This is a genomic window from Kribbella sp. NPDC004138, from assembly GCF_053603655.1.
Genome location: NZ_JBSGFZ010000003.1, coordinates 224694 through 282007 on the forward strand (window position 1 = coordinate 224694; position 57314 = coordinate 282007).

Genomic DNA, 57314 nt, shown 5'->3' on the forward strand with positions numbered 1-57314 from the left:
CGGCAAGCCCGTCACCGCGATCCTCACCGGCCACGTCCACAACGCCATCGTCACCACCTTCGCCGGCCACCCCGTCCTCGGCGCTCCCGGCATCCGCTCCAGCGTTCCCCTGCCGTTCGAACCCCACACCGACTCGGTCGTGGACCCTGCCGCCCACCCCGGCCTCGCCTTCCACGTCCACACCCCCGGCGAACCTCTTCAGACCGTCTACAGGTACCCGAGGTGACCGGCGAGATGCTGCTCCGTCCGATCGCACGGGTGGAGTCGAGCTTGCGGGCTCGGGAGGATGCGCCGCGGCAGGGTGACGAGGGGGCGCCTGATGCGTGGGTGGTCTTCGACGCGTCGGTTCAGGATGCGCTGGCCGATGTGGGGGTCGGCGACGAGCTCATCCTGATCACCTGGTTCGACCGCGCCGACCGCGACGTACAGAAGGTGCACCCGCGCGGCGACACCTCCCGTCCGTCGACCGGGGTCTTCAGCACGCGCTCGCCCGACCGGCCCAACCCGCTCGGCCTGCACCGCGTCACTGTGCTGGCCCGCGAGGAGCTCCGCCTGCAGGTGCGCAACCTCGAAGCCCTCGACGGCACCCCGATCGTCGACGTCAAACCCGTGCTCGGCGACATCGCCGAACGGTAGCCGCGATCAGAGCAGGTCGACCGGCTGTACGGCGGACGTTCGGCACTGGTGGCCGGGCAGGTCTCGCCAGACGCTCAGGGTGTGAGGAAGGTACGCGGCACGGCGAGCAGCCGCGTGACCGGCAGCCACGACGCGGAGGTCACGCGCTGGGCGGGCGCGCGCCTGCGGTATGTCGACAACCTCAAGGTGATCCTGATCGCCGCGATCATCGTCGGCCACGCCGTCAGCGGATACGGCGAGCTGGACTGGTGGGCGTACGCGGACCAGCGCGAGACGACGCTGTCCCCCATCACCCAGGCGATCGTCCTCGCGGTCGGCGGGCCGTTCGCGATGCTGCTGATCCCGGTGCTGTTCCTGGTCGCAGGGCTGATGACGCCCCGATCGCTGGCCCGCAAGCACCCCGGCCCGTACGTCCGCGACCGCCTGCTCCGCCTCGGCGTCGTCTTCGCCGTCTACGTGCTGGTGCTGCTGCCGCTCACGATGTACGTGCTCGAGTACGGGATCGGCACCGACACCGGCTCGTACTGGTCGTCGTACTTCGGCGCCGAGCAGACCCTCGACACCGGCACGCTCTGGTTCGTCGGCGACCTGCTCCTCTTCACGCTCGCCTACACCGCCTGGACCGTCGTACGACGTCACTTCGCCATCCGCTCCACCGTCCACGAGATCACCGCGCGGCAGCTCGCCCTGGTGTCCGTGATCGTTGCCGTGACCACCTTCCTGGTCCGCCTGGTGTTCCCGTTCAACAGCGAGAACAGGTATCTCGACCTGAACTTCTACCAGTGGCCGGCGTGCATCGCGATCTTCGCCGTCGGGATCGTGGCTTCGCGCGCCGACTGGCTCACCGCGGTCCCCGACCGGCTGCGGCGGATCAGCGGCGTCGTGACGCTTGCCGCCCTGGCGGCTTTCGGCGGCTTCGTGCTCGTCGGGGTCAGCGAGAGCGGGATCGGCGGGGAGGCGTGGACCGGCGGCTGGGACTGGCCGGCAGTGGTGTTCCCGGTGATCGAGAGTCCGCTGGTCGTCTTCGGCCCGATCTGGCTGCTCGGTCTGGCACAGCGACGCCTCGCACGACCGGTCCCGTGGATCCGCCCAGCGGTCATCCGGGCCTGCTTCGGAGCGTTCGTCCTGCAGCAGTTCGTGCTGGTCATGCTTGCCATCGCTCTGCGCCCCGTACCGCTGCCGGCTGAACTCAAGGCCCTGGCTGTCGCGACGGGAGGCGTCATTCTGTGCTTCGGGCTCGCCTGGCTACTCATCACCCGGATCCCCGGCCTGTCCCGGGTTCTCTGACGGCTGTCCGCTGTAGAGGTTGGCCATGGTGGTCGCCCGGCGGTGCAGGGCGGTGCGCACGGACTGTGGGGCGAGGGCTTCGGCGGCGGGGCCGAGCTGCCAGAAGGCCCATTCGGCGTGCCAGGAGTCCTGAAAGGTGACCTCGAGGCGCAGCCAGCCGTCCGGGTCGGCCTCCTCGGCTCGGACCGCAACCGCGGCGTTCAGCAGGTCCTCACGACGCGACGGGTGGACTCTGGCGCCAACAGTGATGTGTCCGTCGACCAGGAACTGCGCGCGGCGGTCGCGCCAGACGCGGTCCAGATCGACCTTGCTCGGGCGCGCTGCCGGTTCGGGGAGTTCCTCGGCGGCGAGCAGCCGGGACAGGCGGTACGTGCGGTCCTCCCCGGACCGCCGAGCCAGCAGGTAGCCCTTGTCCCGCACAGTGACCAGGCCGATCGGGTCGACCGTCCGCCACTGCGGATCCTGACCGGTCGCCGCGTAGTGGATCCGGAGCCGGTGACCGGCCAGCACCGCGCGCCGTACCGCGAGCATCGTCGCGTCCGGCACCTCCTTGATGACCAGTGGGCGCGACAGCAGGTCGGCCTCCGGGTCGACGAGGATCCGCTGGGCCGCCTCGCTCGCGGTGGAGCGATGGTTTTCGGGCAGCGCGTCGACGACCTTGCGGGTGGCCGAGGCGAGCGCCTGGCTCAGACCGAAAACCTGCCCGGAACCGGCAGCCGTCAGCAGGGCGAGCGCCTCGTCGTGATTCAGCCCCGTGAGCTCGGTACGGAACCCGGGCAGCAACGCGAATCCGCCGTGACGGCCGCGTTCGGCGTACACCGGGACACCCGCCGCGGACAGCGCCTCGATGTCGCGCAGCACAGTCCGCGTCGACACCTCCAGCTCGCGGGCGAGCACGTCCGCCGTCAGCCGGCCCCGCTGACGCAACAGCAGGACCAGCGAGACCAACCGGTCCGCACCACCTCGTCCGCCTGAACGTCTACACCACGGACGTCGACCAGACTGTTCCCGCACTACGGCGTCCTGGCGTCCCGCCTGGCTGCCGCCGGCGTCGCGCCCGTCACCACCATGCTCGGCGTCACCCGCCTCGCGATCCCCGGCCAACTGGTCGAACTCGAGGCAACCGCCGTCGCCTGACACAAGAAAACGGCTGCTCGCGCCGACCAGGCACGAGCAGCCGTTGACCAGCTCAGAAGTTGATCATGTGCCCTTCGAGGCCGTGGAAGGCCTCCTGGAGGGCCTCGCTCAGCGTCGGGTGGGCGTGCACGTTGCGGGCCAGTTCCTTGGTGGTCAGGTCCCACTTCTGCGCCAGGGTCAGCTCCGGCAGCAGCTCGGTGACCTCGGGGCCGATCAGGTGCGCGCCGAGCAGTTCGCCGTACTTGCTGTCGCTGATCACCTTCACGAAGCCGCTGGCGTCACCGAGGCCGTGGGCCTTGCCGTTCGCGGTGAACGGGAACTTGGCGACCTTGACCTCGTGGCCGAGCTTCCGGGCCTCTTCCTCGGTGTACCCGAAGCTGGCGATCTGCGGCTGGCAGAACGTCGCCCGCGGGATCATCGCGTAGTCGAGCTCCATGGTCTCGTGACCCGCGATCGTCTCGGCCGCGATCACGCCCATCGCCTCGGCGGCGTGCGCGAGCATCAGCTTCGCGGTGACGTCGCCGATCGCGAAGATGTTCGGCACGTTGGTCCGGCAGAAGCCGTCGATGCCGATCGCGCCGCGCTCGGTGAGCTGGACGCCGATCTTGTCCAGGCCGTAGCCGTCGACGCGCGGCTGGAAGCCGATCGCCTGCAGGACCTTGTCGGCCTCGATGGTCTGCTGGTTGCCGTCCTTGCCGGTGACCGTGACCTTGACCTTCTCGCCGGAGTCGTCGATCGAGTCGACCCGGGTCGAGGTGAGCAGGTCGATGCCGAGCTTCTTGTACGCCCGGGCGAGCTCCTTGGAGACCTCCGGGTCCTCCAGCGGCACGATCCGGTCCAGGAACTCGACGATCGTCACCTTGACGCCGTAGTTCGCCAGCACGTACGCGAACTCGACGCCGATCGCGCCCGCGCCGGCGATCACGATCGAGCCCGGCAGCTCCTCGGTGAGGATCTGCTCCTCGTAGGTCACCACGCGGTCGCTCAGCTGGGTACCCGGCAGCAGCTTGGTGGTCGCGCCGCTCGCCACGATGCAGGAGCCGAACGTGACGGTCTCCGAGGAGCCGTCGTTCAGCGTCACGTCCAGGGTGTTGGCGTCGGTGAACGAGCCCCAGCCGTCGAACTCGGTGATGTTGTTCTTCTTCATCAGGAAGTGCACGCCCTTGACCCGGCCGTCCGCGACCTTGCGGCTGCGCTGCACCGCGGTCGGGAAGTCGAAGGTCACCTCGCCGCTGATGCCGAAGGTCTTCGCCTCCGTCCGGAAGATGTGCGACAGCTCGGCGTTCCGCAGCAGCGCCTTGGAGGGGATACAGCCCACGTTCAGGCAGACACCGCCCCAGTACTTCTTCTCGATGATGGCGGTCTTGAGCCCGAGCTGGGCGGCGCGGATCGCCGCGACGTACCCGCCGGGACCGGCGCCGAGGACAACAACGTCAAAGTGCGAGGCCATGCAGTGAACTTTAGTGGGTCGGACCAGGCGATCCGACGCCGAGTCGGCAACTGTGGCCCGCCTCATGTCGTCCGAACGGTCACTTTGTGTGCACCAGGGTTCCGTAAGGACCGTACGACGCCTACGCTGGGCACGCGCGTGAGGCGATCTCGCATGGGGGACGGATGGATCTGGGGAAGCGCCGGGGGCTGCGGCTCGCGGCACTCGGCACACTGCTGGCGGCGGTCGCCGTGCCGGCGGCCCATGCCGATCCGTCGCCGTCCGCGACCGAGCCGCCGCCGGCCTCCGTCACCGACGTCAACCGCTCCCTCGAGCAGCTCCAGGCCGAGGCCGCGGCTTTGCAGGCCGACTTCGCCAAGGCCACCATCGCCTACACGAAGGCGCTGAAGGAGGCGCAGGCCGCCGAGTCCGCCGCCAAGAAGGCGGAGTCCACCGCGACCGTGTCCAAGGGCAAGTCCGACGAGGAGCGCCGGCGCCTCGGGGTGATCACCGCGCAGGCTTACCAGCTCGGCATCCCAACCGTCATGGGCACCGAGTCGATGCTGTGGTCGCTCGCCCCGGTCGCCGAGAACCTCCAGGAGATCGCCGACCGGCAGACCGCGATCACGCAGCTGGGCAACACCCAGGTCTCGCAGTACCAGCGGGCGAGGGCCGCCGAGGTCGAGTCGGACCGGCTGAGGGGCGAGGCGACGACGAAGCGCACCGCCGCCGACCAGGCCGCCGCGAAGGCCCAGGAGCTCAGCAACCAGGTGCAGCAGAAAGCGGCCGACGCTGCGGCCGCGATGGCTGACCAGACCGCCGACCTCGACGTCGCTTCCGCGCTCTCGCAGCAGCTCCAGCAGACCCGCAACCAGCAGGCCCTCGCGCGCTGGCGCGCCTATCTCACCGAGCTCGCCGCCACGAAGGTCGCTCCCCCGGCGGCCGCCGTCCTCAAGAATCCGGCCAAGCTGCCGGCCGGCTTGGGCCCGCTGACCCGCCGTGGTGCCGCCATCCCCGGTGTCGCCTCGGTGGCGGTCGGCGGCCGGGCCGTGCGAGTGATGTCGGCCGAGACGATCCGCGCGGTCAACCAGGCCTTCAGCCTGGTCGGCAAGCCGTACGGCGTCGCTGCCACCGGCCCCGACAAGTACGGCTGCCTCGGCGCGGCCCGGGTCGCCTGGCAGCCGTACACGACGCTGCCGAACCTCGTCGGCAAGGTCTATCCGGACTACCAAGCTGTCCCGAACGCGCAGATCCAGCCCGGCGACATCCTCGTCATGGGCAGCAGGTCGCTCGGCCTGGTGCACATCGGCATCGCGCTCGACAGCGGCGAGATGATCGCCGCCGACGAGGCCAGGGGCGCGGTGGTCGTCACGACCATCCCCGACAACCTGTACGCCGCCCTGCGCCCGACACTCGGCGCCCCGGCCAAGCCGCAGGTCGCGCCGGTGGCGACCTCCGAGGCCTACGCGTTCCGCTGCGGCAACACCGCGACGTCGTACGACGTCGGCTCAGGCTCCTGGACGTGGCCGCTGCCGGACGGCACCTACGAGATCGGCACGCCGTTCGGCCAGTCGGGAGCGATGTGGTCGACCGGGTTGCACACCGGCCAGGACTTCCCGGCCGCGATCGGTACGACGGTGCGCGCGGTGACGTCGGGCGTCGTCCGCGTCGAGCACCCGGCCTGGGCCGGCAACCTGGTGCGCATCGACCACGGCAACGGCCTCGAGACGCTGTACGCCCATCTGAGTCGCGTCGACGTGACGGACGGTCAGCAGGTCACCGCCGGGCAGCAGATCGGTGCCGTCGGCACCGAGGGCAACTCGACCGGGCCGCACCTGCACTTCGAGGTCCGGCTCGGCGGCGACCCGGTGAACCCGATGCCGTTCCTGGCGACCGGATCCGCCAGCACCGGCTGGGGCGGCTACAGCAACGGCATGATCCCCGCCGGCAAGCTGTGTGCCCTCGGGTCCGGCGGTCACATGCTCCGCTGCGACGCCGCGGCGGCGTACGCGCGACTCGCCGCCGCCTACCGCGCCCAGTTCGGCAAGTCGCTCTGCATCACCGACTCCTACCGCTCGTACGCGTCGCAGGTCAGCCTGTACCAGCGCAAGCCGTCGCTGGCCGCGCTCCCGGGCACCTCCAACCACGGGTGGGGCGTGGCCGTCGACCTGTGCGGCGGGATCGACAAGTACAACACCACCCAGTACCAATGGATGAAGTCGCACGCCCCGGCGTACGGCTGGCTGCACCCGGCCTGGGCCGATCAGGGCGGCAACCGCGAGGAGCCGTGGCACTGGGAGTTCGGCAACCCCGCCACCACGTAGGCTGGGTGCGTGGCCGAGAAGGAAAGTCCCGACCGCACCGATCACAACATCACGCTCGATGCTGCGGACGACCGGTGGGAGTGGCGGAGGCGGATTCGTGAGAATCCGAGGAAGTTGCTGTTCTACCGCATCGGCGTGGGGGTGCTCGGCGGGCTGCTGATCATCGCGGCGCCGCTGACGGGGTGGTTGCCGGGACCGGGTGGGATCCCGTTGTTCATCGCGGGTCTTGCCGTGCTCGCGAGCGAGTTCGAGTGGGCGCAGCGGCTGCTGTACCGGGTCAAGGACTGGGTCAAGGCGCTCACTGCCTGGACCGGCAAGCAGCCCGCCTGGCTCAAGGCACTCGGGACACTCGCGCTGTTCCTCTGCGTGCTCGTCGCGATCTGGCTGTACATGGCCGTTCTCGGCGTGCCGGGGTGGCTGCCCGACTCCTGGGAGTCACTCCTCTACCAGCTGCCCCTGCTGCCCTGAGGCCGTGTCGATCGAGTAGGCAGGCAGCTCGATCAGTTCGCTCATGTTCTGGGCCATCTTGAGCATCTGGTTGAGGAAGAACGGGATGTCCAGGATCCGGTTCCGCGCGGCGATGCCAAAGCGGGTCGCCGGCGCCAGGAACGACCCCGCGCGGCTGCCGTCCTGCGTCGTCGACACGGCCTTGCGCAGCGTCGCCTCGTACCGGGCGAAGGCGGTCCGGAAGTCGCCGCGGGCCTGGGCCAACTCCCCCGCCAGCACGTAGGCGCCCACCACCGCCGTACCGGTGCCGAGCGCTCCGAACGTCGCTCCGTACCCCGCATCGCCGAGCAGCACGATCCGCTCCGTCGACCAGCGCTCGACACGCACCCGGCTGATCGAGTCGAAGTACAGCTCCGTTGCCGCCGGCAACGCCTCGAGCAGCTCCGGGACGTGCCAGCCGAGCCCGCCGAAGTGCTCCTGCAGGATCGCCTTCTGCTCGTCCAGGTCGCGGCGGTTGTACTGCAATTGCGGCGACTTGAACACGAACAGCGTCTGCGCCAGCGCCGGATCGCGACGGTCTGCGCCGACGCTCGCCAGCTTGCCCGGCACGTTGTACATCAGCGTGTCCCCCGAGATGCCCAGCGTGTTCGGCACCTCCCAGCCGGCCACGTAGTACCCCAGGTACCGCTCGAGGACCTGGTCCGCCGGCCACGCCAGCCGCCGTACGACGGAATGCATCCCGTCGGCGCCGATCACCAGGTCGTACGTCTCCTCGACCCCGCTCTCGAACCGCACGTCCACGCCGCCGGGCTGCTCGCGCAACCAGGCGATCGAGTCGCCGAAGCGGTACGCCGCCTGCGCCCGGCTGTGCTCGTACAACACCTGCGACAGATCCGCCCGCAGCACCTCCAGCTCGCCGCCGGCGAACTCGGCCGGCAACCGCATCAGCTTGCGGCCCGACTCGTCGACGAACCGCATCGCGTTCCCGCCGGTCTGCAGCGCCCGCAGGTCGTCGAGCACGCCCATCCGGTCGAGGACCGTCGTGAACACCTCGCCGCGGAAGTCCACCGCATACCCGCCCTGCCGCAGCGCGGGCGCGATCTCGACCACGGTCACCTCGTGGCCCGCGCGCCCCAGCCAGAGCGCCACCGACGGGCCCGCCACGCTCGCACCCGATACCAGAATCTTCATTCCATCTCCTTACTGTGTCCGGTAGACACATTAAAGTGTATGGTAGACACAGTTCAAGCCGAGACGGAAGGACGCCGATGACCGAACTGCTCTGGGGCGGGCCGCCGGCTCGCAGCCGCGGCCCGAAGCCCGCGATCACGCTGGCCGAGATCGCCGCGGCCGGGATCGCGATCGCGGACGCCGAGGGCTTGGACGCGGTCTCCATGCAGCGCATCGCGGGTGAGCTGCCGGTGACGAAGATGGCGCTCTACCGGCACGTCCCCGGGAAGACGGAACTCGTCGCGGTGATGAGCGACATCGCGATGGGTCCCCCGCCCGACCGCGCGGACCTACCGTGGCGCGAGGCCCTGCACACCTGGGCGCTCGATCTGTACGACGGCTTCACCCGGCACCCGTGGCTGCTCCAGTCGACGATCGGCCGCCGGCTGCTCGGGCCCAACGAGCTCCTCTGGATGGAACGCGGCCTGGCCGCGCTCGCCGGCACCGGCCTCACCGGCGGCGAGCAGTTCGACTCGATCCTGGTCGTCACCAGCCACGTCCGGAACATCGCCCAGCAGTCGTCGACCTTCCCGGGGCAAACCACCGGGCTGACCGAGGAAGAGCTGCAGCTGTCGCTCGCCGAGATCCTGACGGCCGAGGCCGGCCGCTTCCCGCATCTGACCGCCGCGATGCGGACGTCGGCGGGCAGCGAGAACCAGGGCCTCGAGTTCGGTCTGCAGCGGATCCTGGACGGGCTAGACCTTCTCGTCCGCGGCCGGATAGCTGTGCCTGATGGCGTTGAAACGTTCCCGATAGAGGGTCGCTGATAGCCCGTAGTGGGATTTGAATCGGCGGGCGAAGTAGTTCTGGTCGGGCCAGCCGACCGACTCCCCGATCCGGTTGATCGGCAAATCGGTGTGCAGCAACCGGTCGGCCGCGAGCTCGACGCGGTGCCGTGACAGGTACGCCATCGGCGGGACTCCGGTCACCGACTTGAACAGCCGGACCAGATAGCCGGGGGCCAGATGCAACTCGCCGGAGAGCTCGGCGAGCGTCCAGTGCCGCGCCGGGTCAGCCTCCATCAGCCGCATCGCGTCGAGCACCGCGGGATGCGTGTGCTCACCGCGTTCGTCGGATTCGGCCACCGTCCGGGCGACACAACTCAGGTACAGCGACAGCCAGCCGATCACCTCGCCGCGGTGCCGGCTGAGCGGCTGGTTGCGGAGCCGGCGCAGTCCGTCGAGGTGCCCGACGGCCTCGGCGAAGGTACCCGGATCGAGATGGGTGGCGAGCATCCCGCGACGCTGCGCGGAGAACGGTCCGGTCCACAACAGGTAACCCAGCAAGGGATCTTCGCGCGCCCACGCGAGCTCGCGGCGCACCAGGTCGGCCGAGAAACAGCAGTTGTAGACCTCGAGGTCGTCGCACTCGACGTACTCGTGCCAGACCCCCGGCCGCAGCAGGATCGCGTCGCCGGCCCGGAGCCGCTGGCGCCCCGCGAGGCTGTGGTGGACGCCTTCACCGCCGGTGACGAGCAGCAGTTCGAAGAAACTGTGCGTGTGCAGCGGGTGGGACTTCTCGTGGAGGTGTGTGCCCGCGTGCACGACCGTCCCTTCGACGAAGTGCAGCACGGTTCCGCGGGTCCGCACCGGCTCATCGGCCACGCCTGCCACGAGGTCACGATACGAGCCGAAGTGCAGATCGTGCTAGATCGGGTGCACATCGGGCTAGTGACCGGCGACTGCCGGTCGCAGGATCGGGGAACAAGCGAAACGTCCTCGCCGATCCATCAGCCAACATCGAGCGTTTTGTCAGAGCACCCAATGAATCGTTTCACTCGGTTGGAGTCTCATGTCGCAACTCGCCGCACCCACCGCCCTCCGCTTCGAGCATCGGTCCGCACCCGTCCTGGGCATCGGCACCGCGAGCCCGAGGATCTCCTGGCAGGTCCCGGCCGCGGACGCCGGCTACGCGCAGACGGCGTACGAGGTCGAGATCACCACCGGCAGCACGCAGGTCTTCACCGTCCAGTCCCCCGACCAGATCCTGGTGCCCTGGCCGGGCGAGGCGCTGGAGTCCCGCCAGGCCGCGCAGGTGCGGGTCCGCGTCCGCGGTACCGGGGACTGGAGCGACTGGAGCGAGCCCGCGACCGTCGAGGCCGGGCTGCTCACGCCGGGCGACTGGACCGCCCGGTTCGTCAGCCCGCGGGACAACCCGCACGGCTCCCCAGCGCCGCTGATCGCCGGCTCCGCCGAGCTCCCCGACGGTGTCGTGAAAGCCCGCCTGTACGCCACGTCGTACGGCATCTACATCCCCGAGCTGAACGGGCAGCGGGTCGGCACCGAGGAGCTCGCGCCCGGCTGGACGGCGTACCAGTACCGGCTCCGCTACCAGACGTACGACGTGACCGAGCTTGTCCGACCTGGTGAGAACACGCTCGAATTCCTGCTCGGCAACGCGTGGTACCGCGGCCGGATCGGCTTCCAGGACCAGAAGCAGTTGTACGGCGACCGCCTCGCGGTCCTCGCACAGCTCGAGGTGACCACCGAGGACGGCCAGGTCCACACGGTCGCGAGCGACGGCACCTGGACCTCCCGGGAGAGCAACGTGCTGGCCGACGACCTGTACGACGGCCAGTCCACCGACCTGCGCAAGCAGCCCGGCCAGGCGGCACCCGTCGACGTCCTCGACGCCGACCTCGCGCTGCTCGTCGCACCCGACGGCCCGCCGGTCCGGATCACCGACGTGCTCCCGGCGCTCGAGATCACCACGTCGCCGTCCGGCAAGACGCTCGTCGACTTCGGCCAGAACCTCGTCGGCCGCGTCCGCCTCAAGGTCCGCGGTCGGTCCGCGGGCGACGAGATCGTCCTGCGGCACGCCGAGGTGCTGGAGAACGGCGAGCTCGGCGTCCGCCCGCTGCGCACCGCGAAGGCGACCGACACCTACATCCTGGCCGGACCGGACGAGGTCGTCCTCGACTCGCCGCTCACCTTCCACGGCTTCCGGTACGCCGAGGTCACCGGCGTGACCGACCTCCGCAAGGAGGACCTGGAAGCCGTCGTCATCGGCACCGACCTGCGGCGGACCGGCTGGTTCGAGTCGTCGAACGAGCTGCTCGACAAGTTCCACCAGAACGTGGTCTGGGGCATGCGCGGCAACTTCGTCGACGTGCCGACCGACTGCCCGCAGCGCGACGAGCGACTCGGCTGGACCGGCGACATCCAGGTCTTCTCCCCCAGCGCCGGCTTCCTGTTCGACACCGCGGGCTTCCTGACCAACTGGCTCGCCGATCTCGCCGCCGAGCAGCAGAAGGACGGCTCGGTGCCTTTCGTCATCCCGGACGTGCTCCGCAACGAGTCACCGGCGACTGCGGCTTGGGGTGACGCGGCAACGATCGTTCCGTGGGTGGTCTACGAGCGCACCGGCGACGCCGGGCTGCTCGCCCGGCAACTGCCGAGCATGCGGGCCTGGGTGGACAAGATGGCCGACCTGGCCGGCCCGGACCTGGTCTGGTCGGGCGGCTTCCAGTTCGGCGACTGGCTCGACCCGACCGCGCCGCCGGAGAACGCGTTCCTGGCCAAGGCCGACCCGGATGTCGTCGCCACCGCGCACCTGGCCCGGTCCGCCGAAGTGTTCGGCAAGGCTGCCGCAGTGGTCGGTCAGACCGACCTTGCCCGCGAGTACACCGACCTTGCCGCGCGCGTCCGGCAGGCCTTCGCGACCGAGTACGCGACCGACGGCGGCCGGGTATTGAGCGACGCGGCAACGACCTACGCACTGGCCTTGCAGTGGGCGCTGCTGCCGACCGAGAACCAGCGGCAGCGCGCCGGCGAACGGCTCGCCGACCTCGTGCGGACGGCGGGCTTCCGGATCAGTACCGGATTCGTCGGGACGCCGCTGATGGCCGACGCGCTGGCCGATTCCGGACATCCTGACCTGGCGTACCGCCTTCTGCTACAGACAGGCTGCCCCTCTTGGCTGTACGCAGTGACCATGGGAGCCACGACGGTCTGGGAACGCTGGGACAGCATGCTGCCCGACGGCAGCATCAACCCCGGCCAGATGACGTCGTTCAACCACTACGCCCTCGGCGCCGTCGCCGACTGGATGCACCGGCGGGTGGCCGGCCTCGCGGCCGCGGAGCCCGGCTACCAGACGATCGATGTCCGCCCACTGTTCACCGACCACCTCACGAACGCATCCGCCAGGCACCTCACGCCGTACGGCGAGGCGTCGGTCGCGTGGACCCGTGCCGACGGGCAGGTGACGCTGAAGGTCACCGTTCCGGTCGGCTCCCGCGCCAAGGTCGACGTACCGGGCCTCGATCCTGTCGAGACCGGGCACGGTACGCACGAGTGGACCCTCGCCGATCCGTACGCCGAGGCGCCGCAACTGGCCACCGACGCGACGATCCGCGACGTCCTGGACCACGAGCCGACCTGGTCCGCGCTCGCGGCCGCCGCCGTCGAGCACGGGATCGCCGCCGACGACGCCGAGCTCGCCGGCCGTCTCGAGCGGTACCTGGACCAGCCGGCCGCCGGTCTGGTCGACGCGATCAGCCCGCGCGGCTTCTCCGCGAGCGCCGAGGCCCTGAAGGCCGAGCTCGACGCCCTGCTCAACCACTAGCACCACTCACTCTGCCCACTCACCGACCGCCCCGCTGCCGCGAAGTACATCCCTTGGAGGTCATGATGAGGTTCCGCCCAGGAGCCAGCGGACTCGCACTGCTGGCTGTCTGTTCCCTAACCCTCTCCGCGTGCAGCGCGGGCAGTCTCGGATCCAGCGACGACGCCGGTGGCAGCGGCTCGGTCGAGATCACTTACCTGACCACGAACCAGGATCAGGACATCAAGGAGGCCGAGCAGCTCGCCAAGGACTTCCACGGGAAGTTTCCGAACATCACCGTCAAGGTCGACAGCCGGCCCGGCGGCACCGAAGGCGACAACATCGTCAAGACCCGGCTGTCGACCGGCGACATGCCCGAGGTGTTCAACTACAACACCGGGTCGCTGTTCCAGGCGATCGCGCCGCAGAAGAACCTGCTCTCCATCAACGACGAGCCCTACGTCGGAGACCTGGACGAGAACTTCAAGAAGACCGTGACCGCCGACGGCCAGGTGTACGGCGCGCCTGTCGGCGGGTTCATGGGCGGCGCGGTGCTGTACAGCATCCCGGTCTACCAGAAGCTCGGCCTCAAGGTGCCGACGACCTGGGCCGAGTTCATGGCCAACAACGCCAAGATCAAGGCCGGCGACCCCGGCGTCGCACCGGTGATCCAGACGTACGGCGAGACCTGGACGTCGCAGCTGTTCGTGCTCGGCGACTTCCACAACGTCTCCGCGGCCGAGCCGGACTTCGCCGACAAGTACACCAAGAACCAGGCGAAGTACGCGACGTCGCCGGCCGCGATCAAGGGCTTCGAGCACACCCAGGCCGTCCACGACGCCGGCTACGAGAACAAGGACTTCGCCTCCGCGAAGCTGCCGGACGGCCTGAAGATGCTTGCCACCGGCAAGGGCGCGCACTACCCGATCCTGTCCGGCGTGGTCGCGAACATGATCGCCACCTACCCGGACGCCGCGAAGTCGGTCGGCCTGTTCGCGTTGCCTGGTGACGACGCGGGCAAGAACGGCCTGACGCTGTGGACGCCGGGCGGCCTCTACATCCCGAAGACCACGACCGGCGACAAGCTCGACGCGGCCAAGAAGTTCCTCGCCTTCGTCGCCAGCCCGGACGGGTGCAAGTCGCAGTCCGAGGCGGGCGCGCCGACCGGCCCGTACGCCGTGAAGGGCTGCACGCTCGGCGACAACGTGCCGCAGGCGATCAAGGACATGCAGCCGTACCTCGACAAGCCGGGCGGTTCGAGCCTCGCGCTCGAGTTCCTCTCGCCGGTCAAGGGCCCGTCGCTGGAGCAGATCACGGTCGAGGTCGGCTCCGGTATCCGCAAGGCCAAGGACGGCGCGGCCCGGTACGACGAGGACGTCAAGAAGCAGGCGCAGCAGTTGGGCCTGGAGGGCTGGTGAGGTCGGTGGCTGTGTCGATCTCCCAGGAGCACAGCAAGACCGCGACGGTCGCGAAGACCGGTAGCAAGGTGTACCGCCCCTACTCGTTCTGGTTCTACCTGCCCACCGCGGTGATCTACGCCGTGCTGTTCCTGATCCCGACGTTCGCCTCGTTCTACTACAGCCTGACGCGCTGGAGCCTGTTCGAGTCGAAGTTCATCGGGCTGGACAACTTCAAGCTGTTCTTCCAGGAGCCGGCGCTGGTCAAGGGTTTCACCAACACGCTGGTCTTCGCCGTCGTGACGTCGGGATCCAAGGTCGTGCTCGGTCTGCTGCTGGCCGTGCTGCTGACGTCGCAGATCATCGGCCGCGGCTACCTGCGCTCGGTGGTCTTCTTCCCGGTGCTCGTCAGTACCGTCGGCGTCGGCCTGCTGTTCCAGGTGATGATGAATCCCGAACGGGGGATCATCAACGGGGCTCTCGGCGTCATCGGTATCGACGGGCCCGGGTGGCTCACCGACCCGAAGTGGGCGTTGCTGTCCATCGCCCTGGTCGACGTCTGGAAGGGCGTCGGCCTGGCGACCCTGATCTACATCGCCGGGATCGTGTCGATCCCGCGCGAGTACATGGAGGCCGCCCGGGTCGACGGGGCCGGAGCGTGGGAGTCGTTCCGCCGGATCGTGCTCCCGCTGTGCAAGCCGGCCACGGTCACCGTGATCATCCTGTCCCTGATCGGCGGCCTGCGGTCGTTCGAGCTGATCTGGGCGATGACGCGAGGCGGCCCCGGCTTCACCTCCGACGTCATCTCGTCGGTGATCTACAAGCAGTACCAGGCCGGCTTCTACGGGCTGTCGACGGCCGGCAACGTGATCCTGTTCGTGGTGGTGACCGCGATCGTGCTGCCGCTCAACTGGTTCCTGAACCGCAAGGAGGTGGACATGTGAGCACCGCCGAACTCGTCAACCACCGGCCCGGACGCAAATGGGCGCTCAGCGTGGTCGCGATCCTGGCCTCGATCGTGGTGTTCATCATCCCGTTCGTGTTCATGCTGCTGACCGCGGTCAAGGACCGCCAGCAGGCCGCGGATCTCGACTTCTCCTGGCCGCACCAGTTCCAGTTCGTGCAGAACTTCGTCGACGTGGTCAAGGCCCGCGACTACATGCTGGTGATCGCGTTCATCAACAGCACCATCCTGACCGTCGTGAGCGTGGCCGGGATGGTGGTGCTGGCCGCGATGGCCGGGTTCGTGCTGCAGCGCCGGGCCAGCAAGTGGAACGGATTCATCAACTTCTTGGTACTGTCCGGACTCATCATCCCGCCCGCCGTCGTGCCGACGATCTGGGTGCTGCAGAAGCTCGGGCTGTTCCGGACGATGCCGGGCCTGATCATGATCGAGATCGCGTTCGGGCTGTCGTTCTGCATCCTGTTGTTCCGGGCGTTCGTCTCGACGATCCCGCGGGAGCTGGACGAGGCGGCGATCATCGACGGGGCGGGGCCGCTGCGGCTGTTCTTCGGCGTCATCTTCCCGCTGCTCAGATCGGTCATCATCACCGTGGTCGTGGTGCAGTCGGTCAACGTGTTCAACGACTTCGTGAATCCGCTGTACTTCCTGCCCGGTGACAAGAACGCCACCGTCCAGCTCACGCTCTACAACTTCTCCGGTCAGTTCTCCACGCAGTACAACCTGCTGTTCATGGACATCCTGCTGATCACGATCCCGCCGCTGATCATGTTCCTGTTCTTCAACCGGCAGATCGTCGCCGGCATGACCTCGGGAGCGATCAAGGGGTAGCGGGTTTGCGGACGAGGAGGGCGGCCTGGGCGGCGTCCTTCTCGGCCGGCAGGGCCGCGCGGGTCAGGCGGGCGACCTCGACGAACCCGGCGGCGGCGAGCAACTCGGCGACATCGGCGACGTCGTACATGTACACGTCGAGGTCGACGTCGTGCCCGTAGCCCTGCTTGAGCTCCCGATGGCCGTCGCCGACCTTGAACCCGTGCACCAGGACGCCGCCCGGCCGCAGCACCCGGAACAGCTCCGCGAAAGCCTTCGGGAGCTCCTCGCGCGGCGTGTGAACCAGCGAGTACCAGGCAAGGGCCCCGGCCAGCTCACCGTCCTTCAGGTCCAGGCCGAACAACGACCCGACCTCGAAGCGCAGCTCCGGATACTCCTTCCGGGCCACGTCGATCATCCCCGGCGTCAGGTCGACACCGAACACGTCCAGCCCCTGACCGGCCAGGTACGTCGTGATGCGCCCGGTGCCGCATCCGAGGTCCCCCACCGGCCCGTCCTCGACCAGCCGGGTGAAGTACTCCAGCGCGCCGATCTCGAACGGATCGTCGCGGTGGTAGTCCTTCAGGATCGCGTGGTAGTCGGCGGCGGCAGCGTTGTAGGACCCTTGGATGTCGTTCACGCGAGGACTCTAGGCAGACCCTCCGACAGTTTCTCGTAGTCCGCGAGCGAGTTGTAGGCATGCGCCGACAGCCGGACGAACTTGCGCTCCTCGAACCCGGTGAAGGTGATCTCGGCCTTCAGCTCGCGCGACACGCGCATCTTCAGCGCGTCGCCGCCGCTCAGGTCGACCGCGGCCGGCAGCTCGACCAGCCGCATCGTCGCCGACGGGTGCACCACGTCGGCGACGCCGGTCCCGAGCGCCTTCGCGAGGATCTTCGCGCCCTCCTCGACCAGGGCGGTCAACTGCGGACGACGAGCCGGCCAGTCCAGGTCGGCCAGGACCCGCAGCGACTCCGGCGCCGCGATCCACGGCACGTAGTCGTACGTCCCCTGCATGTCGAACCGCTCCGGCATGCGCTCGTCGTACTCGGACCAGGACACGATCAGCGGCATCGCGGCCGTCCGCCACCGCTCGGCGACGACCAGCCCGGCCGTGGCGCGCGGAGCTGCCGGCCACTTGTGGAAGTTGCCCGTCCAGAAGTCGGCGCCCGCGGCGGCCGGGGCATCGATCAGCGCCGGGGCGTGCGCTCCGTCGACCACGATCGGTACGCCGTGCGCGTGGGCGGTCCTCACCAGCGCGTCGATCGGGAACACCTTCGCCGTACCGGAGGTGATCTGGTCCACGATCAGCGCCGAGGCATTGTCCAGCTGGGCCGCGACCAGCGCGACCACGGTCTCGTCGTCCGCCTCGAGCGGGATCCCGACCGTCATCACCTCGGCGCCGCGCTCCTTCGCGAACCGCTCGGCGGCATAGCGCACCGCGCCGTACGCGTGGTCGGTGAGCACGATCCGGCTGCCCGCGGGGATCGGCAGCGTCTGGAGCGCCACGGTGACGCCGGCACTCGCGTTCGGCACCAGGGCGAACCCGGCCGGATCGGTCTCCAGGTACGAGGCGAGCGCGAGCCGGCTGGCCGTCAACCGGTCGGCAACCGTGCGGAACCAGACCATCGGGTTGGCGTCCATCTCGGTCCGCAGGGCACTCATCACCTCCTGCGTCCGGCGCGGCACGGCGCCGTACGAACCATGGTTGAGGTGCAGGACGCCGGGATCGAGGGTCCACAGGTCGGGGCGGGGGCTGAGTACCGTCACCAGCCAAACGGTACATACTTCTGGACGTGTACCCCTACCTCGACCACGACGGCCCGATCGCGATGGCTCATCGAGGCGGCGCGAAACACCCGGACAACATCGGCTACGAGAACTCGCTGCACGCGTTCCAGCACGCCGTCGACCTCGGGTACAAGTACCTGGAGACCGACCTGCACGCGACCAGCGACGGGGTCGTGGTCGCGTTCCACGACAAGGTCCTGGACCGGGTCACCGACCGCACCGGGGTGATCGCCGAGCTGCCCTGGTCGGAGGTCAGCAAGGCGAGGATCAACGGGCACGAGCCGATCCCCCGCCTGGACGAGCTGCTCGAGCACTTCCCGGGCATCCGGTTCAACCTGGACATCAAGGCCGACGGCGGCCTGGAGCCGGCCGCGAAGGTGCTGCAGGCCGCGCACGCGCTCGACCGGATCTGCGTGTCGTCGTTCTCCCAGTCGCGGGTCCGGCGGATCCGCAAACTGCTCGGCCCCCGGCTGTGCACCGGGTACGGCGAGTGGGAGGCGGCGCTGATCCGGTTCCTGCCGTTCGCGCTGCCGTCGCGCGGCGCCTGCCTGCAGATCCCCGAGCGGTACCGCGCCTTCCACGTTCTGACGCCCGGCCTGATCCGGCGCGCGCACTCCCGCGGCAAGCAGGTCCACGTGTGGACGATCGACGACCCGGATACGATGCGCCGGCTGCTCGACGCCGGGGTCGACGGCATCATCACCGACCGCACCGACCTGCTCCGCGACGTACTGCGGGAGCGCGGTCAGTGGAGCTGAAGTGTTATCCGCGGGTACGCCGGATCGTCCCCGGGACCTGACACACTTCCGCGCATGGGAATCCTCTCCGCTCCGGCCGGCGTGGACAAGCGTGAGTACTGGGGCTTCAGCCTGTACGACTGGGCGAACTCCGGCTATGTCACCACGGTCGGCACGGTCCTGTTCGCGCCGTACCTGACCTCGGTCGCCGAGACCGCCGCCTGCGGGTACGTCGGGACCACGGACAAGCCGTGCCACACCAACCTCGACGTGCTCGGCCTCGGGATCTCCCCCGGCTCGCTCGCGTTCTACGTCGTGACGGTGGCCACGCTGGTGTCGGCGCTGTTCCTGCCGGTGGTCGGCGCGATCGCGGACCGGATGACCCGTAAGAAGCTCCTGATGTGCGGCTTCGCCTGGACCGGCGCGCTGGCGGCGGCCAGCATGGTGTTCGTCGGCGGCGGCCGGTGGGCGCTCGGGGCGCTGCTGCTGTTCATCGGCAACCTGTGTCTCGGCTCGTCGCTGGTGGTCTACGACTCGATCCTGATCGACATCGCGCCGCCCGATCAGCGCGACGCGGTCTCCTCCCGGGCCTGGGCCTTCGGGTACGCCGGTGGCTTCCTCCTGCTGCTGGTCAACCTCGCCGTGGTGACGGCACACGACGCACTCGGGCTGTCCCAGGGAACGGCTGTGCGGCTCAGCCTTCTCAGTGCCGGGCTGTGGTGGGGTCTGTTCACCTTCTTCCCGTTCGTCCGACTCCGCGACCGCCCGCCCGTGAGCGTCGTCCCGGTCCGCAGTGCCGGCCTTGTCCGCCAGAGCTTCGGGCAGCTCGCGGCGACGCTGAAGCACCTGCGCTCCTACAAGATGACGATGCTGTTCCTGATCGCGTACCTGTTCTTCAACGACGGGATCCAGACGGTCATCTCGGTGTCGTCGACGTACGGCGAGAAGCAGCTCGGGTTCGAGACCCAGGTGCTGATCGCGACCATTCTGCTCGTCCAGTTCGTCGCGTTCTTCGGCGCGCTCGCCTTCGGCCGGTTCGCCCAGCGGTACGGCGCGCACCGCACGATCGCCGGCGGCCTGGTGGTCTGGATCCTGATCGTGATCGCCGGGTTCCTGCTGCCCGCCCACCAGATCGCGCCGTTCCTGACCATGGGCGTCGCGATCGGGATCGTGCTCGGCGGCACGCAGGCGCTGTCCCGGTCGGCGTTCAGCCAGCTGATCCCGAAGGGCCGCGAGGCGGAGTACTTCTCGCTCTACCAGGCCGGCGAGCGGGGTACGTCGTGGCTGGGCACGCTGGTGTTCGGGCTGGTCCACCAGCTCACCGGCTCGTACCGTCCTGCGATCGTCGCGCTCGGGCTGTTCTTCGTCGTCGGCCTCGCGCTGCTGACCCGCGTCGACATGCGCCGCGGCATCGACGAGGCCGGCAACACCCAGCCCGCCGTCGTCTAGGCACTCGTCCAGGCAGCTGTCTGGGCGGAGGCGCCCGTCCTGGTGAACGGGCGCCTCCGCGTCCTGGGGTTAGGCCGCGTTCGGCCCGACGTCGGCCGCGTTCAGCGGACGACGCACTGGTGTGGCAGTCGAGTACTCGTCGGCGCCCACGTCGTACGGCGCTGTGCGGGTCTGCCCGTCGACGTCGTCGGTGACCTGACTCGAGTGGTCGACGCTGGCGGCATTCACGGCGGCACTGCCCGCACCGAGCCGGTACACGCCGTCGGAGCCCGCGGTCAGCTTCGGATCGGCGCGGGTGAACCCGGACGACGGGATGTTCCCGTTGGCCGCCTGGCCCCAGAGGATGTTCCCCAACCAGGTCAGGCCGCTGAGGTACGGCATGTCGACCAGGTCGCCGCTGTCGCCGACCATCAGGTTGTCGGAGACCGCGCACCCCAGCGGCGGGACGGTGCGCTGGCTCTCGCCGACGAGCGCCTGCCCGTTGTTCCGCAGTGTGTTCAGCGTGATCGTGACCCGGTCCGGCGCATCGTTGCCGCGCCGGGAGTCGGACGGCTCGCCCTCGTAGTGGTCCCGCTCCGTGCCGCTGCCGAGCACCACACCGGCGCCCGAGATGCCGCTGACGTAGTTGTTCACGATCAGGTGGTCGTTGCCGTAGATCCGGATGCCGTTCGACCCGGACAGCAGGTAGTTGCTCTCGACCCGGTTGTCGTTGCCGTGCCGCAGCACCAGCCCGCCGGCCGACGAGCGGATCGTGTTGTACCGGATCGTGTTGCCGGACGACTTCACCGAGATCGCCTCGGGGTCGCCGTTGCAGCGCTCGAACAGGTTGTACTCGACCGTGGCGTCGGCGGTGCTGAGCGCGCGGCCGCTCACCCCGAGCCGGATCGGCTCCCCGCCGTTGGACCCGCTGAACGTGTGGTCGCGGAAGTAGTTGCGCAGGATGTAGGTGCGCTGCGCCATCGCCTCGGAGCCCGGTCCGTCGATCACCAGGTAGACGCCGAGCGTGGATTTGTCGTGGAAGACGTTGCGGTCGATCTTCGCGTCGTCGCCGCGGACCACGACCCAGTGCTCCGCGGCGGCGGCGAGGCCGAAGTCGTTGCGGGTCAGCCGGATCCGCGGGCAGTCCGCCGGGATCTCCAGCGTGGTGCTCTGCCGGAACGCGAACCCGCTGATCGTGATGTCCGACGATCCCGAGAACACGAAGCTCTGCGCGCCGGTCAGCGTCACGCCGCCGCGGCTCTGCGCCACGATCGTGATCGGCGAACCGCTGCTGCCGTGCCGGTTGGTGATCGTGATCGGCGATCCCGACGGTACGGCGTACGAGCCGTTGGCCAGCGTGATCGTGGTGCCGGCGGTGGCGGTGTTGATTGCCTGCTGCAACTCGGCGAGCGACGTCACTGTCGCCTGCTCCCGGGCCAGCGCCGGTTGGGCGCTGACCAGGGAGAGGGCGACGACGCCACTGCCCGCCAAGAAGGTACGACGGTCCATGACGAGTCTCCTAGCTGTTGGGGCGGTACAACTTTCGGTACTCGCTCGGGGTCACCGAACTCACCTGTCGGAAGACCTTCGAGAAATAGGACTGATCCATGCCGACGGCGGCCGCGATCTCCTCCATCGGGCGTGCGGTCGCCACCAGCTCGCGCTGGGCCCACTCGATCCGGGCCCGCTTGATGTACTGCTTCGGCGACAGGCCGAACTCGGTCCGGAAGTGCCGCATGAACGCCGGCAGGTCGTAACCGAAGTGGGCCGCGAGCTCCTCGACGCTCGGCAGCGTGGCGAGGTTCTCCTGGATGTACTGCACGATCCCGGACTCGCTCGTCTGCCGCTCCGACAGCCTGACCGAGCCGGGCGGCGCACTGTCGAGGTAGTGCGCGAACAGCGCTGTCAGCGCCGAGCGCAGCCGCAGCGGCGTCGCGAGTCCCGGCGGGTCCCGGTCGGCCGCGCCGACCTGTTCGAACAGCGCCGCGGCCTCGTCGGGTGCCTTGCTCGGCACGATGTACGGCAGCGTCAGCATCTCGCCGATGTCGCGGTCGCCGATCAGCGCGTTGAAGTGCAGCCAGTGTTTGCGGAAAACGTTGTCGCTGATCGTCTCGTACGACACCGGCACCTCGGCCGGCATGTACACCAGCTCGCCCGGCCGCGGGTACAGCTCCTCGTCACCGACGACGAGGCGCCCTTCACCTTCCAGGATCAGGTACAGCCGCGAGAACGGATCGGGCTGCAGCGGCCGGGACCACTCGCGGTGCACCTTGGTGATTCGGGCGGCGACGACCAGGTCCAGCCGCAACCGGTCGAGATACGTCCGGATGATCTCCTGCTCTCCTACCGCTGTCTTGGTGGTCATCGGGCGTGCGGTCCCACGTCGGTCGAGGTCAGCGGGCGGTACTTCGCATACCGCGGCGAGTACTCGTCCGCGCCGACGTCCGCCGCCCGTCCTGTCCGGTGGTCCCCGTCCAGATCGGTGGCCACCTCCGGGTACGACCGGGACGCCGCGTCGATCGCGGGGCTGCCGGCCGTGAGCCGCCGTACGCCGTCGGGCCCGGCCGCGAGTAGCGGGTCGGCGCGGGTGAAACCGGCCGCGGGGGCGTTGCCGTCCGCGCCCTGTCCCCAGTGGATGTTGCCTGACCAGGTGATGCCGTCCTGGAACGGCATGTTCACCAACTGCCCGTTGTCTGCCACCAACAGATTGTCCGTCACCGCGCACTCCAGGGGCGGGAGGGTCCGGTGACTCTCACCGGTCACCGCGGAGCCGCAGTCGAGCACCGTGTTCAGCGCGATCCGCACCCGGTCCGGTGCGTCGTTGCCGGTGCGGGACTTCGGCGGCTCGCCCGGGTAGTGGTCCCGGACGTTGCCGCTGCCCAAGACGACGCCGGAGCCGCTGATCCGCTCGAGGTAGTTGTTCACGACCAGGTGGTCGTTGCCGTAGATCCGGATCCCGTTCTGTCCCGACAACAGATAGTTGCCCTCGACCCGGGTGCCGTTGCCGTGCCGCAGCACGATCCCGCCCAGGCTGTCGCGGATCGTGTTGTGCCGGATCGTGTTGCCCGACGACTTCACCGAGATCGCCTCGGGATCGCCGTTCGCGCGCTCGAACAGGTTGCGCTCGACCACCGCGCCGGCCGTGGACAGTGCCCGCGGACTGACCCCGAGCCGGATCGGCTCGCCGCCGTTGTCCCCCGGGAACGAGTGGTCGCGGAAGTAGTTGTGGTGGATGCGAACCCCGGCCGCCATCTGGTCGGTGCCGGCGCCCTCGACGCCCAGGTAGATGCCGAGCGTGGACTTGCCGTGGATCTCGTTGTGGTCGAACTCGGTCTGGTCGCCCCGGATCATCACCCAGTGCAGACCCTCGACGTCGGCGAGCTGGAAGTCGTTGCGGGTCAGCCGGATCCGCTTGCAGTCGGGCGGTACGTCGAAGGTCGAGGTCTGCCCGCGGAACGCGAACCCGCTGATCGTGACGTCCGACGACGCGCTCAGCACGAAGCTCTGCGCACCCGTCACGACGACCCCGCCGACGGACTCCGCCCGGACGACGATCGGCTCGTCGCAGGTACCGCGCTTTCCGGTGATCGCGATCGGCGCGGTCAGATCATAGGTGCCGTCGGCAACCGTGATGACGCTGCCCGGCACGGCGTGCCCGATCGCCGTCTGCAATTCGTCCGGCGAGCGAACGAGCCGGCTCCGCGCATCGGCTGCCGCCGGAAGCGTCCCGGCGGCTGCCACCAGGCCGGACACCCCCGCGACCCCGGTGGTTGCCAGGAAGGTACGACGATCCATGTCTCACCCCTTGAGTGCGCCGGAGGTCAGTCCTCGGGCGAACGAACGTTGGAAGAAGAGGAACACCAGCACGGACGGGAGCAGGGCCAGCAAGGACGCGGCGAGGACGACGCCGGGTGTCACGGCCGGATCGATCCGCAGGGTCCGCAGCGCCAGCGGCAGTGTGTACGCCGACGAGTTCTGCGCGACCAGGAGCGGCAGCAGGTACTGGTCCCAGATCATCGTGAAGCCGAACACCCCGATCACGCCGAGCGCCGGCTTGCACAGCGGCAGGATGATCTGCCCGAAGATCCGCAGCTCCCCCGCACCGTCGATCCGGGCCGCCTCCTCGAGCTCGCGCGGCACGTCCTTCATGAACTCGGTCATCACCAGGATCGAGAACGCCCAGGCGCCGAGCGGGACGATCATGCCGGCCAGCGTGCCCATCAGGTTCAGATGCACCAGCGGCAGGTCGGCGAGCACCAGGGTCAGTGGCAGCGCGAGGATCTCCTCGGGCAGCATCATCGTGGCCAGGATCGCGACCATCACCAGCGTCATCAGCGGGAACTTCTTCCGCGCCAGCGCGTAGCCGGCCAGCACCGACACGGCCACCTGGAGCAGCAGCCCGAACCCGACCACGAAGAACGAGTTCAGCAGGTACCGCAGGACGCCGTGGTCGAAGGCGATCCGGAAGTTGTCGAGCGTCGGCGTCCTCGGTACGACGCTCAGCTGGGTCGGATCCGAGACGTGGTTGAACGAGCCCACCAGCAACGCGAGCAACGGGCCCGCGAAGACCGTGAACAGCGCGGCGTAGATCACGAACTTCGCGAGCCGGGCGCCGATCCCCTTGCTTTCGGTGAGCCCCAGCGCGGTCTCGGTGGCGGCGCTCATGCGGCCCTCCTTCGTCGCAGCAGCTGAACGCACACGGTCAGCACGAGCGTGGCCGCGAACAGCAGCACCGCGCCGGCCGACCCGACACCGAGCCGGCTCTGCTCCAGGCCCAGCTTGTAGATCAGCGTCATCACGACCTCGGTCGAGCCGTTCGGCCCGCCGTTGGTCAGCAGGAACACCTCGGTGAACGTCCGGAACCCGCGGACGGCGGCCAGCACGAACAGAATCGCGAACACCGGCCGCAGCCCGGGCAGCGTCACGTGCAGGATCCGCTGCCGCGTCGACGCGCCGTCGACCGTCGCCGCCTCGTACAGCCCGCGGTCGATCCCCGCCAGTCCGGCGAGGAAGATCATCATGTCGTACGGCGCCCCGCGCCAGACGCCGGTCACCGCGATCGAGGCGAGCGACGTGTGCGGATCGTTGATGAACCCGGACGGGCCGAGCCCGACCAGACCGATCACCTGGTTGATCAGGCCGTCGCCCGTCGGGTGGTACATGATCCGCCACAGCTCGGCGACCACAGCGAGCGGTACGACGACCGGCAGGAACGCCGCCGACCGGATGAAGGTCAGCTTGCGGGTCTGCCCTTCCACGAGCAGCGCCAGGCAGAAGCCGAGCAGCATCGATCCGAACGTCTGCCCGACCGCGAGCACGATCGTGTTCCACGCGGCGGACCGGAAGCCGTCCGAGCCCAGGACCTCGGCGTAGTTGGCGCCGCCGACCCAGGTGTTGCCCAGGTACGGCCGGACTTCCTGCACCGACATCCCGATCGCCTGCGCCATCGGGATGAACTTGAAGTACACGAACAGCACCAGCGCCGGGGCGAGGAACAGCCACGGCACCCACCACTGCCCGTCCCGGAGCCTCCGGCGGGGCCGGTTGACGGCCGCCGGCGCGACCTGCGCCGGGGCCGTCAACCGGGTTGCCTCACGCACACTCATGACGCGTTGACGCCCTGCTGGCTGAGCGTGTCGGTCAGCTTCTGGTCGAGCTTCTTCAGCTCGGCGTCGACGTCCAGGCCGCAGTCCGCGATCAGGGCGTTCACCGTGTCGGCGGAGCTTTGGCGAACCGGCGTCCAGTTCGGGATGGACGGGGCGTAGCGGCCGTGCTCGCGGTACACGTCGGCGTACAGCTTCCACCGCGGGTCGGGGCGGACCGTGGTGATGTCGACGCTCTTGTTGACCGGCAACTGCACGATGAAGGCCTTCTCGCCTTCCATGCCGATCTTCTGGCCCTCGGCGGAGATCGCGTAGCCCGCGAAGGCGTTCTGCGCGGCCTCGTTCTTCGAGCCGGCCATCAGGTAGACGCTGCCGCCCTCGGCGAGCACCGTCGAGTCCTTCGGGCCCTTGGGCATCGGCACGACCTCGTACTTGTCCTTGCCGAGCGAGGAATCGAAGCGCGGCATCAAGTACGGGCCGACGACGTACATCCCGGTCTTGCCGGCCTCGAAGGTCTCGTTGGTCGGCGGCGTGTCCATCGTCGCCGCACCCGGCTGGACGACCTTCGACGTGCAAGCGAGGTCGCGGAACCACTTGGTCGCGGCCACCGACTCCGGGGTCGACATGGCGGGCTTGTACTTGCCGTCGCTCTGCTTGGCGATGAAGTCACCGCCTGCGGCCCAGAGGAAGTTCGAGAAGTACCACGACGCGTAGCCGCGCTTGGTCGAGCCCGGCACCGCCAGGCCGTACGTGTCGGCCTTGCCGTTGCCGTCCGGGTCCTGGGTGGTGAAGGCCTTCGCCAGGGCGACCATCTGGTCCCAGTTCGCCGGTGCGGACAGGTTGACCTTCTTCAGCCAGTCCTTGCGGACCAGCAGCGCGGAGGCCTGCGCGGAGTACGGAACGCCGTACGTCTTGCCGTCGGTGGCGCGTGCCGCGGCCAGCGCCGGCTCGAGCAGCTGGTCACTGCCCTTGATCGCGGACAGATCGACCTCGCGGACGATCCCCTGGCTGACCATCGTGCCCAGCTGGGACGAATCGTTCATCACGATGTCCGGCAGGTCCTTCTGCGCCGCCCGCTGGGACAGCTTGGTCTCGAAGTCGTCGAAGATCGCCGTGACCTCGACCTTCTGCCCCGTCGCCGCCTCGAAGGCCGCCGCCAGCTTCTTCATCCCCTTCTCGCCGTCGCCGCCCGGCGTGGTGCGCGCCCACAGCTCCAGCGGCGCCGACGGATCCTGCTCGGCCTTCCCGGCCCCACCCCCACCGCAGGCGGTAACCGTCAGGGCAAGCCCCACCCCCGCAGCCATGAATCTGAACGACCTGATCACCGACACAGTCCTGCCCAACTTCCGACTCGAGAGGCTCAGTTTGTACTTTTTGAGCCTCATTTCGTCGCAAGATAGCGCTTTCCAAAGCACGGCGTCAATGACTCATCCGATCTCTGCCGGCCGCGGGGGTCTGGCCACGTGCGCCCGGCCGGGGTGTTGGCCGGGGGCACGTGATCGGGTCAGCGCGACGACGGAGACGCGCTCGGGATGTTGCGGAAGCCGCCGCCGAAGGAGCCTTGGCGGACGGTGTTCGCGGTGATGGTGCCGTTGGAGGTCTGGCCGCTGACGACGACCTGCTCGCCGGCCTTCAGATCCGCCGCGGTGCCTTTCGCGGTGATCTCGTACGTCGTGTCGCCGGTGAGCTTGACCGTGACATTGCCGGACTGCGTCTTCACGACCAGCTCGGAGCCGCTCGCCGACACGACCGTACCGATGGTGCCGCCGCCCTGGCCGCCACCCTGCCCACCGCCCGGGTACTGGCCCGGCGCGTTCTGGCCGCGGAACCCGCCGTACCCGCCGGCGCCGCGCCCACCGGCCTGCGGCTGGTTCGACGAGCTGTCGGAGGCGAAGGCCGCGTGCAGCCCGGCGCCGCCGCCGAGCCCGATCGCGAGGACGACGATGCCGGTCAGGATCGCCGTCGCCAGCGGCAGGTTGAGGGTCTTCTTCGGCTTCAGTGCCGCGTCGACCTCCTCGTCGGACCCGATCTGGGCGAACTCGTCGGGCGTCTGGTTACTCATCTGAAAGGCCTCTCACTCATGCCGTAGCGCATCGATGGGACGGAGGCCGGCGGCTCGGTGCGCCGGCATGCTGCCGAAGAACAGGCCGACCGCCGCGGACACGCCGAGCGCGAGTCCGATCGACGACGGCACCAGCACGGGCTGGACGCCGGCCAGCTGGAAACGGGTGACGATCAGCGCGGCGCCGACGCCGACCGCACCGCCGATCAGGCTGAGCAGTGTCGCCTCGATCAGGAACTGGCCGAGCACGGTCCGCCGGCGCGCGCCGAGCGCCTTGCGGATCCCGATCTCCCGGGTCCGTTCGGTGACCGTGACCAGCATGATGTTGGTGACCCCGATCCCGCCGACGACCAGGCTGATCGCGGCCACCGTGGCGAGCAGCGCGGTGAACGTCGCCGCGGTGTCCTGGCTGGTTTGCAGGATCTGCGCCGAGTTCGTGATCCGGAACGGCGAGGTCTCGGTCGCGGGCACCTGATGCCGCGCGGTCAGCAACTGCGTGACCTCGGCCTGCGCGGCGTCGACCCGGTCCTGGCCCGCCGCCTGGACGACGATCTGGCTGAGGGCGCCGTACCCGGCCTGGGTCGCCCGGAGCGTGTTGATCGGGACGATCGCGGTCGCGTTCGGGTCGTTGAACCCGGTGCTGTCCTTGCTGGCCAGTACGCCGAGCACGGTGAAGTCGACCGCGCCGAGCTTGATCGTCTGGCCGACCGCGTTCGCGGGCCGGGTGAACAGCTCGGTCGCCGCGGTCTGCCCGAGCAGGATGACGCGGCGCGAGCCGTCCACGTCCGCCTGCGTGAACGAGCTGCCGATCTGGACCGGCGTGTTGGTGGCCGGCAGGTACGCCGGGGTCGTGCCGATCACCTGGTTGACGGTGTAGCTCGTGTCGCCGTTGGTCGCCGTACCGGAGCTCGTCATCACCGGCGCCACCGAGGACACGTCCGGGGCCAGGTTCTTGTCGGTGAGTGCCGCGGCGTCGTCGAGCGTGAGGCTGTACTGCTGGTTGGCCGGGCCGGCCTGCCCGCGAACGAAGCCGCCGCCACCGCCGGTGGTGGAGACCGTCAGCAGGTTCGTGCCCATCGCCTCGAGGCGGTCCTGCACCGCCTTGCCGGAGCCGTTGCCGACCGCGACCAGCACGATCACGGCACCGACGCCGATCGACACCCCGAGGACAGTCAGCAGCGATCGCAGCTTGTTGGCGGTGAGGCCGCGGAGCGCGGCGCCCATCAGGTCGCGTGGTGACATCAGCGGGTCACCTCGTCGGAGACGATCCGGCCGTCCGAGACGTGGACGAGTCGCCGCGCCCGGGCGGCGACCTCGTGCTCGTGGGTGATCACGATGATCGTGCGGCCGCCCGCGTGCAGGTCGTCGAACATGCCCAGCACCTCGTCGGTCGAGTGTGCGTCGAGGTTGCCGGTCGGTTCGTCGGCGAGCAGGATCCGCGGGCCGGTCGCGAGCGCCCGGGCGATCGCGACCCGTTGCTGCTGGCCGCCGGACAGTTGGTTGGGCCGGTGGCCGGTGCGGTCGGCCAGGCCGACCATCTCGAGGGCGCGGTTGGCCCGCCGGCGGCGTTCGGCCCGGCGCAGATGGGCGTAGGTGAGCGGCAGTTCGACGTTCGCGAGCGCGGTGGTCCGCGGGATCAGGTTGAACGACTGGAAGATGAACCCGATCTTCCGGCCGCGGACCAGGGCCTGCTGGTCCTCGCTCAGCCGGGCCACGTCGCTGCCGTCCAGCCAGTACTCCCCACGGGACGGTACGTCGAGGCAGCCGAGGATGTTCATCAACGTCGACTTGCCGGATCCGGACGAGCCCATCACCGCGACGTACTCGCCCGCCTCGACCCGCAGCGACACGCCCCGGAGAGCATGGACCGCGGTCTCGCCCTGGCCGTACGTCTTGGTGACGTCGCGGATCTCGATCAGGGACTCAGCGGCCACGGAAGCCTCCGGCGCCGTTCCCCTGGCCGAGGCCGCCGGCCGGGAACTGGCCGCCGCCCGGCTGCTGGCCCTGCCGGTTCTGGCCGTTCTGGGTCCCGGTGCCGCCGATCGCGCCCTGCAGCAGCTCGATCTGATCGCCTTCTTTCAGGCCCGACGTGATCTGGGTGTAGCTGTCGCCGCGGACGCCGACCTGCACTTCACGCGTCCCGCTGCCGTCGGCCATCGTGACCGTGTACGTCGTACCGCTGGTGGCGATCGCGGTGCTCGGCACATAGAGGGCGTCGGCGGCCTTCGCGGTCTGGACCGTGACGTTCGCGGTCTGGCCGATCCGGGCGTTGGCCGGGAGCTTGGCGAGGCTGAAGGTGGCCGAGTACGACACCACGCCGTTCGTGGTGGTCGGGGTCGGCGAGACCGTCGCCAGGGAGGCCGTCAGCGTCGTACCGGGCTCGGCGTTCAGGGTGACCGTCGCGGTCTGGCCGGCCCTGATCTTGATCGCGTCCGCCTCGGCGAACGCGGCCACCACCTGGAGCGACTTCAGGTCGGCGATGTCGACGAACCCGGTGCCCGAGGTGGTGGTGGAGGTTGAGGTTGAACCTTGACCTGAGGTCGAGCCCTGCCCGCCGCTCCCCGAGCTGGAACCGGAGCTGGAGCTCGAACCGCCGGCCACCGAGCCGACCGCTCCGTTCACCGCCGTGATGGTGCCGGCGATCGGCGCCTTCAGCGTGGTCGCGTCGACCGCGGCCTCGGCGGCCTCGACGTTCTGGTCGGCCTGCTCCTTGTCCGCCTTCGCCTTCGCCAGGCTCGCCTCGGCGTTGCTGACGGCAACTTCCGGACTCTGACTCTGTCCTTGACCTTGAGACTGCTGGGTCTGCTGCTGGCCGGCGGTCGGCGTGGGGGTCGGCGAGGCCGATGCCTCCTCGGCCTCCTCCAGCGCGTCCTGTGCGTCGCTCAGCGTCTCGCCGGCCGCGGTGACCGAGTTCGCGGACGCGATCTGGTTCTGCTGGGCGATCCGCAACTGCCGCTCGGCGGCGGACGGGTCGACTTTCGCGATCGCGGCGCCCTTCGCCACCACCTGACCGACTTTCACCAGCACCTGGGTGACCGTGCCGGAGGTCTCGAACTGCGGCGACGCGGTCTGCGAGCTCTGCAGGGTGCCGCTCGAGCTGACGCTCGCCGTCACCTCACCGCGCTGCACGGCCGCCGTCGGCCGGGTCGCGCTCGCGGCCGGTGGATCCTTCTTGAAGAACAGGAAGTAGGCGGTGACGGCGATGACGAGCACGATGGCCACCAGGGCCACGTTCACGAAACTGAGGCCACGGAGCTTGTGGCGGGGTAGCACCATGGACGCAGAGGCTAGGGACGATTACTGAGGAGGAGATCCTCGATTCCTGGCAACAGGCTGTGAACCAGGTGGCGATTCGGTGCGTCGTACGTCGGGCGGTTCGCGACGGACGGCACAGCGCGGGATCTGTACGGGATCTGTGAACAGTCGATGACAGCAGGTCACGACGGTGCTGTCAGGTGCGAACATATGGCTCGGACATGCCAAAATGGGAATGATCCGGGCCGGCCGACCGTTGGCACGGATGACGATCTCGGAGGTTTGACATGTCTAATCGCGTACTGCGTGGTTCGGGGCTGGGTGGGGTCAGCTTCGAGGATGACCGTGGTGTCGAGTTCGCGCCGCGCCAGATGATCACGTATGACTGCCCCCGCGGCCACGTGGTCGAGGTGACGATGGCGCACGACGCCGAGGTGCCCGCGGTCTGGGAGTGCCCGCACTGCGGCAGCGAGGCCGCCCGGTCCACCGGCGAGAAGCCGGAGCCGAAGCAGGAGAAGCCGGCCCGTACGCACTGGGACATGCTGCGCGAGCGCCGGAGCATCTCGGAGCTGGAGGAGCTGCTGGCCGAGCGGGTCGAGCTGCTCCGCAAGGGCGAGATCGGCCCGGCGCACCTGCACCGGACCAAGCGCACCGCCTGAACCACCCGGGAACCCTCATCGCAACGGCGCGGTGGGGGTTTCTTCTTGATCTCATTTGCCTAAATGCTTTAGGCAATTACATAATGAGACATGGCAAGAGCGGGGTTGAGCGGCGAGCGGCTGGCACGGGCCGGGGCGGAACTGGCCGACGAGGTCGGGTTCGAGCAGGTCACGGTGTCGGCGCTGGCGCGGCGGTTCGGTGTCCAGGTGGCGAGCCTGTACTCGCACGTCCGCAACTCCGACGACCTGAAGACCCGCATCGCCACCGTCGCTCTCACCGAATTGGCCGACCAAGCCGCCGCGGCGGTCGCAGGCCGGGCCGGACAGGACGCACTCACCGCCCTGGCAGACGTCTACCGCACCTACGCCCAATCCCACCCCGGCCGCTACGCGGCCTCCCGCTACACCCCACCCGACGCTCAGGCGACGACCACTGACTTCGTGGCCGCTGGGAAGCGGCATTCGGAGCTGATGCGGGCAGTTCTGCGCGGCTACGACCTGGACGAGCCCGCGCAGACAGACGCCGTACGACTGCTGGGGAGCTTCTTCCACGGCTACGTCACGCTCGAGCTCTCCGGCTCCTTCAGCTACAGCGGCCCGCCGAGCGCCGACAGCTGGCCCCGCATCCTGCACGCCATCGACACCCTTCTCCGCACCTGGCCCGAGAGGCAATCCTCGTGATCACCACCCCCATCACCCTCGACCTGCTCCGCGGCGCCCTGGACCTCGAGCAGACCGCCCGCGGCGTCCTCCCGCACCGCCTCCCGGCCTGGGCGCGAGCGCAATACGACGACAGCCAGATGGCGATGGTCGACTCGCAGCCCTCCGGCGTACGCCTCGTCTTCCGCACCAGCGCGACCGCGATCGAGCTCGACACGCTCCCGACGAAGCGCGACTACACCGGCGCTCCCCCGCGCCCGGACGGCGTGTACGACATCCTGGTCGACGGCCGGCTCCACACCCAGCTGACGGCAGCGAGCGGCGACGTCATCACGATCGACCTGGCGACCGGCGCCACCGAGACCCGCGAAGGCCGGCCGCAGACGCTGCGAGTCACCGGGCTGAGCGCCGCACCGAAGACCGTCGAGATCTGGCTCCCGCACGACGAGACCACCGAGCTCGTTGCCCTGCGCGCCGACGCAGCGGTCGAGCCGGTCCCGGCGAGTCGCCGGACCTGGCTCCACCACGGCAGCTCGATCAGCCACGGCTCCAACGCGGCGCACCCGACCGGCACCTGGCCCGCGCTCGTCGCCGCACAGTCCGGCGTGGAGTTGGTCAACCTCGGCTTCGGCGGCAGCGCGTACCTGCAGCCGTTCATCGCGCGCACGATCCGCGACACGCCCGCCGACCTGATCAGCCTGAAGCTCGGCATCAACATCGTGAACTCCGACAGCCTCCGGCTCCGCTCGTTCACCCCGGGCGTCCACGGCTTCCTGGACACCATCCGCGACGGTCACCCGGACACGCCACTCCTGGTCGTCTCCCCCATCCTCTGCCCGATCCACGAGGACACCCCCGGTCCGACCGGCTGGGACCTCGCCGCACTCGCCGCCGGCGAGCTCCGCTTCACCGCGACCGGCAACCCGGACGAGGTCCCCGCGGGCAAGCTCACGCTGTCGGTGATCCGCGCCGAGCTCGCCCGCATCGTCACCCAGCGAGCCCTCACCGACCCGAACCTCCACTACCTCGACGGCCGCGAGCTGTACGGCGAGGCGGACAACCTCGCCCACCCACTCCTCGACGACCTCCACCCCGACGCCGCCACCCACGAACTACTGGCCACCCGCTTCACCCACCACGCCTTCGGCCCCAAGGGTCCCTTCACCCAGTGACAAGCGTCCCGCCCGACAGGAAATGTCGCCCAGCAGGCCGGGCAGGCCGGTCAGTAGCGGGCGAAGTCCTCCAGGCGGTGGAGGTCGGGGCGGGCGTGGGTGGTGGTGACGGCGTCGGCGGTGATGGTGTCGACGTCTTCCCAAGGTAGGTACCAGACCGCGCCCAATCGCCAGTGCACGAGCCGGCGAAGCAGTTCGGGACCGACGTGGCGCTCGTAGCCGAACAGTCGCGTGGCGCGGTTCTCGACGACGATCAGGCCGTCGACCCGCAGCGCGCGCTGCATCGACACCAGCATCGGTCCGTCCTGGACCAGGCGGACATCCGCGACGCCGCCGATCACGTCCCCATGGGTGTCCAGGACGCGGCGCCCGAGCAGGTCATTCAGTCGCATCGCCGGCTCCTGGGATCTTGGCGATCACGTGGTTCTCGACCCAATCGTCGTAGTAGTCGAGATCGAGGTCCTCGACGACGACCGTCACCGCGGTGTCGATGGCGGCGATCCGCCGTGCCGTGATCCGCTCGCGGCCGGTGATCAGCGCGGCCACCACCGGTGGGTCGGCGTCCAGGTCGAGCTCGACGTCGTCGATCTTTCCGGCCAGGTGACCGTCGGCCTGGTCGATCAGCTGCCGGTCGAGCAGGTGCAGCTGTGCGTGCAGCACCCGTCCCGATGTGTCAGGCGTCCGAGTCATGGTCACTGCCCGCCCTTCGTGATGATCATCAGCGGTATGGCCGCCAGCGACGCAACAACCAGCAGGGCCAGGTAGACCAGGCCGAACGCGTTACGCATCGGACCGTTGGTCTCCTTGCCGACGTAGTCGGGATCATTGGCGACAATCAGGATCGGGAGGTACGTGAGCGGCAGCGCCATCGCCGCGAACACCACGGAGTACTCCGTCACCAGCACCGGATCGACCGAGGTGAGCAGCGTCAGCATCGCCAACACGATGCACACGATCATCACCACATGGAACCGCGACGCCTCGCGCGGCCGCACCAGCTTGCCCCACTGCCAGCCGCGGTACTGCGCGATCGTGTAACCGCACGACAGCGCCGTCTCCAGCGCCGCGCCGAAGGTCGCCGCGAACACGCCGATCAGCACGATCGCCAGGCCGATCTTGCCGAGGGCAACCGCCACCGGCAGCGTCACCTGCCCCAAGGTCCCGACCTGGATACCCGCCGGCAGGAACAGCACCGCGGTGCAGCCCATGATCGCCAGCGACAGGATCCCGCCGAGCGGGAACCCGACGAACACGTTGGACCGCGCGGTCACCAGGTCCCGCCGGGTCCACTTCTCCTCGACCCCTCCGGACGAGAAGAAGAACACCTCGTACGGCGTCATCGCCGCACCGAACAGCGCGATCGCGAAGTACGCGTACGTCGACCAGTCCTCGTGGCCGATCGGATGCGGCCGGGTTGCCTGGTGCAACAACTCGCCCCAGTCCGGCCCGAGCTTGAACAAGGCGACCGCGAACACCACCAGCAGCAGCCCCATCAGCCCGAAGACCTGCTCCAGCCGGGAGAACTTGACCCGCCAGATCACCAGCCACACCGCGAACGCGGCCAGCGGCATCCAGAGCAGGTAGTTCACGCCGCTCGCCAGTTCGAACGCGAGCGCCACCCCGCCGATCTCGGCGATCAGCGTCAGCAGCGTGACCAGGAACGACGCCACCAGCGTCAGCAGTCCGGTGCGCGGTCCGAGCCGCTCACGGATCAGGTCGAACACGGGCCGCCCGGACATCGCCACGACCCGCCCGCACATCTCGGCGTACAGGCAGATCCCGATGACGCCGACGATCACCACCCACGCCAGGTGCAGGCCGAACCGGGCGCCGACGAGCGCGTTCGTGACCAGGTCGCCGATGTCCACGAAGCCGCCGATGGCGGTCAGGATCCCGAGGGTGACACCGAGCACCTTCTTCACTGCGCGAGCTCCCCGATCCGGCCCAGGTCCGTCGCCGACTGCCGGAGCGCGGGCAGTTGCCGTTCGGCCGCGGCCAGGTCGTCGTTGCCGAGCGCGATCCGGACCGCGGTCACCGCGGTCTGCGCGTCGTCGAGGGTCTTGGTGACCTGCTCGTAGAGCCGCGTCGAGGTCGGCGTCGACGGTTGTTGCGCGGAGAACGAGCTGGCCGCCGTCTCGACGCCCTTCTCGGCGTCCTTGACGATCTGTCCGGCGGACCGCGTCCACAGGTGCTGCGCCCGCAACTGCTCGACGGCCAGCCGCGTGGTGCTCACCTCGGAGGCGGCGGAACGCGCCGACTGGGCGGCGGCCGATCGGAGCTTCTGGTCCGGGTTACCGCAACCGCTCAGAATCAGGATCGTCAGCAGCATGATCGCCACTGCTCGCCGCATGCTCACCGTCCCCGGTCCGATGGTCGTACGACGGCCCGGTACCCAGAAGCATGCCGTGATCAGTCGTTCGCTTCGCCGCCGACGCGAGCGCCGGCTGCAAGCGCCGGATCGCTTCGAGATGGCTGTGTGTCCAGAGGATCCTGATCGCGGTGGGTGTCGCCTGGCCGTCGCGGTCGTACAGGTCGCGCCGTACGGCGTCGATCAGGCGGGCCTTGGTCTCGTGATCGTGCTCCAGCGGCTCCGGCACAGGGCCTTGGCCGTCGACGCTGCGGGCGAGTGTCGCGTACCACCGCAGCAGCCGATCCGCCGACGCGAGTAGCGCGGACTGGGCCGCGGCGCGATCGTCCGACGGCGGGCGGCCGTCGGCGTACCGTTCCCAGAGCTCGAGTACGGCGTCCGCGGCCAGGCGGATCCCGACCACACCGGTGACGAGCGCCGTCATCTCGCTCAACGGCACCGGCTTCGCTCCGCGCTCGGTGAGATACGTGCGGAACGTGTCGTCCAGCCGGCGCGCCGCGGCCGCTGCCCGGCGACCGTCCTGCGGTGCCGACGGTCCGGGCCCGCAGCAGGACACGGCGTACCCGACGACGCTGACGAGGTACTGCGCGCTGTCGACGTACGCCTCCGCGAGCGCCTTCCCGACCGCGGTCGACGCTCCGCGCGGCCAGAACAGCAGGCCGACGAGCAAGCTCACCGCGCAGCCGAGCGCGATGTCCTCGATCCGGAACAGGATCAGCGACCAGCCCTCCGGCTGCGCGATGTTGAAGAGGATCACCAGCGTGACCGTGAACGCGGCCTGACCGGTCGCGAACGAGATCGCCGCCGGCACGATGCCCGCGATCAGGACCGCGACGGGGAGCAGGATCCACAGCACCACGCTGTTGTCGCCGATGACGAACAGGAGGCCGGCGCCGATGAGCGAGCCGACGACGGTGCCGCCGACCGCGCGGTACGCGTTCTGGCCGGTGTTGAGCGCGTTGGATCGAAGCACCGACAGCGTGCCCAGGATGACCCAGAAGCCGTGCTGGACGCCGGTGAGGTTCGCCAGCGCCACCGCGGCCGCGAGCCCGGCCGCGCCGCGGATGCTGTTGTGCAGCCACACCGAATGCCGTTCCAGATGCGCGGCAGCACGCTCGGCGGCGCTGGTGACCGGTCCCGTCAGCGAGCGCGGCTCTCGCCCGAGCAGGCGATCGGTCCAGCTCCGCTGGTCGGCGATGCGGGCGGACTCCACGTTCTGCGCGATCAGCATGACCGCGAAGCCGATCTCCTGCGCGCGGAACGACACGTTCAGGCTGCCCATCAACGCGGCCGGTGAGCCGTACGCCGACGGCAGCCGGGCGACCGCGCCCTCCTCCAGCCCCGTCACGGCATCACGCAGTACACGCGTCGCCTCGGCCAGCCCGTCGACGGCGAGCCGTGGATCTTCGAGCAGCTCCGCACTGCGTTCCAGGACGTCAGCGGCCGCGAGGTGAACCGCGGCCGACTCCGTGTCGCTGCCGGGAAGCACCGCGGGACGCGAGTCGCCGAGGATCGCGCTCAGCCAGGTCAGTTCGTCGACGAGCCGCACCAGCGCCCTGGATCCGGTCGACAGGCCGGTCGGCCGGTACGGCGTCGCGGTGAACGTCCGCCGCAGCTGGTCGATGAGAGCCGCGGTCCGCTCGGTCCGTACGGCGCACACCTCGAGCGTGTCCCGCGCCTCGGAGCGCAACTGCGCCGCCGCCGCTCGGCAGACCCGGGCGGCCGGCGCCGCGAGCGGATCGACCCACGGCCTCGGCCACAGGAACCTGACCGCAAGGATCGCGCCTGCCGCGGCGATCGCGACACCGGCGAGCCGGTCCGGCAACATCGCGAGCGGACCGGGTGTGGCCACCGAGAGGATGAAGGCGAGCAGCAACGACGTACCGGCGCCGGCCAGGACCGAGCTGACCACCCCGGAGAACAGGACCACGAAGCCCACGACAGCGGTGGTCACGACCGCGGTCCAGACAGACCGGCCCGCCAACGTCCCCACCGAGACCAGCACGAGCCACGCGATCGCGAGCTGCACCTGTGCGCGGAGCCGTTGCACCTTGGAGCCCGGGAAGTCGACCAGCAACAGCATCGCGAACGCCCCGAACGCGGCGAACGTCGCCACCGTCGGCGCGTGCAGAACCTTGGCACAGAACGCGAACAGCGCCGGCATCACGATCGCCGTGCGCGCCGCCCGCCGCGTCGCACCCAGCCCCGGATCCCGCGCCCGCAGCCAGGCGACGAGGCGCCGACCGAGCATCACCACCCGCATCCCGCCTCTCGCCGAGCCCGATGGCGTCAGTCTCCTCCACCCGGCCCCGTTCGGTCACGCGGGTGCTCCGAGCAGAGGCAGCCCACGCCGCGGTCGATCCACTCCGGGAGCCGCCAGTCGGGGTGGCGCCGAATCATCAGCGCCCGGATCTCGGCGGCCGTCGTCTCCTCGGACACCCCCGAATCCCGTCGGCGCCAGGTCTCGTCGCGCAGCTCGGTGAGGTAGTCGCGCACCTGGGCAAGCAGCCCCGCGTCGCCGACGTCCCCGTGGCCCGGGACAACGATCCGGTGGCGCTCCGCGGCCAGGCGGTCCATGACATCGATCCAGCGCACGCCGGACACGTCCACGTCGTACGGCGGGAACCACGGGAAGATCGCGAACTGGTCCGCCTCGGCCAGGTCGCCGGTGAAGATGATCCCTTCGTCGGGGACGGTGACGACCTGGTCGCCCTTGCTGTGTGCGCGTCCGGTCGCGCTGAGGTGGACAGTGCGACCGCCGAGGTCGAGCTCGTAGGTGTCGTCGTACGTGACGTCCGGGGTGGGGATGCGGACGTTCTCGAGTTCGCGGGCGACCGGTTCGCCGAGCTGGCGGAACATGTGCAGGTAGCCGTCGCCCTTGGTCGTCAGGTCGTCGGCCTGAGCCGTGTTGACGAGGTACGTCGCATCGCCGGCGAAGACCTGCGCACCGAACGCGTGCTCAGGATGGAAGTGCGTCGTGGTCAGGTAGAGCCGGCGGCCGTTCGCGTACGACGTGGCGAAGCGCAGCACCTGCTCCGCGTTGCGCGGGCCGAGGCCGGTGTCGACGACGAGGACCGAGTGGCTGCCGCCGACCACGCCGATGTTGGGGACGAGGTCGACGCTCCGGTTCGGGATCACGACGACGTCGCGGCCGAGCTCCTGGACGTGGGTCAGGTCGACGAGCGGGTCGGCGTACGGGTATTCGGTCATGTCTCCAGCTCAGCACCGGGCGGCGCCGCGCGTCCAAGACCGGTCCCGCATCGGCGATACCCAGCGGGTATCGTCGCAGGTGATGGAACTGCGGACCTTGCGGTACTTCGTGGCGGTCGCCGAAGAGCTCCACTTCGGGCGGGCCGCGGCCCGTCTGCACATGAGCCAGCCGCCGCTGAGTCGCGCGATCCGGCAACTCGAGGCCGACCTCGGCACTCCCCTGTTCCACCGGTCACCGAGCGGCGTCAGCCTCACCCCGGCCGGGTCCGCGCTGCTCTCCGAAGCCCGCAAGCTGCTGCAGCAGGCCGAGCAGCTCCGCGCACGAGTCGCCGCCGCGGCCGGCGCCGCCACACTGACCGTCGGCATCCTCGGCGACAGCACCGACCCGGACGTCTCCCGGCTGGCCGCGGCGTACCGACGGCGGCACCCGAACGTCGACGTACGGATCCGCGAAGCCGACCTCACCGACCCGACCTGCGGTCTCCGCGCCGGCCTCGTCGACGTCGCCCTCACTCGCGGTCCGTTCGACGAAACCGGCCTCCGCGTCCAGGTGCTGCGCTCCGACCCGGTCGGCGCCGTACTGCGCGCCGACGACCCGCTGGCCGGTCACGACTACCTGAAACTCGCCGATCTCGCCGACCGCCGCTGGTTCCAGTTCCCCGCCGGCACCGATCCCCACTGGCAGTCCTACTGGAACGGCGGCGAGCCCCGCCAGGGCCCCATCGTCCGAGCCGTCCAGGAATGCCTCCAGTCGGTGCTCTGGAACGGCACCGTGGGCCTCGCTCCCCTCACCCACCACAACCCCGGCAAAGAGCTCGTCACGATCCCCATCGAGGACCTCCCACCCAGTCCTCTGGTCATCGCGTGGACCGAGACCACGCCGCTGATCCAGTCCTTCGCTCAGACCGTCAGATCCACCTACCGCCCCTGACGGCCTACTTCTTGTCGGGGTCGATGACCTCGCCCTGGATGACGTCGCCGGAGGGTGGGCGGGGCTGGGTCGGGTTGCCGGGCATGAAGGGGGTGAAGGCCGGTGGAGCGAGGGTGGTCGCGCGGCGGCTGACGAAGCGGGTGACGAGGCGGCGCGCCAGCGGGCGAGTGAAGGGGAGGACGAAGAAGAAGCCGAAGATGTCGGTGACGAAGCCGGGGGTGAGCAGCAGCGTGCCGCCGATCAGGACCAGGGCGCCGTCGGTCAGCTCGCGGCCGGGGAGCTTGCCGGTCTGGAGGGAGGTCTGCAGGGCGTTCCAGGCGCGGCGCCCTTCACGCTTGACCAGCCACGCGCCGAGTGCGCTCTCGGCGATCAGCAGGGCGACCGTCGGCCAGCCGCCGATCACTTGACCGACCTGGATGATCACGAAGATCTCCACGATCGGCACGACCAGCAATGCCAGCCCGATCAACCAAGCCATGTCCCTGCCCCTTCCGGCGATTCCCTCCAGTGTTACAGGTCCGCCGGAAGGCTCAGGCCGGAACCTTCTCCCGCGGCTTGGCGGACCCCGAGGCCGGCGGCGGTGTCTTGTCCGCGCGCCCGCGCCGCCGCTCGATCAGCGCCAGGACGAGCCCCAGCAGACCGAGCCCGGTGAGGATCCACTGCGGCCACCCGCCGAGAATCGTGGCCAGGGTGTGCCCGTCACGCACCGGGACCGTCGCGACGTACACGTCCGGCACGAACTGCGCGGACTTGTGCTCGACCGTCCCGTCCGGCCGGATGACACCGGAGATGCCGCTCGTCGACGCGATCAGCACTGTGCGCCCGGTCTCGATCGCGCGCATCCGGGTGATCGCGAACTGCTGCTCCGGCTGACCCGTTCCGCCGTACGTCGCGTTGTTGGTCTGCACGATCAGCACCTGGGCGCCGCCCTTGACCACGTCCTGGATGACGTTGTCGTACGCGAGCTCGAAGCAGATCACATCGCCGTACGTGACGCCGCGGATCGGCATCACGCCCGGACCCACGCCCGGCACGGTCTGGGCGCCGATCATCTCGAGCCGCTTGATGTACGGCAGCAACTGGTCGCGGAACGGGATGTACTCACCGAACGGCACCGGATGCCGCTTCGCGTATCGCTGCCCCGGGCCACTGGCCGGGTCCCAGACGATGCCGGTGGTCTGCCGCTCGTTCTCCCCCGGCCCTTCGGTGACGGCGCCGACCAGGATCGGTACGCCGACCGCCTTCACCGCCTCCTCGATGTCGGCGCGGGTCTCGGCGTCCTTGTACGGGTCGATGTCGGTCGAGTTCTCCGGCCAGATCACCACGTCCGGCTTCATCTCGGTCCCGGCATCGACCCGCTTCTGGAGGTCGAGCGTGGCCTGCAGGTGGTTGCGCGTCACGGTGCGCGCCCGGCCCAGGAACTCCAGCCCCTTGCCCGGCACGTTGCCCTGCACCATCGCGGCCCGCACGGTCTTCCCGTCGCCCTCGATCGACAACGGGATCAGCGCGCTGCCGAACACGATCGCCAGCCCGGCGATGAGCCCGACGGCCCGCCACCGCAGCGCGGTCCCTCGGCGCAGTACGGCGTACACCAGGACACCGACGAGCGCGACGACGAAGCTCAGGCCCGGGATACCGACGAAGGCGGCCAGTTTGCCCAGCGACTCGTCGGAGAACGCCCACGCGAGCCGGCCCCACGGGAACCCGCCGAACGGCACCGACGCGGTCGCGAACTCGGTCGCCACCCACAGACAAGGGATCCACAGCGGCCACAGCCGCAGCTTCAGGACCTGCGTCGCGAACATCCCGAACACGGCGTAGAACAGGCCTTCGAGGATCGCCAGGGCGATCGCGGCATCGCCGCCGATGATGCTCAGCCACGGCACCAGCACGGCGTAGTACGCGATCCCGAACCCGGCGCCGACCAGGAAGCCGGCCTTCATCGAGATCCCGTTCAGCGCGGCCAGGAACAGCGCAACGGCGACGATCGTCAGCCACGGGAGGTCGTGCGGTTCGAACGCGAAGCCGAGCAGCACCCCGGCGGCCACGGCCACCGCCACTCGCGGCAGCAGCCGTCCCAGCGCCTTCAACCGGTCCACGCGGTCAACCCCTTGTCCTCACGTCACCGGCGCACGCCGGTCGCCCGACCGTACAACGTCCGGGACACGCCAATGTATCCGCCCGGCGGCCATCAGGTGTCACTCGATCGAGCCGGCGCATACCGCAGCTACCTGCGCGCGCAGACGCCGCTGAAGGTACCGGCGCTGGGGAGGATCACCCGGGTCAACCAGTCACACCGCTGCAATTCACCCCGGAAGAGAGGAAAGAGGCTCGGCGTGCCTTCGGACCAACCGGCGATGCACTGGCTGCGCACCGCGCGGCTGTTGTCTACTGGCCGCCGAGCCTCTTCCACCTCTGCCCCGCGGGGGGCTAACCGCCGGCGATCTCAGCCCCCGTCGACTCAAGCCTGGCTTTGGCCTGGTCAGCGTCGCGGGATCATCCGGCGGCCGAACTTCATGTGACCGTTGAACAAACGGATATTGACGACCCCCAAAACGATGCTCGCTGAGGGCGACGGTGTCAACCTCTCCCCGGCTCTTTGAGCCCGTTGTAACACGATCGCCCGCCCTGCAAAGGAAAACGAGGATCCCTCACCGTAGTCACGTTACAGAGCCGTGTCAGCACTCCACGTGATCGTTACCGAGGGCAACCAATCGTCACGCAACCGGTACGACAACGGTTCCCTTGGCCCGGGTGATCTCCAGCGGCTCGGCCAGCACGTCGGCCGCCGACTCGGACCGGTCCGGACGCCCGCGGCAGACGACGTACGCGCTGAAATCGAGGTCGCGGCTGCGGTTGCCGACCCGGCTGATCGTCGCCTTCACCTCGACGACGTCACCGGCCCGGAGCGGCTGCAGGAACTGCACGTCGGAGTACGACGCGAACAGGCCCTCGTCGCCGTCCGACTGGATACACACCTCGGTCGCGACGTCCCCGAACAGCGCCAGCACGTACGCCCCGTCGACCAGGTTGCCGGCGTAGTGCGCGTGGCTGTACGGAACGTACCGACGATGCGTCACCGTCAGCCCGACAGTTGCCTTCGACACCTATGCACTCCTCCGGTAGGCGTGGCGCTTGGTCACCAACGCGTCGACGAGATAACTGGCCACTTCACCCGGCGTCGTGCCGCGGCCGAACACCCGGTCGACACCGAGCTCGCCGGCCATCTGCTCGGTGAAACGGGGGCCGCCGGCAACGAGTACCGGCCGCGCGTCCTCGGCGTACGCCTCCCGGAAGGCCGCCGACATCTCCTTGGTGTTCAGCACATGCGCCTCGCGCTGCGTCACCACCTGCGAGACCAGGATCGCGTCGGCCTTGTCCGCCTTGGCCCGCCGGACCAGCTCCGGTACGGCGACCTGGGCGCCGAGGTTCACCACCTTCACCTCGCGGTAGTACTCCAGGCCCTTCTCGCCCGCGAAGCCCTTGATGTTCAGGATCGCGTCGATGCCGACCGTGTGCGCGTCGGTGCCGATGCAGGCGCCGACCACGGTGAGGCGGCGGCGCAGGCCCTTGCGGATCGCGAGGTTGACCTCCTTCGGCGACAGCAGCGGGTAGTCGCGCTCCATCACCTCGACCTTCGACGTGTCGACGAGGTGGTTCACCGGGCCGTAGACCACGAAGAACGTGAAGTCCGGGCCGATCGCCTTCGAGTGCACGACCAGCGCGGGGTCCATGCCCATCTTGTTGGCCAGCTGGACCGCCGCGCCCTCGGCCCGCTTGTCGTGCGGGACCGGCAGCGTGAACGACAGCTGCACCATCCCGTCGCCCGTTGTGTCGCCGTACGGCCGGATGATGCTCACTTGCCCTCCTCCAACAGCTCGATCGCCGGGTTGTAGTACTCCGCGGACCTCCGCGCGACGCCGTCGAGGCCGCGGCCGGCGTCCTGCGGCCGCTTCATCAGCCCGAACGTGCCGTCGCCGATCGCGTTCAGCAGGCCGTCGTCGACGATCTCCTCCAGCAGCTCGACCGACTCGGCCAGCACCTGCCGGGCCCGGGTCGCGATGAACCCGTTCGGCTCCGGCCGGAAGTCCTCGTGAAGGTTGCCCGCGGCACCCAACACGTACCGGACGTTCTGCAGCGCCAGGTCCCGGTCCGAGATCCACGGGGTCACGACCGCCTCGGTCATCATGCCGACCAGCAGGATGCCCTGCCCGGTCATCGCGCCGGCCAGGTTGAAGAACCCGTCCAGCAGGTAGCCGCGGAACACGTCGCCGGTCATGTGCCGGGTCGGCGGCATCCACTTCAGCGGCGCCTTCGGGAACAGCTGCCGGGCGAGCATCGCGTGCGCGAGCTCGAGCCGGAACGAGTCCGGCAGGTCCGGGTTGATCTCGAACGCGTGCCCGAGCCCGAGCTGCCAGTCCTCGAGCCCGGCCTCCTTGGCGAAGTACTCGTTCAGCAGCTGCGAGACCGTCACGGTGTGCGCGGCCTCGACCGCGTCGGCCGTGGTCAGGTAGTTGTCCTCGCCGGTGTTGATGATGATCCCGGCGCGCGCGTGGATCTGCCGGCTGAAGCGCTGGTCGACGAACGTCCGGATCGGGTTGATGTCGCGGAAGAGGATCCCGTACATCGAGTCGTTCAGCATCATGTCGAGCCGCTCGAGCCCGGCCAGCGTCGCGATCTCCGGCATGCACAGACCGGAGGCGTAGTTGGTCAGCCGGACGTAGCGCCCGAGCTCCTTCGACGACTCGTCCAGGGCGGCCCGCATCAGCCGGAAGTTCTCCTGCGTCGCGTACGTCCCGGCGAAGCCCTCGCGGGTCGCGCCCTCGGGCACGTAGTCGAGCAGCGACTGCCCGGTCGACCGGATCACCGCGATGATGTCGGCGCCCTCACGAGCGGCCGCCTGCGCCTGCGGGATGTCCTCGTAGATATCGCCGGTGGCGACGATCAGGTAGATCCACGGCCGCTGCTCCGGGTCGCCGTGCCGCTTGACGAGCCGGTCGCGCTCCCGCCGCCGGCCGTCGATCCGCCTCAGCCCGGCGGCCGCGACCCTCCGTGCCGCGGACCGGGCCCGGACGGCGTCGCGGCCCTCCGGCATCCGGAACCTGACGGAGCCGGACGCAGCCTTCTGCGCCAGCACGCTCAGGTCCTCGGCCTCGCCGCGGAGCAGTGCATCCCAGACCGGCAGGGCGAGCCCGTGTTCGAGGCCGACGTCGGCCCGCACGGTGTCGGCGAGCCGGTTCACCCACGGGATGCCTTCGGTGTCGGCGCCGGTCAGCCCGGCGAGCCGCAGCACCGCCCGCTCGACCGACACCGTGGTGTGCTGACGGGCGAGGTCGACGATCGGCTTGCCGGCCTTGCGCGCGAGGCTGCGCGCCTTCCGGACGGTGACCGGATCGAGGTCGAGCTTCTTCGGCATCACAATCCCTCGGCTTGATGGACGACACGGCCACCCACGACCGTGCGCACGCAGGTGGGTGTTCCCTGACTCAGGTCCGGCAGCACCGGCACGCCGGCCCGCGGATCGGTCGACCAGGCGGCGACGCGCTCGTCCGGCGTCTGCACGACGAGGTCCGCGTCGCTCTCCCAGATCGCGTACGTCGCGGCGGCGCCGGGCGCGAGCACACCGGCGTCGTCGATCCCCACGGCTCGCCAGCCGCCGCGGGTGTGCGCCTGGAACGCCGCCCGGACGGTGATCCGCTCGGACTGCTCGTGGTGGAACGCGGCCGCGCGGACGGCTTCCCAGCCGCCGAGCTCGGTCACCGGGGAGTCCGACCCGAAGGCGAGGACGACACCGGCACGGGCCAGCGAACCGAACGGGTTCATCCCCCGCCAGCGGTCGCCGACGCGGGCGGCGTACATGCCGTCCGGACCGCCCCACAGGCCGTCGAACATCGGCTGCACGCTCGCGACCACGCCGCAGCGGGCGAGGACGGCGATCGTTGCCTCGTCGACCATTTCGACGTGTTCGAGCCGGTGCCGGGCCGCGACGAGTGCCTGCAGGCCGACCTTCTCGGCGGCGAGCTCGAACCCGCGAGCGATGTTGTCGAGCGCCTCGTCGCCGATGCAGTGGAACCCGGCCTGCACGTTGCGCTCGGTGCAGGCGATCACGTGCTCGGCGATCTGCTCCGGCGTCAGGTACGCGTGCCCGCGGTGCCCGGCGCGATCGGCGTACGGCTCGCGCAGCGCCGCCGTCCGCGAACCCAGTGCGCCGTCGGCGTTCAGATCGCCGGCCAGGCCCGCGAGGCCGTAGGTGCCGATGTGCTCGAACGCGCCCGGCTCGCCCCAGTACAGCGTCGCCGACAGGCCGAGCTCCTCGGCCACCTCGCGGACGATCGGCAACTCCCACAACGGCCCGATGTGCGGCGCCGCCATCTCGTGGAACGCCCCGATCCCCTTCGCGGCCATCGCCTGCAGCGCGGCGGTGATGTGCATCCGCCGCTGCTCCGGACCGATCAGCTCGCTCAGCGCGTCCCGGACGGCATGGTGCGCGTCCCGCTCCAAGCGGCCAGTGCCGTCCAGGCCAGCTCCGTGGGCGGTCGGGATCAGGGCGGAGGAGATCACGCCGGAATGCCCGTCCACCCGGGACAGGTACACGCGCCGCCCGCCACCGGCCGCATCCAGCTCCTGCGCCGTCGGCACCCGGCCCTCCGGCCACGTCGTCTCATCCCACCCGGCGCCCTCGATCACCGCGTCCTCGGGCAGCTTGGCCGCGAAGGCCGCCAGGCGGTCCAGGGCGTCGGTGAGTGACGTCGTACCGGCGAGGTCGAGACCGGTCAGCAGCGCACCGGCCTGGGCGGTGTGGACGTGGGCGTCGACGAAGGCCGGCGTGACCAGCTTGCCGTCCAGGTCGACGACCTCGTCGGCGCCGTCGGCGTACGAACCCGCCCCGGTGTCGTCACCGAGCCAGGTCACCACCCCGTCATCGAAGGCGATCGCGGTGGCGTGGGGGTCTGCGGGCGAGTAGACGGAGCCGTTCGTCAGAAGTGTGCGCACGGCCTAATCCTCCGCCAGCCTGCTCTCGAACAGACCACGGACACCCGGCTCGGTCCGCAACAGCTCCATCGCATAGTCCGCGTGACCCGGGACGTACCCGTTCCCGACCAGCATCGTGACGTCCGCCGCCAGCCCTTCGGCGCCGAGCGCGGCCGCGGAGAACGAGGTCGCCATCGAGAAGAAGATCACGGTGCCGCCGGCCGCGGTCGACAGGACCGCACCGTGCTCGCACCCCGGTACGTCGACGCACACGACAGTGATGTCCGCAGGTCCCCCGGCTGCTTCGACGGCTTGCGCCAGGGCCACCGGATCGCGGGCGTCGGCCAGCGCGACGACATCGGCCAGACCCGCCTCGGTCAGCCGGTCGTGCTCGGCCTGGAACGGCACGACCCCGATCGTGCGCGCGGCACCCGCCGCGCGCGCCGCGGCCAATGACAGCGACCCGGACTTACCTGCACCGCCAATTACTGACACGACAGGCTTTATGCCTTTGTCGACATACGAGCCGACCACACGCGCGGTCAGCGCCGGTGCGCCGCACACGTCCATGACTGCCAGCGAGAGCTCCGGCTTCAGGTCGTCCGGCAGCTTGGCGACGATCGACCGGGCGAACAGGATCGCATGTCCCTGCGCCGGCACCTGCTCGCTCTTGCCGTCCCAGTCCCGCAGGCCGTCGGTGATCTGCAGCGGCGTCAACGTCAGCGACACCAGGGTCGCGACCCGGTCGCCCTTGCGGAGCCCGAGCGGCGAGTCCGGACCGGCCTCGTCGACCACGCCGACGAGCATCCCGCCGGAGCCGGTGACCGGGTTCTGCATCTTGCCGCGGGTCTCGACGATGTCCAGGACCGCCCGGCGGATCGCCGTACCGTCACCGCCGTGCGCCTCGGCCAGCTGGCGGTACGACGCGGCGTCCAGGTTCAGGCGCTCGACCGCGATGCGGACCTCGTCGGGCCAGATACCGGGACGGGCGTCGAGTTTCTCCGCCGCCTGCGGCAACACGCCGGACGGCGCGAGTACGCGGTGCAGTCCTACCGGGCTCGATGACACTGATCCTCCTCTGTGCGGTCGGGCAAAATACTACTCACAGCGCGCCGTGACGGGAATTCTTACGGCGTACTGTTGGATCTGAGGGAAGTTCTATCGCTATCCTCACATCAGACCGCATCACCCCACGTCCCTGCGGAGGACCTGTGACCGACCTGATCACCCCGGAGCTGGCGTCTTCGGAGCCTGGCGACGGCCAGCCGTACCTCTACCGGCGCACTGAGCTGGTCGAACCGGACTGGACCCGGCTGCCCGGCTGGAAGGACGTCACCGCCGACGAGTGGCGGTCGGTGCAGTGGCAGCGGTCGCACTGCGTGAAGAACGTGAAGCAGTTGCGTGAGGTGATGGGCGACCTGCTCGAGGAGCGGTTCTACGAGGACCTCACCCGCGACCAGGCCGAGCGCGCGACGATGTCGATGCTGCTGCCGCCGCAGATGCTGAACACGATCGTCCCGGCCGGCGCCGCCGACTACACCGAGGCGTTCTACGCGGACCCGGTCCGCCGCTACATGCTGCCCGTGTTCAGCGACCGGCGGACCGACTGGCCGTCGCACCCGCACGCGACCCGGGACTCGCTGCACGAGCACGAGATGTGGGCCACGGAGGGGTTGACCCACCGCTACCCGACCAAGGTCCTCGCGGAGATCCTGCCGACGTGCCCGCAGTACTGCGGTCACTGCACGCGGATGGACCTGGTCGGGAACTCGACGCCGGTGATCGACAAGCTGAAGTTCGTCGCCAAGCCGCAGACCCGGCTCGACGACATGCTCGACTACCTGCGCCGTACGCCGGGGGTCCGGGACGTCGTCGTGTCCGGCGGCGACGTCGCGAACATGCCCTGGCCGCGGCTCGAGGCGTTCCTGACCAGCCTGCTGGACATCGAGAACATCCGCGACATCCGGCTGGCCACGAAGGCGCTGATGGGGATGCCGCAGCACTGGCTGTCGTCCGACGTGCTGTCGGGTGTGGAGCGCGTCGCGTCGGTGGCGCGCAGCCGCGGCGTGATGCTCGCGATGCACACGCACGTGAACGCGGCGCAGTCCGTGACGCCGCTGGTCGCCGAGGCGTCGAAGGCGATGCTCGAGGCCGGTCTGCGCGACGTGCGGAACCAGGGCGTCCTGATGCGCGGCGTGAACGACTCGATCCCGCAACTGCTCGACCTGTGCTTCGCGTTGCTCGACGGCGCGAACATCACGCCGTACTACTTCTACATGTGCGACATGATCCCGTTCTCGGAGCACTGGCGGGTCTCGGTGCGCGAGGCGCAGCACCTGCAGCACGGCATCCTCGGATACCTGCCCGGCTTCGCGACGCCGCGGATCGTCTGCGACGTGCCGTACGTCGGCAAGCGCTGGGTGCACCAGCTGTCCGAGTACGACGAAGTGCGCGGCATCTCGTACTGGAAGAAGAACTACCGCACCGGCATCGAGCAGCAGGACCCCGAGGCGCTCAACCGCACCTACGAGTACTACGACCCGATCGACACCCTTCCCCGCGAAGGCCAGGACTGGTGGACCCAGCACGCCGGCAACCACCTCGCCGAAGCCGAACAACGAGCCGCCGCGTCCCGCGCGGCCGCCGAATCCCAGAAGCTGCTGGACATCAACTAACCCTGAACCGTCTTCGGTGCCACCGCAGGGGGCGGCACCGAAGACTTTGCACGTCTTTCCCGGCCGGCCGGGGACGTCTCCTAGCGCGTCTTGTACAGGGCCACGGACGCCGTCGCTAGACTGACCGCGACGAGGAGGTGTCGCGGTGGCCGCTGTGGCTCGGCCGAAGATCGAGAGCACGAAGCCCAGCGAGCTGGTGGCATGGGCGCGCGCCGGGAAGCTTCGCATTCCGCCGTTCCAACGGTCGTACCGCTGGGAGAGGCAGGACGTCACGCAACTGTTCGACAGCATCATGCGCGGTTATCCGATTGGCAACCTTCTGGTATGGCAGCGCCCCGCAGCGGCCGGCAGGATCTCGATCGGCCACCTGGAGATCGTCGCCGGCAGCCAATCTGACGCCTACTGGGTCGTGGACGGCCAGCAACGAATCACGAGTCTAGTTGGCGCCCTCACCGCGGACCCGACCACCGTAGATCCCCGCTTTCGCATCTATTGCGACCTGCGGACCGGCGAGTTCGTCTCACAATCCCGCCATCAGGCATCTGCGCCATACCGGATGCCGGTGGGTCTCGCGCTGGACACCGCCGGCGCGAACGCCTGGATCCGCGACAGACCGGAGTTGACGTCCACGCAGATCGCACTCGCCGATCAGATGATCGCTGCCATCCGGGACTACATCATCCCGATGTACGTCGTCCTGGGCGACGACGAAGGCGCACTACGCGACATCTTCGACCGGATGAACACCTTCGGTAAGGCTCTCAAGGGCACCGAGGTCTTCAACGCCTTGCATTCCATCTCGACCGGCCAGCAGCCGAACGACCTCCGCGCACTGGCCGACCGGGTGAACGCGTTCGGCTTCGGAGATTTCTCCGAACAGGTCCTTCTGCAGAGCATGCTGGCGATCCGCGACCCCAAGGTCGATCGAGACTTCCGCAAAGAGTTCAGCAGTGACGACGAGCGCAGCGCTGCGATGCGAACCACGGAGACGGCGCTGGGGCATGTCGTGGACTATCTCCGGGATCTAGCCGAGATCCCGCATGTTCGGCTCTTGCCCTATGCGTTGTACATCCCAGTGCTGGCACGGTTCGCCGCGCTGTTCGGTGCACCGCAAGGTCGTCCGGCTGAACTGCTTCGCCGCTGGATCTGGCGGGGCGCGGTCCTCGGCGTCGCGCCGCAGGGCAACACCGTCGGCGTGCGGCAGGGAGCCCGTGCGGTCGATCGCGACCCGCTCCTCAGCGCGCAGCGTCTCTTGAAGCTTTTGCCGCCGCCACGCAACTGGCAGCCCGATCTCGACCAGATCCGGCTCAACACTGCCCAGGGAAAATTGAACATGCTCGGCCTCTTCTCCCTGAGGCCGAGCATGTTGGCCGGGGAGCAGGCCGGGCGAGCGCTCACACCACAAGACCTGTTCGATTCGCCCGACTTCCTGCAGCCGATTTTCTCGCCGCCGACGTCGGCTGGTCCGCACGGCTTGGCGAACCGCATCATGCATCCCAAGATCTTCCCAGGCGGTCTGCAAAAAGCAGTCCTCGCCGGCAAGGTGGCAGGATCACTTCTGACAAGCCACGGCATCGACGCAAAAGGGGTCGTTCTGTTGCTGGAAGGCGACGAGGCAACTTTCCTGGAGCGCCGGTCCGCGCTCCTACGTCGGGTGATCGGCGAACACGTCCAGAATCGAGCCCTGTTCGGGTTCCGGGACGGCCCCGAACTCGCCGCGCTGTTCGACGAGGATGCCGATGCCTCCGCGTAGTGTCACGGCCGGTGTGTTCCTGGTTGATCGGCGAGTCGGCACACTTGGTTACAGCGACGGAAACACCTGGTTCGACTACGAGGATCTTGCCCTCGACCATCCGGTCCTCGGCCAGGCATTCGAGGGCGATCCGACTCGGCGCAGGACCGCGAGCGGTTCAGTTCCGGAATGGTTCGCCAACCTCCTGCCCGAGCAAGGCAGCGGGCTGCGCAGCCTCATCGGACAGGAACTCGGCAGGGCCAACCCGCACGACTTCCATCTGCTCAGCTTCCTGGGACAGGACCTCCCTGGCGCGGTTCGCGTTGTGCCCGAGTCCGATCTCAGCGACATCCCGGAACTCACGGACAAGGTTGCGGGCGACCTCGGCCAGCCGGTTCGATTCTCGCTCGCAGGGGTCCAGGCCAAGTTCTCGATGCGGTGGGAGGGCAAGGGACTGGTCCTGCCGATGAGCGGCCAGGGCGGCGACTGGATCGTCAAGTTGCCGGATCGCCGCTTTCCCGCAGTCCCCATCAACGAGTACGCGATGCTGACCTGGGCGAAGCTCTCCGGGATCGACGTTCCTGACGTCGCACTGCTGAGCGGTTCCGAGTTGCATGGCCTCCCTGAAGGTTTGATCGGACCTGACGAACTCGCGTTCGCGGTCCGGCGGTTCGACCGGACTCCAACGGGCCGGATACACCAGGAGGATTTCGCTCAGATCAGAGAGACGGCACCTGGCCTCAAGTACGAGCGCGCCAGCTACAGCGGCATCGCCCGGGTCCTTACCCAGCTCTGCCCTGAAGACCTGGACGAGTATGTACGACGCCTCGCCGCCATGATTGTGATGGGCAACCTCGATGCCCATCTCAAGAACTGGACCCTTCGGTATCCGGATGGTCGCCAACCGCGCCTCTCCCCCGCCTACGACCTGGTATCGGTGGCTGCGTATCCCGAGCCTGAATTCCGCAAGGATGAATTGGCGTTCCGGCTCAACGGTGGACGGATCGCGCGGAACATCACTTCGAAGAGCTTCCGCGAACTCGCCGAACGCGCCGAAGTAGACGCCGGAAGCGTCCTCGAGACTGTTGCCGACACTGTCGCCACCCTGGTCCGTCACTGGCCCGACATCAAACAGGCCCATGATTTACCGAAATTCCTCGTCGAGAACATGGACGAGCGCTTGCTGACCCTCGCGTTGGTCAAGGAGTTCGGCTAAGCGCGCACCGACATCCGACCGGCCCTCCCCCAGGCGCGCACGGGCTGAGACTGCAACTTGGTGCAACTTCGTGCAACTCTCCGAGCGTGACCCGTTGGATGCACTCGGCAACCGCTAGCATCGCCGCTCGTCCGGTTGTCCAACTCGGGAGTGCGCGTGCGGGTGATCCGCAGGGTTGTCGGTGTCTTGGTGGCGTTGGCCGGGCTGGTCGTCGCGGTCGTCGGTGGTGTGGCTGCTTTCTGGCTGATCGGGCCGGATGACACGGTGCATTCGGGCGAGCAGTCGTTGAGCAGCAAGGGACTGGCGATCGCGAGTACGCCGGAACTGCTGAACCGGAACGGGCCGGTCCTGCACGTCGACGTACGGTCGGCCAAGGACCAGCCCGTGTTCGTGGGAGTCGCCCGTGACTTCGACGTCGCCAGCTATCTGAAGGGCACCGCCCACACGAAGCTCGTCCAGGTCCAGTTCCCGATCGCGCTGTCCACCGAAGACTCGAAGGGTGCGGCAGGTCCGCTCGCCGCACCCGCCACGCTCGACTGGTGGGTCACCAACGCGAGCGGCACCGGCCGCCAGTCGATCGCCTGGCCCATCGAGGACGGCCCGTACGACGTCGTCATCATGAACGCCGACGGCAAAACCGCCCCCGACGTACAACTCGACCTCGGCATCGAGATCCCGAAGGCGTTCCTGACCGCCCTCGCCGTCTTCGCCCTGGGCATCGTCCTCCTTGCCCTGGGCATCCTCCTCATCCTGCTCCGCCGCCGCCCCACGAAGCCCCTGGCGCAGCAGGTCGCCTCATTGCCGCAGGCACCGACCAGCCCGCCTGTGCAGGGTGGGGTGCGACGGGTTCTGGGAGTGGTTCTCGTGGTTGGCCTGGTGACTGGATGCTCCGCGATTCCGCAGCCGGACACCGTGACAACGCTGACTCGCCCGGCCATCAGCGACGAGGCTGCAGCGGCGGCCATCAAGCGGTACGACGACGTCAGCAACGCCGCCGCGAAGCGTCGTGACGAGAAGCTGATCGCGAGCGTCGAGACCGGGGACGAGCTTCGCCTGACACAGGCCGGTTACCGCATCAGCAGGGCGCTGGACAAGACGGGCAAGGAGATTGCCGACCCGACCACCCACGTGAAGCCGAGCCTCGGCGTACCGACGTTCGGCGGCTATCCCATGCACTTCGTCGCTTCGGCCGGCATGTCGGCGTACAAGGACTATCAGGTGCTCGACCTGTGGGAGCGAAAGTCCGCGGGTGATCCCTGGCTCGTGACCCATCAGGTCACCCCGGAGAAGAAGGTCAAGCTCCCGCCGCTCAAGGGCTTGCGTCCGCTCACAGCCGCGGACGGCGCGAAGCTCGCAGCCTCACCGGAAGCTGCAGGTCAGGCACTCGCCGGATACTTGAACGCCGGCACCAAGTCGTCGCACGCCGCGCTCTTCGCCCCTTCAACGGACATCACCACCGTGCTCAACGAGCTCGCCTCCGCCAGGGCGAACCTGGCCAAGGATCCGAAGTCGTACCGCGCTGTCATCGACACTTTCACCCTGACCGGGACTCCGGCTGCGTTCCTGACGACCTCGGGCGAGGCGCTGGTCTTTCTGTCGCTGACCGAGGAGTTCCAGGTCCAGGTCGGTCCGGACATCGCGATCTCCTGGGGTCCGGGGAGTCGCGCATCCGCGTTCAGCCCGCCCACCAGGGAGTACGACAGTGCGCTGACCAGCACGGTTCTCCATCAGTTCGCCCTGGCCGTTCCGCGCAAAGGCGGCAAGATCCGAGTGCTCGCCGCGAACGACGATGTCGTTCAGGCCGGCGGTTTCTGAACCAGGTAGCTGGTGAGCTCGGCGAAGGTGTTGATGGTTGGGCCTTGCCAGGTTGGGGCGTTGTTGGCGTGTTCGAGGGTGCGGATGGTGTGCATGCCGAGGGAGGCGGCGGCGGGGAGTTCGTTGTCGTTGCCGTCGCCTACGTAGATGCAGTCCTGGGGGTTGGCGGACAGGGCCGCGCAGGCGGTTTTGTAGATTGCCGGGTCGGGCTTGGCGGCGCCTACCTCGGCTGAGAAGGCGGTCGCGTCGAAGTAGCGGGCCAGTGGGCTGCCGGGCCATTGGAGCTGGGTTTCCGCGGTGATGTTGCTGACCAGGCCGATCCGCCAGCCTGCGGCCTTGAAGGCGGCGAGTGTTTCCAAGGTCGCCGTCGGCACCGTGCTCAGCAGTCGTTGGGCGAGGGCTCGGCGCAGGCTTGTTGCCTCCTGCACCTGTTCGTCGGTCGGGGTGCCTCCGCAGCGCTCGGCGATGACGCGCAAGGTGCTCGGCAGGTCGCCGTACGCCCCGGTGAACCGCTCGTACGACGAAGCGTCGAAGGCCGCCTGGAACGGTGCTGGGTCGACGCCCAGGACTGTGCCCATCCGGGCATTCACCAGGTCGCGCGAAACGTCGCCGCCGTGGATCAGCGTGCTGAACAGGTCGCTGAGCAGAACCTTCACAGCGCCGGCGGACGGCGCTCGTACGGCGTGCTCAGCACGATCGTCGTGGTCGTGGACACGTTCGCTCGGGCCCGGATCACGGCCAGCAGGTTCTCCAGCGCAGCCGGCGAGGCAACCCGGACCACCAGGATGTAGCTGGAGTCGCCGGCCACCGAGTAGCAGGACTCGATCTCGCGGACGTCGCGGAGCCGTTCCGGTGAGTCATCGGCCTGGGACGGGTCGATCGGCCGGATCGCGATCAGCGCGGTGAGCGGCAGGTCGAGCGCCGTGTGGTCGACGGTCGCGGCGTACCCCTGGATGATGCCGCGCTGCTCGAGCCGCTTCACCCGCTGGTGCACGGCGGACGTGGACAGGCCGGTCGCCTTGCCCAGGTCGGTGAAGCTCATCCTGCCGTCGGACGCGAGCAGGCCGACGATCTTGCGGTCCAGGTCCTCCATCCTGGAGACACTACTTGAGGAAACCCTCCGCCCGCTCGTCATCTCGCGACGGTGAGCACGACCCCGGCGTGGTCCGACGGCCACAGGCCGGTGACCGGATCCTTGGCCGAACTGTCCGCGCCGGTCACCGCGCCCGCGATCACCCGGACCTGCTCGCCGGGCGCCGGGCGCGCGAAGATCATGTCGATGCGGTGGTCGAACGACGGCGGCGCCGGCTCGTCGACGGTCTCGTTCAGCCCGGACGTCCAACCCTGGTTCGCGGGCCTCCAGGTCAGCCAGAGGTCGGTGAATCCGCCAGGCCCGGTGATGAAGTCGTACGGCGCCTTGTGCGGAACATGGTCGTGCGGCTTCACCGAGCTGTTCAGCGGATCGGAGTTGCAGTCGCAGCCGATGATCGTCGTCCGGCCTCGGTCGGCCGCGGGCCCGGCGAGCAACTCGGTCGCCTGGGCCAGCGCCAGGTCGGAGCTGAACGCTTCCAGATGCGTGTTGACGAAGCGGAACGGGCGCCCGGAGCCGTGCGCGACGTCCACCCAGTTGTACCCGCGCACGAACGTCGCCGGGAGGCCGGCGACCGACAGCACGAGCCGGGCGTTGTACTGACCGCTGCCCGAGTCCAGCACCCGCAGGTTGCTCGAGGCCCGGAGCAGAATCACGTCACGGATCGTGAGCCGCACGTCCCGCCCGTCGGTCGCCGTACCCGTGAACGGGTTCCCGACGAAGGACGGCGCCTCCACGTCGGACTCCTGCTGGACCACGACCGCCTTGTACGGAACGCCCGTCCGGCGCAGGTCTTGGAGCAGGATCGCCAGGTAGTCGTAGTCGACGGTCGTCGCGTTCAGCGCGCCCGGACTCCCCGACCCGGGCAGTTCCAGAGGCCCGTGCCTCCAGAGCGCGACCTCCTGCAGCCCGACCAGATCCGGCTTCGCCGCGGAGATCTCCTCGGCGAGCAGCTGACTGCGGCGCGGGAAGTTCGTCCTGTCCACGATCGCGCGCGTCACGTGGTTCGCGTTGCCCAGCGCGACGAACGCCGCCGCGCCGGTGAGTCCGGCGGTGGCCTCGATCGGCCGCTGGATGTCCGCGCCGAGGTACAGGTTGCGCGTCATCACTGTCACGGGTTTGTCCACGTTCGCCGACGCCGGCACCGCCTGCAGCGGCACCGCAAGCACTCCAAGAACCACCATCAGCCTGCACAACCACGACCGAAGCATCCGCATCCCCTCCCCAGGGTCGGTACTGATCTTTGGTCTACCACGCGCCGGTGGCAAGGGCTTGTGCATCGCGAGCTGTCGGCGGGCTGTGAAAGCATCCCCCTATGGCTGAGACAGGACAGCGCCTGATGCTGCTCGACACCGCGTCGTTGTACTTCCGTGCGTTCTTCGGCGTGCCCGACACGATGAAGGCCGCCGACGGTACGCCGACCAACGCGATCCGCGGGCTGCTCGACTTCATCGCGCGGCTGACCGACAACCACCGGCCCACCCACCTGGTCGCCTGCTGGGACGACAACTGGCGCCCGTCCTGGCGGGTCGCGCTGATCCCGTCGTACAAGGCGCAGCGGGTCGAGTTCGTGACGCCGAAGGGCGAGCAGGTCGAGGACGTGCCGGACCGCCTCGAGGTCCAGGTGCCGTACATCCGCGCCTGCCTGGAGGCGATCGGCATCGCCGTCGTCGGCGCACCGGACCACGAGGCCGACGACGTGATCGGCACGCTGTCGCACCAGGCGACGATGCCG

General features: G+C 69.1%; 53 protein-coding genes and 1 pseudogene (2 of these 54 cut by a window edge). 22 read left to right on the plus strand and 32 right to left on the minus strand.

The features are described 5' to 3' along the window. From ACWEOO_RS05285 to ACWEOO_RS05295, 3 genes are all read left to right on the plus strand, one after another. Positions 1–226 carry the final stretch of a metallophosphoesterase gene (locus ACWEOO_RS05285; RefSeq protein WP_452141901.1) on the plus strand. Its footprint begins 518 nt before the window's first position, so only the last 226 of its 744 coding nucleotides appear in the window; its start codon lies off the left edge, out of view; it ends in the stop codon at positions 224–226. Continuing rightward, positions 223–636: a tRNA (N6-threonylcarbamoyladenosine(37)-N6)-methyltransferase TrmO gene (tsaA, locus tag ACWEOO_RS05290; RefSeq protein WP_452141902.1), complete on the plus strand. Its 414-nt coding sequence runs from the start codon at positions 223–225 to the stop codon at positions 634–636. The genes ACWEOO_RS05285 and tsaA overlap by 4 nt, the downstream gene beginning before the upstream one ends. Before the next feature lie 81 nt (positions 637–717). Further along, on the plus strand, positions 718–1923 hold the full coding sequence (locus tag ACWEOO_RS05295; RefSeq protein ID WP_452141903.1) for an acyltransferase family protein: 1206 nt from the start codon (positions 718–720) through the stop codon (positions 1921–1923). Here ACWEOO_RS05295 and ACWEOO_RS05300 read toward each other — a convergent pair. Next, positions 1882–2871, minus strand: coding sequence for a helix-turn-helix transcriptional regulator (locus ACWEOO_RS05300; protein ID WP_452141904.1), 990 nt, complete (start codon positions 2869–2871; stop codon positions 1882–1884). The genes ACWEOO_RS05295 and ACWEOO_RS05300 overlap by 42 nt on opposite strands. 11 nt (positions 2872–2882) lie before the next feature. Between ACWEOO_RS05300 and ACWEOO_RS05305 the strand changes: the two are divergent. Further along, positions 2883–3060: pseudogene (locus ACWEOO_RS05305) on the plus strand (RidA family protein); the annotation flags it as partial. Positions 3061–3112: 52 nt separating this feature from the next. On the opposite strand, the gene lpdA reads toward ACWEOO_RS05305, so the two are convergent. Further along, positions 3113–4510, minus strand: coding sequence for a dihydrolipoyl dehydrogenase (lpdA, locus tag ACWEOO_RS05310; protein ID WP_452141905.1), 1398 nt, complete (start codon positions 4508–4510; stop codon positions 3113–3115). Positions 4511–4674: 164 nt separating this feature from the next. On the opposite strand from lpdA, the gene ACWEOO_RS05315 reads away from it, so the two are divergent. Further along, positions 4675–6813: a peptidoglycan DD-metalloendopeptidase family protein gene (locus tag ACWEOO_RS05315; protein WP_452141906.1), complete on the plus strand. Its 2139-nt coding sequence runs from the start codon at positions 4675–4677 to the stop codon at positions 6811–6813. 9 nt (positions 6814–6822) lie between these two features. After that, positions 6823–7281: a PGPGW domain-containing protein gene (locus ACWEOO_RS05320; protein ID WP_452141907.1), complete on the plus strand. Its 459-nt coding sequence runs from the start codon at positions 6823–6825 to the stop codon at positions 7279–7281. Here the strand turns inward: ACWEOO_RS05320 and ACWEOO_RS05325 are convergent. Then, positions 7249–8451, minus strand: coding sequence for an FAD-dependent monooxygenase (locus tag ACWEOO_RS05325; protein WP_452141908.1), 1203 nt, complete (start codon positions 8449–8451; stop codon positions 7249–7251). The genes ACWEOO_RS05320 and ACWEOO_RS05325 overlap by 33 nt on opposite strands. A 77-nt stretch (positions 8452–8528) precedes the next feature. On the opposite strand from ACWEOO_RS05325, the gene ACWEOO_RS05330 reads away from it, so the two are divergent. Next, a complete protein-coding gene (locus ACWEOO_RS05330; RefSeq protein ID WP_452141909.1) occupies positions 8529–9257 on the plus strand; it encodes a TetR/AcrR family transcriptional regulator in 729 nt (242 codons plus the stop codon). Here ACWEOO_RS05330 and ACWEOO_RS05335 read toward each other — a convergent pair. Then, positions 9186–10103, minus strand: a complete 918-nt coding sequence (locus ACWEOO_RS05335; protein WP_359928006.1) for a helix-turn-helix transcriptional regulator — start codon at positions 10101–10103, stop codon at positions 9186–9188. The two genes, ACWEOO_RS05330 and ACWEOO_RS05335, sit on opposite strands and share 72 nt — an antisense overlap. A gap of 178 nt (positions 10104–10281) precedes the next feature. Here ACWEOO_RS05335 and ACWEOO_RS05340 point away from each other — a divergent pair, with 178 nt between their 5' ends. The 4 genes from ACWEOO_RS05340 (at position 10282) to ACWEOO_RS05355 (ending at position 16224) form a co-directional block, all read left to right on the plus strand. Further along, complete coding sequence (locus ACWEOO_RS05340) at positions 10282–13056, plus strand: family 78 glycoside hydrolase catalytic domain (protein WP_452141910.1); 2775 nt, start codon at positions 10282–10284, stop codon at positions 13054–13056. 62 nt (positions 13057–13118) lie between these two features. Then, on the plus strand, positions 13119–14453 hold the full coding sequence (locus ACWEOO_RS05345) for an ABC transporter substrate-binding protein (RefSeq protein WP_452141911.1): 1335 nt from the start codon (positions 13119–13121) through the stop codon (positions 14451–14453). After that, the gene (locus tag ACWEOO_RS05350; protein ID WP_359927998.1) at positions 14450–15376 is read left to right on the plus strand and encodes a carbohydrate ABC transporter permease; all 927 of its coding nucleotides are present in this window, start codon (positions 14450–14452) and stop codon (positions 15374–15376) included. Before ACWEOO_RS05345 ends, ACWEOO_RS05350 begins: the two co-directional genes overlap by 4 nt. Next, a complete protein-coding gene (locus ACWEOO_RS05355) occupies positions 15373–16224 on the plus strand; it encodes a carbohydrate ABC transporter permease (protein WP_359927995.1) in 852 nt (283 codons plus the stop codon). The genes ACWEOO_RS05350 and ACWEOO_RS05355 overlap by 4 nt, the downstream gene beginning before the upstream one ends. Here the strand turns inward: ACWEOO_RS05355 and ACWEOO_RS05360 are convergent. Together ACWEOO_RS05360 and ACWEOO_RS05365 are read right to left on the minus strand one after the other, a co-directional pair. Continuing rightward, a complete protein-coding gene (locus tag ACWEOO_RS05360; RefSeq protein WP_452141912.1) occupies positions 16214–16843 on the minus strand; it encodes a methyltransferase domain-containing protein in 630 nt (209 codons plus the stop codon). The two genes, ACWEOO_RS05355 and ACWEOO_RS05360, sit on opposite strands and share 11 nt — an antisense overlap. Continuing rightward, entirely contained in the window at positions 16840–17973 is a 1134-nt protein-coding gene (locus ACWEOO_RS05365) for an aminotransferase class V-fold PLP-dependent enzyme (protein WP_452141913.1), read from the minus strand. Before ACWEOO_RS05365 ends, ACWEOO_RS05360 begins: the two co-directional genes overlap by 4 nt. Positions 17974–17999: 26 nt before the next feature. On the opposite strand from ACWEOO_RS05365, the gene ACWEOO_RS05370 reads away from it, so the two are divergent. Together ACWEOO_RS05370 and ACWEOO_RS05375 are read left to right on the plus strand one after the other, a co-directional pair. Next, positions 18000–18752: a glycerophosphodiester phosphodiesterase gene (locus ACWEOO_RS05370; protein WP_452141914.1), complete on the plus strand. Its 753-nt coding sequence runs from the start codon at positions 18000–18002 to the stop codon at positions 18750–18752. Between the two features lie 54 nt (positions 18753–18806). Next, positions 18807–20180, plus strand: coding sequence for an MFS transporter (locus ACWEOO_RS05375; RefSeq protein WP_452141915.1), 1374 nt, complete (start codon positions 18807–18809; stop codon positions 20178–20180). Positions 20181–20249: 69 nt separating this feature from the next. On the opposite strand, the gene ACWEOO_RS05380 is transcribed toward ACWEOO_RS05375, so the two are convergent. The 10 genes from ACWEOO_RS05380 to ACWEOO_RS05425 all read right to left on the minus strand — a co-directional run bounded on the left by ACWEOO_RS05380 (position 20250) and on the right by ACWEOO_RS05425 (position 31100). Beyond that, positions 20250–21668, minus strand: coding sequence for a polysaccharide lyase 6 family protein (locus ACWEOO_RS05380; RefSeq protein ID WP_452141916.1), 1419 nt, complete (start codon positions 21666–21668; stop codon positions 20250–20252). Between the two features lie 10 nt (positions 21669–21678). Beyond that, positions 21679–22524 (minus strand): helix-turn-helix domain-containing protein, encoded by an 846-nt coding sequence (locus tag ACWEOO_RS05385; protein ID WP_452141917.1) that lies wholly within the window; start codon positions 22522–22524, stop codon positions 21679–21681. Further along, complete coding sequence (locus tag ACWEOO_RS05390) at positions 22521–23954, minus strand: chondroitinase-B domain-containing protein (protein ID WP_452141918.1); 1434 nt, start codon at positions 23952–23954, stop codon at positions 22521–22523. The genes ACWEOO_RS05385 and ACWEOO_RS05390 overlap by 4 nt, the downstream gene beginning before the upstream one ends. A gap of 3 nt (positions 23955–23957) precedes the next feature. Further along, positions 23958–24824, minus strand: a complete 867-nt coding sequence (locus ACWEOO_RS05395; RefSeq protein ID WP_452141919.1) for a carbohydrate ABC transporter permease — start codon at positions 24822–24824, stop codon at positions 23958–23960. Continuing rightward, positions 24821–25765, minus strand: coding sequence for a carbohydrate ABC transporter permease (locus ACWEOO_RS05400; RefSeq protein ID WP_452141920.1), 945 nt, complete (start codon positions 25763–25765; stop codon positions 24821–24823). The genes ACWEOO_RS05395 and ACWEOO_RS05400 overlap by 4 nt, the downstream gene beginning before the upstream one ends. Then, the gene (locus ACWEOO_RS05405; RefSeq protein ID WP_452141921.1) at positions 25762–27066 is read right to left on the minus strand and encodes an ABC transporter substrate-binding protein; all 1305 of its coding nucleotides are present in this window, start codon (positions 27064–27066) and stop codon (positions 25762–25764) included. The genes ACWEOO_RS05400 and ACWEOO_RS05405 overlap by 4 nt, the downstream gene beginning before the upstream one ends. A gap of 200 nt (positions 27067–27266) precedes the next feature. Beyond that, entirely contained in the window at positions 27267–27824 is a 558-nt protein-coding gene (locus ACWEOO_RS05410) for a hypothetical protein (RefSeq protein WP_452141922.1), read from the minus strand. A 12-nt stretch (positions 27825–27836) separates the two neighbouring features. Next, the gene (locus tag ACWEOO_RS05415; RefSeq protein WP_452141923.1) at positions 27837–29066 is read right to left on the minus strand and encodes an ABC transporter permease; all 1230 of its coding nucleotides are present in this window, start codon (positions 29064–29066) and stop codon (positions 27837–27839) included. Continuing rightward, positions 29066–29758 (minus strand): ABC transporter ATP-binding protein, encoded by a 693-nt coding sequence (locus tag ACWEOO_RS05420; RefSeq protein WP_359927960.1) that lies wholly within the window; start codon positions 29756–29758, stop codon positions 29066–29068. The genes ACWEOO_RS05415 and ACWEOO_RS05420 overlap by 1 nt, the downstream gene beginning before the upstream one ends. Next, the gene (locus ACWEOO_RS05425; RefSeq protein ID WP_452141924.1) at positions 29748–31100 is read right to left on the minus strand and encodes an efflux RND transporter periplasmic adaptor subunit; all 1353 of its coding nucleotides are present in this window, start codon (positions 31098–31100) and stop codon (positions 29748–29750) included. The genes ACWEOO_RS05420 and ACWEOO_RS05425 overlap by 11 nt, the downstream gene beginning before the upstream one ends. Positions 31101–31366: 266 nt before the next feature. Here ACWEOO_RS05425 and ACWEOO_RS05430 point away from each other — a divergent pair, with 266 nt between their 5' ends. The 3 genes from ACWEOO_RS05430 to ACWEOO_RS05440 all read left to right on the plus strand — a co-directional run bounded on the left by ACWEOO_RS05430 (position 31367) and on the right by ACWEOO_RS05440 (position 33570). Beyond that, entirely contained in the window at positions 31367–31738 is a 372-nt protein-coding gene (locus tag ACWEOO_RS05430) for an RNA polymerase-binding protein RbpA (protein ID WP_130448290.1), read from the plus strand. Between the two features lie 90 nt (positions 31739–31828). After that, positions 31829–32419, plus strand: a complete 591-nt coding sequence (locus tag ACWEOO_RS05435) for a TetR/AcrR family transcriptional regulator (RefSeq protein ID WP_452141925.1) — start codon at positions 31829–31831, stop codon at positions 32417–32419. After that, a complete protein-coding gene (locus ACWEOO_RS05440) occupies positions 32416–33570 on the plus strand; it encodes a GDSL-type esterase/lipase family protein (RefSeq protein WP_452141926.1) in 1155 nt (384 codons plus the stop codon). The genes ACWEOO_RS05435 and ACWEOO_RS05440 overlap by 4 nt, the downstream gene beginning before the upstream one ends. A 50-nt stretch (positions 33571–33620) precedes the next feature. Here ACWEOO_RS05440 and ACWEOO_RS05445 read toward each other — a convergent pair whose 3' ends face one another. Genes ACWEOO_RS05445 through ACWEOO_RS05470 form a run of 6 tightly spaced genes read right to left on the minus strand, consistent with a single transcriptional unit; the run spans position 33621 to position 39148 of the window. Further along, the gene (locus ACWEOO_RS05445) at positions 33621–33962 is read right to left on the minus strand and encodes a hypothetical protein (protein ID WP_452141927.1); all 342 of its coding nucleotides are present in this window, start codon (positions 33960–33962) and stop codon (positions 33621–33623) included. Continuing rightward, entirely contained in the window at positions 33949–34260 is a 312-nt protein-coding gene (locus tag ACWEOO_RS05450; RefSeq protein WP_452141928.1) for a hypothetical protein, read from the minus strand. Before ACWEOO_RS05450 ends, ACWEOO_RS05445 begins: the two co-directional genes overlap by 14 nt. A 2-nt stretch (positions 34261–34262) precedes the next feature. Next, positions 34263–35492 (minus strand): NRAMP family divalent metal transporter, encoded by a 1230-nt coding sequence (locus tag ACWEOO_RS05455; protein ID WP_452141929.1) that lies wholly within the window; start codon positions 35490–35492, stop codon positions 34263–34265. Beyond that, positions 35489–35920 (minus strand): hypothetical protein, encoded by a 432-nt coding sequence (locus tag ACWEOO_RS05460; protein WP_452141930.1) that lies wholly within the window; start codon positions 35918–35920, stop codon positions 35489–35491. Before ACWEOO_RS05460 ends, ACWEOO_RS05455 begins: the two co-directional genes overlap by 4 nt. After that, positions 35862–38201, minus strand: a complete 2340-nt coding sequence (locus ACWEOO_RS05465) for an FUSC family protein (protein ID WP_452141931.1) — start codon at positions 38199–38201, stop codon at positions 35862–35864. The genes ACWEOO_RS05460 and ACWEOO_RS05465 overlap by 59 nt, the downstream gene beginning before the upstream one ends. 26 nt (positions 38202–38227) lie before the next feature. Continuing rightward, entirely contained in the window at positions 38228–39148 is a 921-nt protein-coding gene (locus ACWEOO_RS05470; RefSeq protein ID WP_452141932.1) for an MBL fold metallo-hydrolase, read from the minus strand. Between the two features lie 82 nt (positions 39149–39230). Between ACWEOO_RS05470 and ACWEOO_RS05475 the strand changes: the two genes are divergently transcribed. Next, positions 39231–40079 carry a LysR family transcriptional regulator gene (locus ACWEOO_RS05475; RefSeq protein ID WP_452141933.1) on the plus strand — a complete coding sequence of 283 codons (849 nt, stop codon included), beginning with the start codon at positions 39231–39233 and terminating at the stop codon, positions 40077–40079. A 4-nt stretch (positions 40080–40083) separates the two neighbouring features. Here the strand turns inward: ACWEOO_RS05475 and ACWEOO_RS05480 are convergent, their stop codons facing one another. The 7 genes from ACWEOO_RS05480 to kdd form a co-directional block, all read right to left on the minus strand. Next, complete coding sequence (locus ACWEOO_RS05480; RefSeq protein ID WP_452141934.1) at positions 40084–40557, minus strand: FxsA family protein; 474 nt, start codon at positions 40555–40557, stop codon at positions 40084–40086. Positions 40558–40609: 52 nt separating this feature from the next. Then, positions 40610–42178 (minus strand): apolipoprotein N-acyltransferase, encoded by a 1569-nt coding sequence (lnt, locus tag ACWEOO_RS05485; RefSeq protein WP_452141935.1) that lies wholly within the window; start codon positions 42176–42178, stop codon positions 40610–40612. A 618-nt stretch (positions 42179–42796) separates the two neighbouring features. Next, the gene (gene kal / locus ACWEOO_RS05490) at positions 42797–43186 is read right to left on the minus strand and encodes a 3-aminobutyryl-CoA ammonia lyase (RefSeq protein ID WP_452141936.1); all 390 of its coding nucleotides are present in this window, start codon (positions 43184–43186) and stop codon (positions 42797–42799) included. Further along, positions 43187–43939, minus strand: a complete 753-nt coding sequence (gene kamE / locus ACWEOO_RS05495) for a lysine 5,6-aminomutase subunit beta (protein WP_359927924.1) — start codon at positions 43937–43939, stop codon at positions 43187–43189. Then, positions 43936–45495: a lysine 5,6-aminomutase subunit alpha gene (kamD, locus tag ACWEOO_RS05500; RefSeq protein WP_452141937.1), complete on the minus strand. Its 1560-nt coding sequence runs from the start codon at positions 45493–45495 to the stop codon at positions 43936–43938. Before kamD ends, kamE begins: the two co-directional genes overlap by 4 nt. Then, positions 45495–47072 carry an amidohydrolase gene (locus ACWEOO_RS05505; protein WP_452141938.1) on the minus strand — a complete coding sequence of 526 codons (1578 nt, stop codon included), beginning with the start codon at positions 47070–47072 and terminating at the stop codon, positions 45495–45497. The genes kamD and ACWEOO_RS05505 overlap by 1 nt, the downstream gene beginning before the upstream one ends. A gap of 3 nt (positions 47073–47075) precedes the next feature. Beyond that, positions 47076–48119, minus strand: coding sequence for an L-erythro-3,5-diaminohexanoate dehydrogenase (kdd, locus tag ACWEOO_RS05510; protein WP_452141939.1), 1044 nt, complete (start codon positions 48117–48119; stop codon positions 47076–47078). A 143-nt stretch (positions 48120–48262) separates the two neighbouring features. On the opposite strand from kdd, the gene ACWEOO_RS05515 reads away from it, so the two are divergent. The 4 genes from ACWEOO_RS05515 to ACWEOO_RS05530 all read left to right on the plus strand — a co-directional run bounded on the left by ACWEOO_RS05515 (position 48263) and on the right by ACWEOO_RS05530 (position 54489). Then, complete coding sequence (locus tag ACWEOO_RS05515) at positions 48263–49726, plus strand: KamA family radical SAM protein (protein WP_452141940.1); 1464 nt, start codon at positions 48263–48265, stop codon at positions 49724–49726. A gap of 145 nt (positions 49727–49871) precedes the next feature. Beyond that, positions 49872–51479, plus strand: a complete 1608-nt coding sequence (locus ACWEOO_RS05520) for a DUF262 domain-containing protein (protein ID WP_452141941.1) — start codon at positions 49872–49874, stop codon at positions 51477–51479. A 13-nt stretch (positions 51480–51492) separates the two neighbouring features. Continuing rightward, on the plus strand, positions 51493–52674 hold the full coding sequence (locus ACWEOO_RS05525; protein ID WP_452141942.1) for a type II toxin-antitoxin system HipA family toxin: 1182 nt from the start codon (positions 51493–51495) through the stop codon (positions 52672–52674). A gap of 156 nt (positions 52675–52830) precedes the next feature. Beyond that, positions 52831–54489, plus strand: a complete 1659-nt coding sequence (locus tag ACWEOO_RS05530; protein ID WP_452141943.1) for a hypothetical protein — start codon at positions 52831–52833, stop codon at positions 54487–54489. Here ACWEOO_RS05530 and ACWEOO_RS05535 read toward each other — a convergent pair. The 3 genes from ACWEOO_RS05535 to ACWEOO_RS05545 are packed head-to-tail and all read right to left on the minus strand — an operon-like array spanning position 54471 to position 56763. Continuing rightward, complete coding sequence (locus tag ACWEOO_RS05535) at positions 54471–55145, minus strand: HAD family hydrolase (protein ID WP_452141944.1); 675 nt, start codon at positions 55143–55145, stop codon at positions 54471–54473. The genes ACWEOO_RS05530 and ACWEOO_RS05535 overlap by 19 nt on opposite strands. After that, a complete protein-coding gene (locus ACWEOO_RS05540) occupies positions 55142–55582 on the minus strand; it encodes an Lrp/AsnC family transcriptional regulator (RefSeq protein ID WP_355480903.1) in 441 nt (146 codons plus the stop codon). Before ACWEOO_RS05540 ends, ACWEOO_RS05535 begins: the two co-directional genes overlap by 4 nt. A 38-nt stretch (positions 55583–55620) precedes the next feature. Continuing rightward, the gene (locus ACWEOO_RS05545; protein ID WP_452141945.1) at positions 55621–56763 is read right to left on the minus strand and encodes an endonuclease/exonuclease/phosphatase family protein; all 1143 of its coding nucleotides are present in this window, start codon (positions 56761–56763) and stop codon (positions 55621–55623) included. Between the two features lie 155 nt (positions 56764–56918). Between ACWEOO_RS05545 and ACWEOO_RS05550 the strand changes: the two genes are divergently transcribed. Beyond that, positions 56919–57314, plus strand: the 5' end (the start) of a protein-coding gene (locus ACWEOO_RS05550) for a 5'-3' exonuclease (RefSeq protein ID WP_452142046.1). It continues 525 nt past the right edge of the window; the window shows 396 of its 921 coding nt (coding positions 1–396); its start codon is at positions 56919–56921; the stop codon falls past the right edge of the window.

Coding starts and splice junctions, on each gene's coding strand:
- ACWEOO_RS05480 (WP_452141934.1), bottom strand. CDS start 40,557: ATGGCTTGGTTGATCGGGCTGGCATTGCTGGTCGTGCCGATCGTGGAG.
- ACWEOO_RS05380 (WP_452141916.1), bottom strand. CDS start 21,668: ATGGACCGTCGTACCTTCTTGGCGGGCAGTGGCGTCGTCGCCCTCTCC.
- ACWEOO_RS05450 (WP_452141928.1), bottom strand. CDS start 34,260: ATGACTCGGACGCCTGACACATCGGGACGGGTGCTGCACGCACAGCTG.
- ACWEOO_RS05405 (WP_452141921.1), bottom strand. CDS start 27,066: ATGGCTGCGGGGGTGGGGCTTGCCCTGACGGTTACCGCCTGCGGTGGG.
- ACWEOO_RS05410 (WP_452141922.1), bottom strand. CDS start 27,824: ATGAGTAACCAGACGCCCGACGAGTTCGCCCAGATCGGGTCCGACGAG.
- ACWEOO_RS05435 (WP_452141925.1), top strand. CDS start 31,829: ATGGCAAGAGCGGGGTTGAGCGGCGAGCGGCTGGCACGGGCCGGGGCG.
- ACWEOO_RS05385 (WP_452141917.1), bottom strand. CDS start 22,524: ATGACCACCAAGACAGCGGTAGGAGAGCAGGAGATCATCCGGACGTAT.
- ACWEOO_RS05345 (WP_452141911.1), top strand. CDS start 13,119: ATGATGAGGTTCCGCCCAGGAGCCAGCGGACTCGCACTGCTGGCTGTC.
- ACWEOO_RS05545 (WP_452141945.1), bottom strand. CDS start 56,763: ATGGTGGTTCTTGGAGTGCTTGCGGTGCCGCTGCAGGCGGTGCCGGCG.
- ACWEOO_RS05465 (WP_452141931.1), bottom strand. CDS start 38,201: ATGCGGGTGGTGATGCTCGGTCGGCGCCTCGTCGCCTGGCTGCGGGCG.
- ACWEOO_RS05375 (WP_452141915.1), top strand. CDS start 18,807: ATGGGAATCCTCTCCGCTCCGGCCGGCGTGGACAAGCGTGAGTACTGG.
- ACWEOO_RS05395 (WP_452141919.1), bottom strand. CDS start 24,824: ATGAGCGCCGCCACCGAGACCGCGCTGGGGCTCACCGAAAGCAAGGGG.
- lpdA (WP_452141905.1), bottom strand. CDS start 4,510: ATGGCCTCGCACTTTGACGTTGTTGTCCTCGGCGCCGGTCCCGGCGGG.
- ACWEOO_RS05425 (WP_452141924.1), bottom strand. CDS start 31,100: ATGGTGCTACCCCGCCACAAGCTCCGTGGCCTCAGTTTCGTGAACGTG.
- ACWEOO_RS05330 (WP_452141909.1), top strand. CDS start 8,529: ATGACCGAACTGCTCTGGGGCGGGCCGCCGGCTCGCAGCCGCGGCCCG.
- kamD (WP_452141937.1), bottom strand. CDS start 45,495: ATGCCGAAGAAGCTCGACCTCGATCCGGTCACCGTCCGGAAGGCGCGC.
- ACWEOO_RS05390 (WP_452141918.1), bottom strand. CDS start 23,954: ATGGATCGTCGTACCTTCCTGGCAACCACCGGGGTCGCGGGGGTGTCC.
- ACWEOO_RS05415 (WP_452141923.1), bottom strand. CDS start 29,066: ATGTCACCACGCGACCTGATGGGCGCCGCGCTCCGCGGCCTCACCGCC.
- ACWEOO_RS05445 (WP_452141927.1), bottom strand. CDS start 33,962: ATGCGACTGAATGACCTGCTCGGGCGCCGCGTCCTGGACACCCATGGG.
- ACWEOO_RS05400 (WP_452141920.1), bottom strand. CDS start 25,765: ATGAGTGTGCGTGAGGCAACCCGGTTGACGGCCCCGGCGCAGGTCGCG.
- ACWEOO_RS05470 (WP_452141932.1), bottom strand. CDS start 39,148: ATGACCGAATACCCGTACGCCGACCCGCTCGTCGACCTGACCCACGTC.
- ACWEOO_RS05540 (WP_355480903.1), bottom strand. CDS start 55,582: ATGGAGGACCTGGACCGCAAGATCGTCGGCCTGCTCGCGTCCGACGGC.
- ACWEOO_RS05325 (WP_452141908.1), bottom strand. CDS start 8,451: ATGAAGATTCTGGTATCGGGTGCGAGCGTGGCGGGCCCGTCGGTGGCG.
- ACWEOO_RS05430 (WP_130448290.1), top strand. CDS start 31,367: ATGTCTAATCGCGTACTGCGTGGTTCGGGGCTGGGTGGGGTCAGCTTC.
- ACWEOO_RS05315 (WP_452141906.1), top strand. CDS start 4,675: ATGGATCTGGGGAAGCGCCGGGGGCTGCGGCTCGCGGCACTCGGCACA.
- ACWEOO_RS05460 (WP_452141930.1), bottom strand. CDS start 35,920: ATGCGGCGAGCAGTGGCGATCATGCTGCTGACGATCCTGATTCTGAGC.
- ACWEOO_RS05340 (WP_452141910.1), top strand. CDS start 10,282: ATGTCGCAACTCGCCGCACCCACCGCCCTCCGCTTCGAGCATCGGTCC.
- ACWEOO_RS05475 (WP_452141933.1), top strand. CDS start 39,231: ATGGAACTGCGGACCTTGCGGTACTTCGTGGCGGTCGCCGAAGAGCTC.